The 50,283-nt window shown below is 64.2% G+C and carries 50 protein-coding genes; 22 read left to right on the top strand and 28 right to left on the bottom strand.

What is annotated here, in order from left to right; genetic code table 11:
- Window positions 1–131 precede the first annotated feature (131 nt).
- From AC0L24_RS27270 to AC0L24_RS27230, 9 genes are all read right to left on the bottom strand, one after another.
- Window positions 132–2,201 (bottom strand): 3-hydroxyacyl-CoA dehydrogenase NAD-binding domain-containing protein, encoded by a 2,070-nt coding sequence (locus tag AC0L24_RS27270; protein WP_473564399.1) that lies wholly within the window; start codon window positions 2,199–2,201, stop codon window positions 132–134.
- A 126-nt stretch (window positions 2,202–2,327) separates the two neighbouring features.
- Window positions 2,328–3,275: an ABC transporter permease gene (locus tag AC0L24_RS27265; RefSeq protein WP_127808746.1), complete on the bottom strand. Its 948-nt coding sequence runs from the start codon at window positions 3,273–3,275 to the stop codon at window positions 2,328–2,330.
- A 3-nt stretch (window positions 3,276–3,278) separates the two neighbouring features.
- Window positions 3,279–4,259 (bottom strand): ABC transporter permease, encoded by a 981-nt coding sequence (locus tag AC0L24_RS27260; protein WP_189367944.1) that lies wholly within the window; start codon window positions 4,257–4,259, stop codon window positions 3,279–3,281.
- Between the two features lies 1 nt (window position 4,260).
- Window positions 4,261–5,730, bottom strand: a complete 1,470-nt coding sequence (locus AC0L24_RS27255; RefSeq protein ID WP_127808744.1) for a sugar ABC transporter ATP-binding protein — start codon at window positions 5,728–5,730, stop codon at window positions 4,261–4,263.
- A 49-nt stretch (window positions 5,731–5,779) separates the two neighbouring features.
- Window positions 5,780–6,793, bottom strand: coding sequence for an ABC transporter substrate-binding protein (locus AC0L24_RS27250; RefSeq protein ID WP_023811211.1), 1,014 nt, complete (start codon window positions 6,791–6,793; stop codon window positions 5,780–5,782).
- A 96-nt stretch (window positions 6,794–6,889) separates the two neighbouring features.
- Window positions 6,890–7,780 (bottom strand): SMP-30/gluconolactonase/LRE family protein, encoded by an 891-nt coding sequence (locus tag AC0L24_RS27245; protein WP_127808743.1) that lies wholly within the window; start codon window positions 7,778–7,780, stop codon window positions 6,890–6,892.
- A 278-nt stretch (window positions 7,781–8,058) separates the two neighbouring features.
- Window positions 8,059–8,952 carry a YihY/virulence factor BrkB family protein gene (locus tag AC0L24_RS27240; RefSeq protein ID WP_127808742.1) on the bottom strand — a complete coding sequence of 298 codons (894 nt, stop codon included), beginning with the start codon at window positions 8,950–8,952 and terminating at the stop codon, window positions 8,059–8,061.
- Between the two features lie 81 nt (window positions 8,953–9,033).
- Window positions 9,034–9,756: a response regulator transcription factor gene (locus AC0L24_RS27235; protein ID WP_127318792.1), complete on the bottom strand. Its 723-nt coding sequence runs from the start codon at window positions 9,754–9,756 to the stop codon at window positions 9,034–9,036.
- Complete coding sequence (locus AC0L24_RS27230) at window positions 9,756–11,036, bottom strand: sensor histidine kinase (RefSeq protein ID WP_127808741.1); 1,281 nt, start codon at window positions 11,034–11,036, stop codon at window positions 9,756–9,758. The genes AC0L24_RS27235 and AC0L24_RS27230 overlap by 1 nt, the downstream gene beginning before the upstream one ends.
- A gap of 402 nt (window positions 11,037–11,438) precedes the next feature.
- Between AC0L24_RS27230 and AC0L24_RS27225 the strand changes: the two genes are divergently transcribed.
- The 8 genes from AC0L24_RS27225 (at window position 11,439) to AC0L24_RS27190 (ending at window position 21,129) form a co-directional block, all read left to right on the top strand.
- A complete protein-coding gene (locus AC0L24_RS27225) occupies window positions 11,439–13,859 on the top strand; it encodes a glucan 1,4-alpha-glucosidase (protein WP_292697064.1) in 2,421 nt (806 codons plus the stop codon).
- A 63-nt stretch (window positions 13,860–13,922) separates the two neighbouring features.
- On the top strand, window positions 13,923–14,936 hold the full coding sequence (gene gnd, locus AC0L24_RS27220; RefSeq protein WP_127808739.1) for a phosphogluconate dehydrogenase (NAD(+)-dependent, decarboxylating): 1,014 nt from the start codon (window positions 13,923–13,925) through the stop codon (window positions 14,934–14,936).
- Window positions 14,937–14,958: 22 nt separating this feature from the next.
- A complete protein-coding gene (zwf, locus tag AC0L24_RS27215) occupies window positions 14,959–16,335 on the top strand; it encodes a glucose-6-phosphate dehydrogenase (protein WP_127318786.1) in 1,377 nt (458 codons plus the stop codon).
- Window positions 16,336–16,347: 12 nt separating this feature from the next.
- On the top strand, window positions 16,348–17,067 hold the full coding sequence (locus AC0L24_RS27210) for an ROK family protein (RefSeq protein ID WP_127397657.1): 720 nt from the start codon (window positions 16,348–16,350) through the stop codon (window positions 17,065–17,067).
- Window positions 17,068–17,281: 214 nt separating this feature from the next.
- A complete protein-coding gene (locus tag AC0L24_RS27205) occupies window positions 17,282–17,743 on the top strand; it encodes a Ros/MucR family transcriptional regulator (RefSeq protein ID WP_127270031.1) in 462 nt (153 codons plus the stop codon).
- A gap of 223 nt (window positions 17,744–17,966) precedes the next feature.
- Complete coding sequence (locus tag AC0L24_RS27200; protein WP_473564398.1) at window positions 17,967–19,067, top strand: aminotransferase class I/II-fold pyridoxal phosphate-dependent enzyme; 1,101 nt, start codon at window positions 17,967–17,969, stop codon at window positions 19,065–19,067.
- Window positions 19,068–19,530: 463 nt separating this feature from the next.
- Window positions 19,531–20,769, top strand: a complete 1,239-nt coding sequence (locus AC0L24_RS27195) for an MFS transporter (protein WP_473564397.1) — start codon at window positions 19,531–19,533, stop codon at window positions 20,767–20,769.
- A 51-nt stretch (window positions 20,770–20,820) separates the two neighbouring features.
- The gene (locus AC0L24_RS27190) at window positions 20,821–21,129 is read left to right on the top strand and encodes an NIPSNAP family protein (protein WP_127397458.1); all 309 of its coding nucleotides are present in this window, start codon (window positions 20,821–20,823) and stop codon (window positions 21,127–21,129) included.
- A 98-nt stretch (window positions 21,130–21,227) separates the two neighbouring features.
- Here AC0L24_RS27190 and AC0L24_RS27185 read toward each other — a convergent pair whose 3' ends face one another.
- From AC0L24_RS27185 to hemC, 6 genes are all read right to left on the bottom strand, one after another.
- The gene (locus AC0L24_RS27185; protein ID WP_127397459.1) at window positions 21,228–21,944 is read right to left on the bottom strand and encodes a glutamine amidotransferase; all 717 of its coding nucleotides are present in this window, start codon (window positions 21,942–21,944) and stop codon (window positions 21,228–21,230) included.
- A gap of 15 nt (window positions 21,945–21,959) precedes the next feature.
- Complete coding sequence (locus tag AC0L24_RS27180; RefSeq protein WP_127268697.1) at window positions 21,960–22,439, bottom strand: tellurite resistance TerB family protein; 480 nt, start codon at window positions 22,437–22,439, stop codon at window positions 21,960–21,962.
- Between the two features lie 36 nt (window positions 22,440–22,475).
- Window positions 22,476–24,080 carry a heme biosynthesis HemY N-terminal domain-containing protein gene (locus tag AC0L24_RS27175; protein ID WP_473564395.1) on the bottom strand — a complete coding sequence of 535 codons (1,605 nt, stop codon included), beginning with the start codon at window positions 24,078–24,080 and terminating at the stop codon, window positions 22,476–22,478.
- A 10-nt stretch (window positions 24,081–24,090) separates the two neighbouring features.
- The gene (locus AC0L24_RS27170; RefSeq protein ID WP_473564393.1) at window positions 24,091–25,605 is read right to left on the bottom strand and encodes a COG4223 family protein; all 1,515 of its coding nucleotides are present in this window, start codon (window positions 25,603–25,605) and stop codon (window positions 24,091–24,093) included.
- Window positions 25,606–25,715: 110 nt separating this feature from the next.
- Window positions 25,716–26,432 carry a uroporphyrinogen-III synthase gene (locus AC0L24_RS27165; protein WP_127808731.1) on the bottom strand — a complete coding sequence of 239 codons (717 nt, stop codon included), beginning with the start codon at window positions 26,430–26,432 and terminating at the stop codon, window positions 25,716–25,718.
- Between the two features lies 1 nt (window position 26,433).
- A complete protein-coding gene (hemC, locus tag AC0L24_RS27160; RefSeq protein WP_127322722.1) occupies window positions 26,434–27,360 on the bottom strand; it encodes a hydroxymethylbilane synthase in 927 nt (308 codons plus the stop codon).
- A 99-nt stretch (window positions 27,361–27,459) separates the two neighbouring features.
- On the opposite strand from hemC, the gene tsaD reads away from it, so the two are divergent.
- The 6 genes from tsaD to AC0L24_RS27130 all read left to right on the top strand — a co-directional run bounded on the left by tsaD (window position 27,460) and on the right by AC0L24_RS27130 (window position 31,566).
- A complete protein-coding gene (tsaD, locus tag AC0L24_RS27155; RefSeq protein WP_174800340.1) occupies window positions 27,460–28,545 on the top strand; it encodes a tRNA (adenosine(37)-N6)-threonylcarbamoyltransferase complex transferase subunit TsaD in 1,086 nt (361 codons plus the stop codon).
- Window positions 28,542–29,564, top strand: coding sequence for an NAD(P)H-dependent glycerol-3-phosphate dehydrogenase (locus AC0L24_RS27150; RefSeq protein ID WP_128364513.1), 1,023 nt, complete (start codon window positions 28,542–28,544; stop codon window positions 29,562–29,564). The genes tsaD and AC0L24_RS27150 overlap by 4 nt, the downstream gene beginning before the upstream one ends.
- 32 nt (window positions 29,565–29,596) lie before the next feature.
- Complete coding sequence (locus AC0L24_RS27145) at window positions 29,597–29,893, top strand: YciI-like protein (protein ID WP_473564390.1); 297 nt, start codon at window positions 29,597–29,599, stop codon at window positions 29,891–29,893.
- A gap of 127 nt (window positions 29,894–30,020) precedes the next feature.
- Window positions 30,021–30,446, top strand: a complete 426-nt coding sequence (locus tag AC0L24_RS27140) for an EVE domain-containing protein (RefSeq protein ID WP_023811233.1) — start codon at window positions 30,021–30,023, stop codon at window positions 30,444–30,446.
- Window positions 30,401–31,099, top strand: coding sequence for a class I SAM-dependent methyltransferase (locus tag AC0L24_RS27135; protein ID WP_473564388.1), 699 nt, complete (start codon window positions 30,401–30,403; stop codon window positions 31,097–31,099). The genes AC0L24_RS27140 and AC0L24_RS27135 overlap by 46 nt, the downstream gene beginning before the upstream one ends.
- A gap of 50 nt (window positions 31,100–31,149) precedes the next feature.
- Window positions 31,150–31,566 (top strand): DUF1761 domain-containing protein, encoded by a 417-nt coding sequence (locus AC0L24_RS27130; RefSeq protein ID WP_473564386.1) that lies wholly within the window; start codon window positions 31,150–31,152, stop codon window positions 31,564–31,566.
- Between the two features lie 120 nt (window positions 31,567–31,686).
- On the opposite strand, the gene gcvA is transcribed toward AC0L24_RS27130, so the two are convergent.
- Window positions 31,687–32,622, bottom strand: coding sequence for a transcriptional regulator GcvA (gene gcvA, locus AC0L24_RS27125; RefSeq protein WP_127319562.1), 936 nt, complete (start codon window positions 32,620–32,622; stop codon window positions 31,687–31,689).
- A 130-nt stretch (window positions 32,623–32,752) separates the two neighbouring features.
- Between gcvA and AC0L24_RS27120 the strand changes: the two genes are divergently transcribed.
- Window positions 32,753–33,019 (top strand): hypothetical protein, encoded by a 267-nt coding sequence (locus tag AC0L24_RS27120; protein WP_473564385.1) that lies wholly within the window; start codon window positions 32,753–32,755, stop codon window positions 33,017–33,019.
- A 99-nt stretch (window positions 33,020–33,118) separates the two neighbouring features.
- On the opposite strand, the gene AC0L24_RS27115 is transcribed toward AC0L24_RS27120, so the two are convergent.
- Window positions 33,119–33,655 (bottom strand): L,D-transpeptidase family protein, encoded by a 537-nt coding sequence (locus AC0L24_RS27115; RefSeq protein ID WP_473564400.1) that lies wholly within the window; start codon window positions 33,653–33,655, stop codon window positions 33,119–33,121.
- Window positions 33,656–33,799: 144 nt separating this feature from the next.
- On the opposite strand from AC0L24_RS27115, the gene AC0L24_RS27110 reads away from it, so the two are divergent.
- The 4 genes from AC0L24_RS27110 (at window position 33,800) to AC0L24_RS27095 (ending at window position 37,140) form a co-directional block, all read left to right on the top strand.
- Window positions 33,800–34,483, top strand: a complete 684-nt coding sequence (locus tag AC0L24_RS27110; RefSeq protein WP_013528898.1) for a response regulator transcription factor — start codon at window positions 33,800–33,802, stop codon at window positions 34,481–34,483.
- Window positions 34,484–34,603: 120 nt separating this feature from the next.
- Window positions 34,604–35,059, top strand: coding sequence for a cyclic nucleotide-binding domain-containing protein (locus AC0L24_RS27105; protein WP_023811239.1), 456 nt, complete (start codon window positions 34,604–34,606; stop codon window positions 35,057–35,059).
- A gap of 180 nt (window positions 35,060–35,239) precedes the next feature.
- Window positions 35,240–36,292, top strand: a complete 1,053-nt coding sequence (locus tag AC0L24_RS27100; RefSeq protein WP_473564384.1) for a glycosyltransferase family 9 protein — start codon at window positions 35,240–35,242, stop codon at window positions 36,290–36,292.
- 173 nt (window positions 36,293–36,465) lie between these two features.
- Complete coding sequence (locus tag AC0L24_RS27095) at window positions 36,466–37,140, top strand: hypothetical protein (protein ID WP_473564383.1); 675 nt, start codon at window positions 36,466–36,468, stop codon at window positions 37,138–37,140.
- A 130-nt stretch (window positions 37,141–37,270) separates the two neighbouring features.
- Here AC0L24_RS27095 and AC0L24_RS27090 read toward each other — a convergent pair whose 3' ends face one another.
- From AC0L24_RS27090 to AC0L24_RS27080, 3 genes are all read right to left on the bottom strand, one after another.
- Window positions 37,271–38,077, bottom strand: a complete 807-nt coding sequence (locus AC0L24_RS27090) for an exodeoxyribonuclease III (protein ID WP_473564382.1) — start codon at window positions 38,075–38,077, stop codon at window positions 37,271–37,273.
- A 170-nt stretch (window positions 38,078–38,247) separates the two neighbouring features.
- A complete protein-coding gene (locus AC0L24_RS27085) occupies window positions 38,248–38,931 on the bottom strand; it encodes an outer-membrane lipoprotein carrier protein LolA (RefSeq protein ID WP_127330241.1) in 684 nt (227 codons plus the stop codon).
- A 151-nt stretch (window positions 38,932–39,082) separates the two neighbouring features.
- Window positions 39,083–41,752 (bottom strand): DNA translocase FtsK, encoded by a 2,670-nt coding sequence (locus tag AC0L24_RS27080; RefSeq protein ID WP_128363881.1) that lies wholly within the window; start codon window positions 41,750–41,752, stop codon window positions 39,083–39,085.
- Between the two features lie 204 nt (window positions 41,753–41,956).
- Between AC0L24_RS27080 and AC0L24_RS27075 the strand changes: the two genes are divergently transcribed.
- The gene (locus AC0L24_RS27075; RefSeq protein ID WP_127319580.1) at window positions 41,957–42,328 is read left to right on the top strand and encodes a hypothetical protein; all 372 of its coding nucleotides are present in this window, start codon (window positions 41,957–41,959) and stop codon (window positions 42,326–42,328) included.
- Window positions 42,329–42,416: 88 nt separating this feature from the next.
- On the opposite strand, the gene AC0L24_RS27070 is transcribed toward AC0L24_RS27075, so the two are convergent.
- The 4 genes from AC0L24_RS27070 to tesB all read right to left on the bottom strand — a co-directional run bounded on the left by AC0L24_RS27070 (window position 42,417) and on the right by tesB (window position 45,831).
- A complete protein-coding gene (locus AC0L24_RS27070) occupies window positions 42,417–42,692 on the bottom strand; it encodes a hypothetical protein (RefSeq protein WP_127267328.1) in 276 nt (91 codons plus the stop codon).
- A 254-nt stretch (window positions 42,693–42,946) separates the two neighbouring features.
- Complete coding sequence (locus tag AC0L24_RS27065) at window positions 42,947–44,368, bottom strand: ammonium transporter (protein WP_127267327.1); 1,422 nt, start codon at window positions 44,366–44,368, stop codon at window positions 42,947–42,949.
- A 31-nt stretch (window positions 44,369–44,399) separates the two neighbouring features.
- Complete coding sequence (locus AC0L24_RS27060; protein WP_127397384.1) at window positions 44,400–44,738, bottom strand: P-II family nitrogen regulator; 339 nt, start codon at window positions 44,736–44,738, stop codon at window positions 44,400–44,402.
- A gap of 217 nt (window positions 44,739–44,955) precedes the next feature.
- Complete coding sequence (gene tesB, locus AC0L24_RS27055) at window positions 44,956–45,831, bottom strand: acyl-CoA thioesterase II (protein ID WP_127397385.1); 876 nt, start codon at window positions 45,829–45,831, stop codon at window positions 44,956–44,958.
- Window positions 45,832–45,929: 98 nt separating this feature from the next.
- On the opposite strand from tesB, the gene AC0L24_RS27050 reads away from it, so the two are divergent.
- The gene (locus tag AC0L24_RS27050) at window positions 45,930–47,207 is read left to right on the top strand and encodes a ubiquinone biosynthesis hydroxylase (protein ID WP_189367505.1); all 1,278 of its coding nucleotides are present in this window, start codon (window positions 45,930–45,932) and stop codon (window positions 47,205–47,207) included.
- Window positions 47,208–47,444: 237 nt separating this feature from the next.
- On the opposite strand, the gene AC0L24_RS27045 is transcribed toward AC0L24_RS27050, so the two are convergent.
- The 3 genes from AC0L24_RS27045 to AC0L24_RS27035 form a co-directional block, all read right to left on the bottom strand.
- Window positions 47,445–47,972 carry a hypothetical protein gene (locus AC0L24_RS27045; protein ID WP_127382880.1) on the bottom strand — a complete coding sequence of 176 codons (528 nt, stop codon included), beginning with the start codon at window positions 47,970–47,972 and terminating at the stop codon, window positions 47,445–47,447.
- Window positions 47,973–48,111: 139 nt separating this feature from the next.
- Complete coding sequence (locus AC0L24_RS27040) at window positions 48,112–48,468, bottom strand: YciI family protein (RefSeq protein WP_127808720.1); 357 nt, start codon at window positions 48,466–48,468, stop codon at window positions 48,112–48,114.
- Window positions 48,465–48,695 carry a hypothetical protein gene (locus AC0L24_RS27035; RefSeq protein ID WP_127808719.1) on the bottom strand — a complete coding sequence of 77 codons (231 nt, stop codon included), beginning with the start codon at window positions 48,693–48,695 and terminating at the stop codon, window positions 48,465–48,467. Before AC0L24_RS27035 ends, AC0L24_RS27040 begins: the two co-directional genes overlap by 4 nt.
- 231 nt (window positions 48,696–48,926) lie before the next feature.
- Between AC0L24_RS27035 and AC0L24_RS27030 the strand changes: the two genes are divergently transcribed.
- Complete coding sequence (locus tag AC0L24_RS27030; protein WP_127322672.1) at window positions 48,927–49,352, top strand: OsmC family protein; 426 nt, start codon at window positions 48,927–48,929, stop codon at window positions 49,350–49,352.
- 52 nt (window positions 49,353–49,404) lie between these two features.
- Here the strand turns inward: AC0L24_RS27030 and AC0L24_RS27025 are convergent, their stop codons facing one another.
- Window positions 49,405–50,034, bottom strand: a complete 630-nt coding sequence (locus tag AC0L24_RS27025; RefSeq protein WP_127808718.1) for a YceH family protein — start codon at window positions 50,032–50,034, stop codon at window positions 49,405–49,407.
- Window positions 50,035–50,283: the final 249 nt, after the last annotated feature.

The following is a 50,283-nucleotide window of genomic DNA, read 5'->3' as shown; positions in this document are numbered from 1 at the left end:
GGGGAGTCGAGGCGTGGTCCGCGCAGCGGACGAAAAGCCAACTGCTTGGCTTTTCGAACAACGAACGCCCGGCAGGGTGATGAGGGGCAGCGCAGACCTCGACAATTGGGTGGCTTGCCCATGACGTTTGATCAGGCTATCGCGTCGCCGTTCCACGATCCGGTCTCGGCCATCCGCATCAGCAACGGCGCCGGCTTGAACACGTCCTTGCCTGTCCGTTGATGCCAGTACTCGAGCCGCTCGATGATCCTGGCCGGGCCTTCGAGGCCAGCCCAGAACATCGGCCCGCCCTTGCCGATGGGAAAGCCGTAGCCATTGACCCAGACGACATCGATGTCGGACGCACGGGCCGCTATGCCTTCCTCAAGGATCTTGGCGCCCTCGTTGACCAGGGGATAGAGCGTGCGCTCGATGATTTCCTCCGCACTGATCGCGCGCGGCACGATGCCCTTCTCCGCGGCCTTGTCGCAGATCAGCGCTTCAACCTCGGGATCCGGCACTGGTGTACGCGCGCCAGCCTCGTAAAGGTAGAAACCCCGGCCGGTCTTCTGGCCGAAACGTCCTTGCTCGCACAGCGTGTCGGCGATCACGGCCGACAAGCCACGCGCCTTGCGGTTGCGCCAGCCGATGTCGAGACCGGCGAGATCGCCCATCTGGAAAGGCCCCATCGGCCAGCCGAAATCGGTGAAGACCTGGTCGATCTGGCTGGGCGTCGCGCCTTCCAGAAGAAGCGCTTCCGATTCCGAGCCGCGCGCGGCCAGCATGCGGTTGCCGACGAAGCCGTGGCAGACGCCGACGACGACGGCCACCTTGCCGATCCGCCGCGCCAGGTCGACGACGGTCGCCAGCGCATCGGGCGCGGTCTTGTCGGCGCGCACGATCTCCAGGAGCTTCATGACATTGGCCGGCGAGAAGAAATGCAGGCCGAGCACGTCCTGCGGCCGCGAGGTCGAGGCGGCGATTTCGTTGATGTCGAGATAGGAGGTGTTGGTGGCGAGGATCGCGCCCGGTTTGGCCACCGCTTCGAGCTTGCCGAACACCTCCTTCTTGACCGCCATGTCCTCGAACACCGCCTCTACGATCAGGTCGCAATCGGCGAGATCGGCATAATCGGTGGAGCCCTTGAACTGGGCGAGCCGCTCGCGCTTGGCGACTTCGCTTAGCGAACCGCGCGTGACGGACACCGAGTAGTTTCTGTCGATCGTCGCCAAGCCGCGCTGCAATGCCTCATGGCTGGTTTCCAGCAAGGTCACGGGATAGCCGCCATTGGCGAAGGCCATGGCGATGCCGCCGCCCATCGTGCCGGCGCCGATGACGCCGACGCGGGCAATCCTGCGCTTGACGATGTCTTTTCCCGAAACCTTTGCCGCCTCACGTTCGGCGAAGAACAAATGCCGCTGCGCCCGCGACTGGTCGCTGCCGACCAGTTTCACGAACAACGCACGTTCCGCCGCCAGCGCCGCATCGAAGGGCAGCGTGACGGCATTGCGCACCGACAGCGCACAGGCGATCGGCGCCTCGAGCCCGCGCGCCTTCCTAGCGAGGTCCGCAGCCTCGGCGTCGAAAGCCGCGAGGTCGGTCTCCTTGAGCCCATCGCGATCACGCACTGGCGTGAAGGGGCCACCCTTGCGGGCAATTTCCCTGGCGAAGTTCACGGCATGCGTCGTCAGATCGCCTTCGAAGACGGCATCGACGATACCGGCGGCATGCGCCTCGGTTGCACCGACCGGCGTACCGGAGACGATCATCCTGAGCGCCTTCACCGCGCCGACCAGGCGCGGCAGCCGCACCGTGCCGCCGCCCCCCGGCAGCAGGCCGAGCTTCACCTCCGGCAGGCCGAGCTTGGCGCCGGCATCGGCGACGCGGAAATGGCAGCCCAGCGCCAGCTCCAGCCCGCCGCCGAGCGCGGTGCCGTGGATGGCGGCCACCGTCGGCTTGGCGATGGTCTCCAGCATAGCCACGATGGCGCGCAGCTCCGGCTGCTGCATCGGCTTGCCGAATTCGGTGATGTCGGCGCCAGCGACAAACGTCCGGCCGGCGCATGCAATGACGATGGCGGCAACCGAAGCATCGTCGCGCAACTCAACGAGCGCCTGCATCAGCGGTTCGCGAACATGAAAACTCAGCGCGTTGACCGGCGGGTTGTCGATAGTGACGACGGCGACGTCGCCGTCACGGCTGACCTTCACGAAATCGGACACGCAAACCTCCCAGCGCTATTCAGCGGCCATGGCCGCGCGAACGGGATTTACAGCGCCATGACGTCGAAGGGAACCGGGTGTCGGCCTGGCACAATGATTACAGCCCTGGGACGACGAAGGCGGAGCCTACCGCGGCGCCTTCTGCCCGCCCGCCGCTGTGATCACCCCGACAATGATCAGCCCCGTCAGCAGCAATCGCACCCCGGCACTCACCCCAAACGTGTTGAGCATGGTCAAAAGCAGCACCAGGAACAGCGCCGCGCCCCACACGCCAGGCACATTGGCCTTGCCGCCGGCGACCGACGTGCCGCCGATGACGACGACGGCGATCGAGGCCAGCAGATATTCATTGCCGATATCGACATTGGCGCCGCGGAAATAGCCGGCGAGCAGCGCGCCGTCGATGCCGCCGAGCGCGCCCGACAGCGTGTAGGTGAGGAAGCGGATGCGGCCGACATTGACGCCGGCGAGCCAGGCGGCGCGGATATTCTGGCCGATCGCCAGCACCGAGCGGCCATAGATCATGCGCTGCAGGGCGACCGCCGCACCGATGGTGAACAGCACGGTGAGGATGGCCAGCACCGGAATGCCGAGGATTTGCCAGTTGGCGAAATCGGCGAAGCCCGGCGGCGGCTTGATCTGCAGGCCGCGGCCGTAGCTGATGTCGATCGACTGGATGATAAAGCTGGCCGACAAAGTGGCGATGATCGGCGGGATGCGCAGCGCCCAGATCAGCAGATAGTTGGCGGCGCCGATCGCCGCCCCGCAGGCAAGCGCCGCCAGCAGCCCGACCGCGATCATGGAATCATTGCCGTCCATCACTTTCATCGCGACGGCGCTGGCAAGGCCGATATTGGCCGGCAGCGACAGGTCGACATTGCCCGGGCCGAGTGTGATGACGAACATCTGGCCGACGCCGACAATGACGGTGAACACCGCCAGCGACAGGGCCGCCGTCACCATGCCGCCGGCGCCATAACCGCCGGTGAAGGCGATCGTCGCCAGCCACACCAGAAGCGCGCCAATGAACGACCAGATCCAGGGTTTGGCGAGCAGCGATTTCACCGATGTCATCGCTCACCTCTCCTTGCGGCTGATCAGCACCCGCGCCGCCAGCACGATGATGAGGATGGCGCCGTTGGCGGCAACCTGCCAGTCGGGCGGGATGTGCATGAAGGTGAGCAGCGGCGAGGCGGCCAGCGCCAGCGTCAGCGCGCCGATCACAGCACCTATCGGCGACACCCGGCCGCCGACGAATTCGCCGCCGCCTAGGATGACGCCGGCGATCGCCAGCAGCGTGTAGCCATTGCCGATATTGGCGTCGGCCGAGGTGGTGATGCCGATCAGCGCCATGCCGGACAGCACGCCGAACAGGCCGGCGAGCGCAAACAGCACGATCTTGGTTCGGAGCAGCGACCAGCCGGCGCGGCCAAGCGCCGCCGGATTGCCGCCCGAGCCGCGCAGGATCACGCCATAGGAAGTGCGCATCAGGCCGAAATGAACGATGACGCCGATGAGCAGCGCGGCGATGATCGGGAACGGAATGAAGGGCGGCTTGAACGCCATCAGCCCAAGCAGCCAGTCCGGCGCCTTGCCGCCCGGTTTGGGCAGGACGAGAATGGCCAGCCCCTGCCAGACGAAGCTCATGCCGAGCGTCACCACGATGGACGGCAGATTGCGCAGATGGATAAGCGCGCCGAGCAGCGCATAGATGCCGATTGATCCGAGCAGGATGGCGGCGCCGATGAGTGGCGCGTCCTTCAGCCAGGTCGCCGTGACGCAGCCGACGAAGCCGACGAAGGTGCCTATCGACAGGTCGAGCTCGTTTCCGGCAATGACGAACATCTGCGCGATCGTCGCCAGCGCGATCGGGATCGCCAGGTTGAGCATCAGGCTGAAGCCGAAATAGCTGATGGCGCGCGGGTTGAGCCAGGCGATGGCGAGCAGCACCAGCGCCAGCGACAGCGCCGGCAGCAGCCCGCGCAACAGACGGGCACGGGCCAGTGCGCCTCGCTCGGCGGACGTCCTGGCGGCGGTGTCGAGGCTGGCGGCCGTCATCTCAGGCCGCATCGCCGAATGAGGACTGGATGATCTTCTCTTCGGTCAACTCGTTGCGGCGCAGATTGGCGACGATGCGGCCGTTCTTGAAGACATAGATGTGATCGCAATTGTCGAGCTCTTCGGTTTCCGTGGTGTACCAGAGGAAGGTGCGGCCTCGGGCAGCCTCTTCGCGCACGAGGCCGTAGACCTCCAGTTTGGTGCCGATATCGACGCCGCGCATCGGATCGTCCATCAGCACGATCTGCGCATCCGAGCCGAGCGCGCGGGCAAACAGCGCCTTCTGCTGGTTGCCGCCCGACAGCGAGAAAATGTTGTTGTTCATATCGGGCGTGCGGATGCCGATCTTCTTCTGCCAGAATGCAGCGAGTTCGGCCTCGCGCTGCGGCGAGATCAGCAGCCCGCTGCGCAGCCGCGCCAGCGAGCGGATGCCGATGTTCTCAGCGATCGACCATTGCGGAAAGATGCCGTCCGACTGGCGGTCGCCGGCGACCAGCGCCACCGGCGCCGTCACCTCGATGCCTGCCTTGGCGCGCGATGCCGCGCTAAAGATCGCCAGCAGCAGGTCGGTCTGGCCGTGTCCCGCCAGACCGGCAAGGCCGATGATCTCCCCGGCGCAGGCGACAAGGTCGGTGCCGTCCTTTTGCGCGGCGGGCCGCGCCCGGACCCGTAGCGGACTGGCGCCGGGCTTGGCGGCAGCGATTTGCGCCGCGATCTTCTGGCGCGCTTCCGCTCCGCCCATCGCCGTCACCAGCCGGTCGCGGTCGAAGGCACTGGCGGCGTCGGCGACAACCACCTTGCCGTCGCGCATCACCACGATGCGATCGGCGTTGCGCAGCACCTCACCCAGCACATGCGAGATCAGGATGCAGCTTTTGCCGCCGGCAACGAAGCGGCGGACGAAGGCCAGCAGCTGGCCCGCCGTATGCGCATCGAGCGACGATGTCGGCTCGTCGAGGATGACGAGGTCGAGCCGATCCTGAGTGACGGTGAAGGCGCGCGCCACTTCCACCATCTGGCGCCGGCCGATCGACAGGTCGCCGACAATATCGGACGCCGAAATGCTGTGGCCCGGAAAGATCTCGTCGAGCTTGGCGGCGATCAGATCCGCCGCCTTGCGCCGCCAGCCGAAGCCGCGCAGCGACGCGTGGTTGATGCGCGTGTTCTCGGCGACGCTGAGATTGGGGCACAGCGACAGTTCCTGGAAGACGCAGCGTATGCCGAGTTGCTGCGCGCGCGACACCGAGTAGTTGTCCTCGGTGTCGCCATGCACGCCGATCTGCCCACTGTCGGGCACCAGCGTGCCCGCCACCATGTGCATCAGCGTCGATTTGCCGGCGCCATTGTGGCCGACGAGACCAACGCATTCGCCGGGGCCGACATGGAAATCCACGCCGCCCAGTGCGCGAACGGCGCCGAAATGCTTTTCGGCGCCGTTCAGTCTGATGATGTCAGCGTTCCCTTCAGGCATGCTCAACGATATCCGCTCGATGATCCGGAGGGCAACGCTTGTTCAAGGCTCACTTGATGTTGGCTTTGATGGCCGCGATCGCGTCTTCCTGCGTGTATTCGTGGCTGGCGACGCCGCCCTTGGGGATCTTCGGCAGCTCGGCCTCGAAATCGTCCTGTGTGAAGGCCAGATACGGCACCAGCAGATCGTGCGGAATGTCGGTGCGGCCGTCGAGCACCTGCTGCGCCACCCAGAAGGCGAGCGACGACACGCCGGGCGCGATCGAAGCCGACCAGGTCTGGTAGCCGTCCTTGTCCTTCTGCTCCTTCCACCACTGCAGCTCGTCCTGGCGGTTGCCCATGATGATGGTCGGGCGCGGCTTGCCGGCGGCGGCGAAGGCCTGGGCCGCCCCGTAACCGTCACCGCCCTGGTCGACGACGCCTACGATGTCGGGCAGCGACGGCAGGATGGTCGCAACCGCCTTCTGCGCCGTCGTCTGGTCCCAGTCGCCGGTCACCGAACCGACGATCTTGAACTCGGGATGGGCGGCGACGCCTTCGAGGATGCCGGCATGGATGGCATCGTCGATCGAGGTCCCGGCAAGCCCACGGATTTCCAGAAGATTGCCGCCCTTGGGCTGGAACTTGGCCATCTGCTCGATTTCCTGCTTGCCCATGTCCTTGAAGTCGACGACGACACGGTAGGCGCAAGGTTCGGTCACGGTGCCGTCGAAGGAGACGACGACGATGCCGGCATCGCAGGCCTGTTTGATGGCGCCGTTGAGTGCATCCGGCGAGGCCGCGTTGATGACGATCGCGTCATAGCCCTGCAGGATCAGGTTCTGCACCTGTGCTGCCTGCGTCGGCACCTCCTTGTCGGCGGTGGTGAAGATGTCGGCCGCGCCGACGATCTTGTCGGCGACCGCCTTCTTGGTGACGATGCCATAGCTGTCGAGCATCGCCTGCCGCCAGGAATTGCCGGCATAATTGTTGGAAAAGGCAATCTTCTTGCCGCTGGTGTCGGCCAGCGCCGTGCCCGAGGCGAGCATTGCCGCCAAGGCTCCCAGAACGAACAGTTTCTTCATGTCGTTATCCTCCCAGATGTGTTGACTGCTGCATTCCCACCGGCTTTGACCCCGGCCTCACTCCCAACTCTGATTTGAGCACGGATTGTCGCGAGCTCAAAACAGTCTCAATCCCGGCACGCGCACCCTGAGCCGGTACAGCGACGTCGACGCGGTGATGTAGAGGCTTTGCAAATCGTCGTCGCCGAAAGTAAAATTCGCGCAATCTTCAGGTGTCCGGATGACGCCAAGAATGGCGCCCGACGCGTCGAAAATGTGGATGCCGCCGGGTCCGGTGCAGTAAAGATTGCCGCGGCTGTCGATCTTCATGCCGTCGGGCGCCCCCGGCCCCTCGCCCTCGGTCACTGCCCACACCGCGCCGCCATCGAGGTCGCCATTGGCTTCGACGCCGAACACCCTGATATGCCCGCGTTCGGTGTCGTTGATGAACAGCCGCGACTCGTCCAGCGAAAAGCAAAGCCCGTTCGGCTGCCCGAAATCGTCGGCCAGCAATGTCAGCCGGGCGCCGTCGCCATCGATGCGGTAGACGCCTTGGAACGGCAGGTCCTGTGGCCGTGGCACGCCATAGAATTCCCTCCGGCCATAGCCCGGATCGGTGAAGTAGATCGATCCGCCGGTGGCAACGACGATGTCGTTCGGGCTGTTGAGCTGCTTGCCCTGATGGTGCGTGGCAAGCACCGTCGCGCCGCCGTTGGGCTCGGCGCGGGTCACCCGGCTTGTTGCGTGCTCGCAGGTGACCAGCCGCCCCTGGCGGTCCAGCGTGTTGCCATTGGCCTTGTGGCTCGGCGCGCGGAACAGCTCGATCTCGCCTTCGGCACTGCGGCGATAGATCCGACTTTCCGGAATGTCGGAGAAGACCAGCCATTTCTCATAGGGGTGCCAGACCGGCCCTTCGAGGAAGCCGAAGCCGCTCGCCACCGTCTCAATGGTCGCATCGCCGACGACATCGTCGAAGCCGGAATGGCGCGCACGCGCCGACACCGACATCATCGGCTCCCGGCGCGAACAGCCGTGCTACTCCGCATGGTGACAAATGGCATGAGCGCTTCCCGATATAGGCTTCTTGTTGGGGCAGAGCGTAGGCGCGGTGCCGACGAGCCGATACGGGTCAAAGCGCACGGCCGACTGTGCGTTTGCACAGTCGGCCGTGCCTATCGAGCACGGGATAGCGACGACGTCAGATCAGGGCCGGCGAACACGCTGCAAAAGCGGTCAGGGCTGCGCTCGCGCACGCCGGCAGAGTTGGACTCCTGCCGTGCTCGAGCTCAGTCGTGCTGCGCGGGTAAAGACCTGTCAACCAAGGTGCCCAGGTCGGACCGGCTGCCGTGCCGAACGGAATAGGCGCGCGTGAACTCGGCGCCGAGGAGGAAAATTTCCGACGAGTAGTAAACCCAGAGCAATATGACGAGCAGGCCGCCAGCGGCGCCATACGAAGACGCAATCGCGCTGGTGCCGATATACCAGCCGATAAGCGATTTCCCCAGTGTGAACAGGGCCGCGGTCCCGACAGCGCCAATTGCCACATCGCGCCATTCCAGGGTTCGATCGGGTAAAACTTTGTAGATGGCGGCAAACATCACCGAGATAAGTGCAAACGAAACGACGCCGTTGATCCCGCTGAGTATGATCGTTCCGAACGGCAGATAGGCGTTGATGAAATCGCCCAGTGCCGAAATCGCAGTGCTTGCGATGAGAGAGACCAGCAACAGGAACCCGAGTGCGGCCACCAACCCCAGACTGGCGGCCCGCGCCCGCACCAGACGCGACAGGGAATTGCCTTGCGGTTCGATCTTCCAGATCGTGTTCAACGATTGCTGCATCTCGCCGAAGACACCAGACGCGGACACCAGCAATGTGACCAGCCCTATGATCGCGGCCCAGGTGCCGTACAGGCTGCCGGATGCACTTTCCAGCGCAGTCTTCAGGAGATCGGCGCTTTCCGGTCCCATCAGCCCTGATATCTGCGCGGACAAGGCCAATTGTGCGGCATCGTGGCCGAAGACGAGACCAGCAATCGCAACCACGATCAGCAAGATCGGCGCCAGCGAAGTGGTGGCATAGAAAGCCATCGCAGCACCATGGCTAAGCGCATTGTCGTTGATGAAGCCGACTATGCTTTCACGCACCAGATGCCATGAATCTGTGATTGAGGGTCGCACTTCGGGTCCGCAGGCATTGAGTTGGCGTTCACTAGCAATGCGCCTGACCTTCCGAAGTTCCGGGGCGTGGCCGCCGCTGTTTCAGTGCTCCGCCAGCCAGGCATCGAGCCGGTCCTGTTCGCGGCGCAGTGCGTCGATGTTGATCAGGCCACGCGCCATGGCGAGATAGATCGCCCGTGTCCGCGAGTTGAACACGGAAGCATCGCCGGCGCCGTCCTCCGCCGGCACGATGCCGAGCTTGTCGTAGCAGTGCTTGATGCGGCTCTGCGCACCACGGATCGACAGGCCGCGCCGCGCCGCGATCGCCCGGTCGGTCAGGCCGAGCGCGATGTCGATCAGGCTCTCATATTCGCCGTCGGTGATGCCCTCGAACTTGTCCTGCACGCGGTGCTGGATGCCGCGGATTTCGCGGTCGATGATGCAGTGGCCTTCGCGGAAAACCCCGCGCAGCGCGGACCGCATGCCCTCCTCCGTCGCCGATTTGAGCACATAGCCGTAGACCGAACCGGGCGGCACGATGCGCGCCACGCCGCGCACATAGGCTTCGTCGGCGAAATTCGACCAGAACAGGATGTGCGTGCCGGCGCGACGGTTCCAGATCGCCTTGGCAACTTCGATTCCCGTCGCCTTGGGCATCTGCAAATCGAGCACGACATGCAGTGGCTCGCGTTCGGCCGCCAGGTTGATGGCGTCCTCGCCGTCGCTCGCTTCGATCACCTCGACGTCGCCGGGCCACAGCTGCTCCACCGTTCGCCGCGCGAAGCTACGGTGCAGCCCGTCATTCTCGGCGATCATCACAAGCATCACATGGCCTCCGATACGGCGAACTCGCCAGGCACCGCTGCAGCCGCCGCCAATTCTCGCGACGGCTGGCGGTCGATCTCGACGACGACACGGGTGCCGCCGTTCTTGCGGCCGGCCTGGCCGATACGCAGCCGCGCCCCGATAAGGGCTGCCCGCGTGTGCATATGGCCGATGCCGCCATACGCGGCCGGGTCGACGGTGCCGCAGCCTTGGCCGTCATCCGTCACGATGACCCGCAGCACGCTCGCGGTCGACGCCAACAGCACGTCGATGCGGTGCGGCGCGGCATGGCGAACGGCATTGTTGATCGCTTCCTGCACGATCCGGTAGAGCGCGGTCCGCACTGGCTCGGCCAGGCTGTCGGCACCGCCGTCGCTGGTGTCGGCGATGCGCACGGCGATCGGCGGCTTGGCCCTGGCGACGCTGCGGTTGAGATGCGCCTCGACCGCGTCGCGCAGGCCGAACAGTTCGAGCACGCTCGGCCGCATGTCGTCGACGATGTGGCGCAGTTCCGTCAGGCAGCCGGCGACCTCCTGCTCGAGATCGGCAAGCTGCGCTGCCCGCGCCACGCCTTGCCCGCGAAGGGCCGAAAGCTGGCGCGCGATGCGGGCGAGATCGGCAAGCGTTTGGTCGTGCAGGTCCATGGCCATGCGCCGCCGTTCGCGCTCCATGCCTTCGGTCAATTGCGAGGCGCCGACGCGCAGCAGTTCGACCCGGTTGCGCGCCTCGCTCTCGGCCAGCATGGCGCGGCGCGCCTCCTCGGTCTGGATCAGCGCGAAGATGTAGGGCGCGATCAGGTCCGCGCATTGCTGGGCGACCGCGACATCGGCAAGCGTGTAGCAGTCGACCTCGTGCCGGCTGATGTTGAGCGCGCCGATGATGCCGCCGCGCGCCCTGAGCGGCACGACGATGCGGCTGCGCAGCCTGGCGGCGAAGATCGGACCATCGATGGCGGTGGCGAAATGGAAGCGCTCGTCGCTCAACGCATCGTCGGCGAGCAGATAGGGGACTTCGCCCCACAGCACCGAGCGGATCGGGCTGACTTCGGTCGGCAGCGGATGCTGGGCTAGCTCGCTCCAGCTGGTGTGGAAGCCGGCTTCGTAACAGGCGTGCCGGCGGCCGTCATGCGACAGCACCGCCAGATCCATGTGATCGTGCGGGATGAGCGAGCCGATCTCAATGGCTGTCGCTCGGAACGCCGTGCCGGGATCGATATGGCCGGCAAGCGCCCGCGATATCGCCAGCAGCCGGTCGATCAAGACCAGGGACACTTCCGCCATTGCTTTCACGATCCTCCCGTGCCGCGAAATAGTGGACGCATGCCGCCGCCGCTGTCAACGACGGCGCCGTTGGCCATAGGGTCCCGCACTCAGCTTGACAAAAGACCTGACGACAGCTCGGCGGTGCCGGCAGCCTTGTGGCGGTAATAGGAATTTTTTCTTGACTCCATGCCCTCAGCTATGGTACATTTTTGTCCATGGTGCTGATTTGCGCCAGTGACCCGCCGCACAGGCGGGTTTTTCGTTTGATGCTCCGTCAGCCAATGGCGGGCGAAGGCTCCGAAGAAACCCGTCAGCCCGAGTTCGTTGCCCTGCCGTTGGACCGGCCGATCAACTTGCGGTGCAATGATTGTAAAGGGTTCGCGTCCTGGTCTAGGGAGGAGCCCAGGAGACCGAAACAGAATGCCAGTGACGCAAAACGTTGCTCCGGGCGCCCCGGGAATTCCGGCGCGCTGGACATCAAGCGCCAAGAGTGGCGTCGGAACGTCGCTTTCGCCGGCCGGCCGGATTTGGTTTACGATCAGCCACGGCATCCTCAACGAAGTCTACTATCCGCGCGTCGACAGCGCCTGCACCCGCGACCTCGGCTTGATCGTCACCGGTCCCGGCGGCTATTTTTCGGAAGAGAAACGCGATGCCCTGCATACGATCGAACCGTTCGAGGACGGCGTGCCCGCCTACAGGCTGGTCAACACGGCGAGCGACGGCGCCTGGCGGATCGAAAAGCGCATCCTCGCCGACCCGGCGCGCCCGGCTCTGCTGCAGGAAATCACCTTCACGGCGCTGAAAGGGGTGCCCGGTGGCTACCGCGTCTACGCGCTTCTGGCGCCGCATCTGGTCAATGCCGGCATGGGCAACACCGCCTGGGTCGGCGAGCAGGAGGGAAAGCCCGTGCTGTTCGCCTCGGGACGCGGCTCTTGCCTGGCGCTGGCCTCGTCGCAGCCCTGGCGCACCGGCTCGGCCGGTTATGTCGGTTCTTCCGACGGTTGGCAGCAACTCCACGACACCGGTGAGCTCGACGCTGCATACCAGCGGGCCGAGGACGGCAATGTCGCGCTGACGGGCGAGATCGGCTTTTCCGCCACAGAGACCAAGGCCTTGCTGGCGCTTGGGTTCGGCGCGACATCGGACGAGGCCGCGGAACATGCTTTCGCCAGCCTGAAGCAGGGTTTTGAACCCGCGGCGAAATCCTATCTTCAGAACTGGCGCAATTGGCAGACTGGCCTGCTGCCGCTTGATCGACACACGGCATCATCGGGTATCAACAGCTATCGCACCAGCACCGCGGTACTGGCGACGCACCGGTCGATCGCCACACCGGGCGCCGCGGTCGCCAGCCTGTCGATCCCGTGGGGCTTCAATAGGGGTGACGACGACCTCGGCGGCTACCATCTGGTCTGGCCGCGCGATCTGGTCGAGACGGCGGGCGGCTTTCTTGCTGCCGGCGATGCTGCCTCGGCCCTGCAAATCCTCGATTACCTCAGTTCCATCCAGCAGCCGGACGGCCATTGGCCGCAGAACGCCTGGCTCGACGGATCGGCCTATTGGCCCGGCATCCAGATGGACGAATGCGCCTTTCCGCTGCTGCTGGCCGATGCTTTGCGCCGCGCCGGCCATTTGCCGCGCGCCAGGCTCATGACCTTCCTGCCGATGATCGAGCGCGCCGCCGGCTATGTCGTGCGCAACGGACCCGTCACCGGCGAGGACCGCTGGGAAGAAGATGCCGGCTACAGCCCGTTCACGCTCGCCGTCGAAATCGCCGCACTGCTTGCCGCGGCAGACCTGCTCGACGCCTGCGGCAAGACAGACGCCGCGACCTATCTGCGCGAGACGTCAGACGTCTGGAACGACCAGGTCGAGCGCTGGACCTACGTCACCGGCACGGCGATCTGCAGTCAAGTCGGCGTCGAAGGCTACTATGTCCGCATAGCACCACCCGACAGCGCCGAGGCCGGTTCGCCGAAGGACGGCTATGTCCCGATCAAGAACCGGCCGCCCGGCGACACGGATCGGCCCGCCAAGGAGATCGTCAGCCCGGATGCGCTGGCACTTGTCCGCTTCGGTCTGCGGGCGGCCGACGATCCGCGCATGACAGACACGGTCAAGGTCATCGACGCGCAATTGCGCTGCGATCTGCCGCAAGGGCCGCTCTGGTATCGCTACAACGGCGATGGCTACGGCGAGCATGAAGATGGCGCGCCTTTCGATGGCACCGGCCAGGGTCGCCCCTGGCCGCTGCTGGCCGGCGAACGCGCCCACTATGAGCTGGCGGCTGGACACGAGGAAAAGGCAGCCAGCCTGCTGGCAGCACTGGAAGGCTCGGCCGGACCGGGCGGCCTGTTGCCGGAGCAGGTCTGGGACGGCGCCGATCTGCCGGAGCGCGAACTGCTGCATGGCCGACCCTCGGGCAGCGCCATGCCGCTGGTCTGGGCGCATTCGGAGCATATCAAGCTGCTGCGCTCGCTGCGCGACGGCGCGGTCTTCGACATGCCGCCGCAAGGCGTCAAGCGCTATATCGAGGACAAGACCGTATCGCCGTTCAGGACATGGCGGTTCAACAACAAGATCCGCACCATGCCGGAGGGCAAGACGTTGCGCGTCGAATTGTTGGACCCGGCTACAGTCCACTGGAGCACCGACAACTGGGCGACCGCCCACGACAGCCATACGGTGGAGAACGCCTTCGGCATCCATCTTGCCGATCTGCCCGCGGCAAGCCTCCCCGAGGGAAGCACGCTGCTCTTCACTTTTTTCTGGCCCGCGACCGGCGATTGGGAGAATGTCGACTTCTCCGTCATATCGGGCGACCAAGATGGCCAGTAGATCACAGCCAGTAGACCTTCCCTCGATAACCCCGCAAATCTCTTAGAAAACAGGGACGAAACCATGCAGATCGGAATGATGGGACTGGGCCGGATGGGCGCCAACATGGTCCGGCGCCTGATGCGCGACGGCCACGAATGCGTCGTCTACGACATCAACCCGGCCAGCGTCGCCGCCCTGGTGACCGACGGCGCGTCAGGGGCGGCCTCGATGGAAGAATTCGTCGGCAAGCTGGCCAAGCCGCGCTGCGTGTGGCTGATGCTGCCGGCGGCGATCACCGGCAGGATCATCGACCAGGTGGCGGCCCTGATGGAACCCGGCGACATCGTCATCGACGGCGGCAATTCCTACTACCACGACGCCGTCGACCAGGCCGCGAAGCTGGCCGGCAAGGGTATCCATCTTGTCGATGTCGGCACCAGCGGCGGCGTCTGGGGCCTGGAGCGTGGCTACTGCCTGATGATCGGCGGTCCCGACGTGGCGGTGCAGCACCTCGATTCGATCTTCGCCACGCTGGCACCGGGCGCCGATGCCGGCTCCAATCCGCCTGGGGATGCCGGGACCGCGCCCTTCGGCTATCTGCATTGCGGACCCAGCGGTGCCGGCCACTTCGTCAAGATGGTGCACAACGGCATCGAATATGGCGTCATGGCCGCCTATGCCGAAGGCATGAACATCCTGAAGTCGGCCAATGCCGGCAAGCGGCAACGGACGGCGGACGCCGAGACCAGTCCGCTGGAAAACCCGCAATACTACCAGTTCGACATCGACCTTCCCCAGGTGGCCGAGGTCTGGCGGCATGGCAGCGTTATCGGCTCCTGGCTGCTCGACCTGACGGCCGGCGCGTTGAAAAGCGATCCGGGCCTGGTGAATTTCGGCGGCCGCGTTTCGGATTCCGGCGAAGGGCGCTGGACGCTGAAGGCGGCGATCGACACCGGCGTGCCGGCTCCGGTGCTGTCCTCGGCACTGTTCGACCGCTTCTCCTCGCAGGGCGAATCCGAATTCGCCGACAAGCTGCTCTCCGCCATGCGCTATGCCTTTGGCGGCCATGTCGAGAAGCCGAAGGCCGGCAAGTGAGGACACTGGGAGAGACACGCGCATGAGCCAGGAACGGTCCGACACGCTGGTGCTCTTCGGGGCCACCGGCGACCTCGCCCACAAGAAGATATTTCCAGCCCTTTACCAGATGGTCGCCAAGGGCACGCTCACCGAGCCGGTGATCGGCGTCGCCTTCGACGCCTGGGACCTCAAGCAGTTGCAGGCGCGCGCCCGCGATGGCATCGTCAATGCGCTCGGCAAGATCGACGAGAAAGCGTTCGCCAAATTCGCCTCGCTGCTGCGCTACGTCAGCGGCGACTACCGTGACGGAGCGACGTTCGAGAAACTGAAGAGCGCGCTCGGCACCGCACAGCGGCCGCTGCACTACATGGCGGTGCCGCCGACCATGTTCGAGACCGTCGTCCAGGGGCTGGAGCAATCAGGCACGGCGCATGGCGCGCGGCTGATGGTGGAAAAGCCCTTCGGTCACGATCTGCAATCGGCGCGCTGGCTGAACCGGGTCCTGCATCTGGTGTTCGACGAACAGTCGATCTTCCGCATCGACCATTACCTGGGCAAGGAAGCGATCCAGAACCTGCTCTATTTCCGCTTCGCCAATTCGCTGCTCGAGCCGATCTGGAACCGCAACTACGTCGAGAGCGTGCAGATCACCATGGCCGAGGATTTCGGCGTCGAGGGACGTGGCCGTTTCTATGACGATGTCGGCTGCATCAGGGACGTCATCGAGAACCATCTGCTCAACATCCTGTTGCTGCTTGCCATGGAGCCGCCTGTCGGCCGCTCCGCCGACGACCTGATCGATGAGAAGGTGCAAGTGCTGCGCGCGATCAGGACGCTGACCAAAGACGATGTCGTGCGTGGCCAGTTCACCGGCTATCTCGCCGAGCCCGGCGTGGCGCCGAACTCGCCTGTCGAGACCTTCGCGGCGGTGCGTTTCTTCGTCGACACCTGGCGCTGGCAGGACGTGCCGTTCTTCATCCGCGCCGGCAAGAACATGCCGGTGCATGTCACCGAAGTGGTGGTGCGGCTGAAGCGGCCGCCGCTCGATGTCTTCGATCCGATCAAGCCCGCCGACCAGAACTACGTCCGCTTCCGCATCGACCCACAGGTGGTGATCGCCATCGGAGCACAGCGCAAGGCGCCGGGCGACGACATGATCGGCGAGCAGGTCGAACTGACGGCGCTCGACGATTCAAAGGGCGACATGCCGCCCTATGAGCGTTTGATCGGCGACGCCATGAACGGCAACGGCCAGCTCTTCACCCGCCAGGACGCCAGCGAACTGGCCTGGCGCATCGTCGGCCCGGTGCTTGGCGACACCACGCCGCCGCATCTCTACGAGCCGCTCACATGGGGACCGGCGGACGTCATGGCCGGGTTCGGGCCGCCCAATGGCTGGATCGATCCGGTGAAGTGAGAGGACCACACGATGGCCAAGGCGGTGAAGCAACCTGCATCGGGCACCGAGAAGCCGGACACTGAAAAGATCGTGCTCACGATCGACATCGGCGGCTCGCACGTCAAGATTCTCACCAGCGCCGGCGGCGAGGAGCGCCGCGCCGACTCCGGACCGGGCCTGACACCGCAGCAGATGATCGACGCGGTGAAGAAGCTCGCCGAAGGCTTGTCCTACGACGTCGTCTCGATGGGCTATCCCGGCCCGGTCAATCACAACAGGCCGCTCGCCGACCCCGCCAATCTCGGCAAGGGCTGGGCTGGATTCGACTTTGCGGGCGCGTTCGGCAAACCGGTGAAAGTGGTCAATGATGCGCTGATGCAGGCCATCGGCAGCTACGAGGGCGGGCGCATGCTGTTCCTCGGGCTCGGCACCGGTCTCGGTGCGGCGATGATCGCCGACAACGTCGCCCAACCGATGGAACTCGCGCATTTGCCCTACAGGAAGGGCAGGAGTTTCGAGGATTATGTCGGCGAACGCGGCCTGGAAAAGCGCGGCAAGAAGAAATGGCGCAAATACGTCTTCGACGTCGTCGACCGGCTCCGTGCCGCCATGCAGCCCGACTATGTCGTGATTGGCGGCGGCAACGTCGACAAGCTCGATGAATTGCCCGCCGACTCCAGGCGCGGCGACAACACACGCGCCTTCGAAGGCGGGTTTCGTTTGTGGCGCGACAAAGCGCTGATAGTCTGATACTGTTATTGTTTAATATAGTTGTTCAAAATAACGTGTGACCTGACATCAAGTCGTTGCAATGCGCAGATTTGCCGACTAGGAATTCCGCGCTACACCAACGCCATTCGTCCGTGGACGCACGAAGGACGCCATAGCATTTTGATTTCGCGCATGATCCTTTCCGGAAGTCGAATCCGATTTTCAGGTCATTCGCTGTAGACGGAGAAATAGAGTGACCGACGATAGCAACAGTGCCCGTAAAGACATCGATCTGCTCGAGCTGACCGCTCACATCGTGTCCGCTTACGTCGAGAAGAACCGCTTGCCCGCCTCCGGCTTGGCCGACCTCATCGCCAGCGTCAGCGCCTCGATAAACGCGCTCGGCAAGCCTGCGGTCCCGGTGGCTGCCCCCCTGGTCCCGGCGGTCAACCCCAAGAAGTCGGTGACACCCGATTTCATCATCTGCCTTGAAGACGGCAAGAAGTTCAAATCGCTGAAGCGTCACCTGGGCGTGCATTTCGGCCTGACACCGGACGCCTATCGCGCCAAATGGGGCTTGCCGTCGGACTATCCGATGGTCGCTCCCAACTACGCGGCCTCGCGTTCGCTGCTGGCGAAATCCATCGGCCTCGGCCGCAAGGCTGCCCCCGTGAAGGCACCCGCCAAGGGCAGGAAGGCCAAGGCCTCGGCCTGAATATTCAGTCCTGAGCCAACAGTTAGGACGACTGGAACAGAAGCCTGCCGGCGAATTCGCCTTGGCAGGCTTCCTATTTTTATGGCTTGGATGGGCCGGACGGGTTCCTAGAGCAATTCCAGGAAAAGTGTGAAACGGTTTTCCGTCCGGAATTGCGTGAAAACAAGGAGTCAGAGCGGTCGCCGTTTCCGTGAAACGGTGAACTGCTCTTGGGGAGCGAGCCATGAACTACACCAGGATGGTGATCGAGAAAGAAGCGCCGGAAGAATACGGCTACGACCGTATCCGCTACAATCTTTCGGAAAGTTCGATCGCCGACCAGAAGCTCTCCGACATCGGCCTGTCGCTGCCTGATCTCACGCTTTTCTATGGCGAGCATCGCGGCGACAAGCAGTTGCGTGCACTGATCTCGGCGCAGGATGCCGGCATTTCACCGGATGATGTCCTGGTCACCGCCGGCGCCGCGGGCGCGCTGTTCATAATCTCGACCTCGCTCTTGTCGGCCAATGACCATCTCGTCGTCATCAGGCCCAACTACGCCACCAACATCGAAACCCCAAGGGCGATCGGCTGCGCCATCAGCTTTGTCGACCTGGCCTTCGAGGAAGGCTTCCCCATTGATGTCGAACGCGTCAAGGCGGCGCTGCGGCCGGACACGAAGCTGATCAGCGTCACCTGCCCGCACAACCCGACCGGCACGATGATGAGCCGAACCGAGCTCGATGCGCTGGTTGCGCTTGCCGAAAGCAGCAACTGCCGTCTGCTGGTCGACGAGACCTATCGCGACCTTTCCTACGGCCGGCGGCTGCCGACGGCTGCCTCACTCAGCCCGAAGGCGATCAGCGTCTCGTCATTGTCCAAGGCCTTCGGCATTCCCGGCATCCGCATCGGCTGGCTGATCACCAGGGACGCTGAGCTTCAGGAGAAATTCCTCGCCGCCAAGGAGCAGATCGGCATCTGCGGCAGCGTTATCGACGAAGGCATTGCCCGCGGCATGCTCGAACGCCGGGACGCTTTCCTGGCGACGCTGCTGCCCGAAATGGCGGGGCGCCGCGACATCGTCCAGGCCTGGATCGATCGCGAACCGCTGGTCGACTGGGTGCGGCCCGAAGGTGGCGTCGTCGGCTTCCCGCGCCTCAATGTCGAACCCGGCTTCGACCTCGACCGGTTCCATGTGAACCTGCTGGAAAACCACGGCACCTATGTCGGACCCGGCCACTGGTTCGAGATGGAAAAACGCTTCTTCCGCGTCGGCTTTGGCTGGCCGACGGAAGCCGAATTGCGTGGCGGCCTCGACGCCATTTCCGTCGCGCTGCGGCAGTAAGTTTCCCGTGCCAGCGACCGGTTGATGCTACTGCGTCACAGCGACCGTTCATAGTGGCCAGCGTCTGCGCCGCCCCTCACCTGCCTGCCGGCATCCTCTCCCCGTATAGTGACGGGGGGAGGGGTGCCGTCATCGGCGATTTCGCCAATCTCCAGCGTTGCGGGAGAAATGCCGGCGTCGCCGCCCGCCCCTCTCTCCCCGTCACTATAGGATGTCCGGCAGGACAGTGAGGGGCAGCGCCAACGTCAACGATTGCTCCGTTCGGCCAGAAACTCATGACGCAATAGCGCTAATGCATCTCGCTCAAAAGTCGCGACGCGCTTTAGGCTGAAAATTCCTTGATCCAGCACTGATTTTGACGCATATCCGCTGCGAACTGAGCTAAAAGTTCCGCCAGCCGGACCAGCGCCCATCGTGGAAGTGCCCCGCCAGCTGATGCCATTCGAACGGGGCCTCTTAAATCATGACAGCAGAACAGATATCGCCGGACCAGCGCTATGCCGCGTTCCGCCACCGCTCCTTCCTGAGCTATTGGGCGGCGCGTTTCCTCACCACATTCGCCACCATGATCGTGTCCGTCGCGGTCGGCTGGCAGATGTACGATTTGACCCGCGACCCGCTCGATCTCGGCCTTGTCGGCATCGTCCAGTTCCTGCCGTCGCTGCTTCTGGTGCTGGTCACCGGCGTCGTCGCTGATCGCTTCGGCCGCCGCCTGATCATGGCGCTGGCGGTCGTGGTGGAGGCGATGTGCGCGCTGGCGCTGCTGTTCCTGACGCTGCGCGGCATCAGCGGGCCGCTGCCGATCTTCTGCGTGCTTGCCATGTTCGGCGTCGCCCGCGCCTTTTTCGGTCCGGCCTCCGCCTCGCTGTTCGCCAATCTGGTGCCGCCTCAGGATTTCGCCAACGCCATCGCCTGGAATTCATCGGCCTGGCAGACGGCGACCATCGTCGGCCCGGTCGCCGGCGGCCTGCTCTACGGCGTGTCGCCGGAAGCGGCCTACGGAACCGCCGCCGTCCTGATGATCGTGTCCGGGCTGCTGATCTTCACCATTCCGAAGCCGTCGCAGCGGACCGAGTCGGAAAAGCCGACGATGCAGCACCTGCTCGGCGGGTTCAGCTACATCTGGAGCGAGAAGATCGTGCTCGGCGCCATCTCGCTCGATCTGTTCGCCGTGCTCCTGTCCGGCGCCTCGGCGCTGCTGCCGGTCTATGCACGCGACATCCTCCAGCTCGGCCCCTGGGGCCTCGGCCTGCTGCGCTCGGCGCCCAGCATCGGCGCCATTTGCGTCGCCATCTGGCTGGCCGGGCATCCGCTTCGCAACCACGCGGGCATGATCATGCTGGTCGCCGCCGCCTCGTTCGGCGCCTTCACCCTGCTGTTCGGCCTTTCCACCATCACCTGGCTGTCGATCGTGGCGCTGGTCTTCCTTGGCGCCACCGATATGTTCAGCGTCTACATCAGGGAAACGCTAATTCAGCTGTGGACGCCCGACGAGGTGCGCGGCCGCGTCAACGCCGTCAACCAGGTCTTTGTCGGCGCCTCCAACGAGGTCGGCGAATTCCGCGCCGGCACGATGGCCGCGCTGATCGGCACGGTGCCGGCCGTGGTGATCGGCGGCATCGGCGCCATCGCCGTAGCGGGCCTGTGGATGGTGCTGTTCCCGCAACTGCGCAAGGTGCGCCATCTCGACGGACGCAACTGATCTTCCTCCAGTTGACAGCCAACATGCCTCGCCCATGCCACAGGAGTTCCCATGATCACTTGCTACCTGAAATATGTCATTGACCCCTACAAGCTTGCCGAGTTCGAAGATTATGGCCGTCGCTGGATAGCTCTGGTCAATCGCCTCGGCGGAAACCATCACGGCTATTTCCTTCCGAGCGAGGGGGCGAGCAATATCGCTTTTGCCATGTTCAGCTTTCCGAGCCTTGCCGACTACGAGGACTATCGCAAGCGTATGGCTGCCGACCCGGAATGCCAGGAAGTGTTTGAAATGGAAAAACGCAATCGCAGCATTCTCAGCTACGAGCGCAGCTTCCTGCGGCCGGTGCTCGAACCTTAAAGCGCGTCGCGTCGAAACAGATTCACGCGCCGCGCTTTAGGTCTTGTTTTATGCATGTCGTCTTCCCAAAAACCGAGGTCACTTTTGGGCGACATGCATTAGCTATTGCTCGGCTTGCCGAAAATCATCCGCAGGAACTCGTCCAGCCAGCGCTTGAGATGCATGTCCCAGATCAGCCGGCCGCCGAGATGATCGCGGCCGGGCTGGGCACCGGGCAATTCGAAGCGATGCGCGCCGCGCACCACCCAGCGCTGCATCATCACCCTGGTCAGTTCGCCATGGAATTGGATGCCCCAGGCATTGTCGCCATAGCGAAAGGCCTGGTTGGGATAGGTCTCGGCCGTCGCCAGCAGCGTCGCGTCCCTGGGCAGCGAGAAACCCTCGCGGTGGAACTGATAGACCATCTCCGGCCAGTGCATCAGTTGCTTGCCGGCTTCGGTCGCTTTCAGGGGATACCAGCCAACCTCGACCAGCCCTTCGCCGTGTCCTTCGACCTTGCCGCCGAGATAGTTGACCAGCATCTGTGCGCCGAGACAGATGCCGAGACATGGCCGGTTCTCCCTCAGCGGTATTTCCAGCCAGTTGGTCTCGCGGCGAACGAACTCGTCCTCGTCATTGGCGCTCATCGGACCGCCGAACACCACCGTGCCGGCGTGGCCGTCCAGTGTTTCGGGCAAGGCGTCGCCAAGCGGCGGCCGGCGGATATCGAGGTCGAACCCTTCTTCCAGCAACATGTGGCCGACACGCCCTGGGCTCGAACTCTCCTGATGCAGCACGATCAGTATCTTTGGCTTCGAACTCGTTTGGCGCGGCATGGGAAGGCGAAAATCCTATTCGTCGCTCGATGTTCCGGTGGCGCCGGGCGCGTGCGCCGCTGCCTTGCGGCGCGCCTCGACGCGATCATGGCGTTCGACGCCGATCAGCTCGGCGACGCGCCAGACGGTGTTGTCCTCGAGCTCGTGCAACTCGCCGTCGGCATAGACGATTTCCCACATCAGGCCGATGAAGGCCTTGCGCGCATCGGCATCGAGATGGCGCTTCAGGACACTGGTGAAGGCATAGAGATCGATCGCCTCATTGTCGGCCCGCTCGCCGGCGGCGGCAAGCGCCTCAAGTTCCGTGCCGCTGATCGAATAGCTCTCCGCCAGCACCGCCTTGAACCGTTCCCACTCGACATCCTGGCGCACGCCATCGGCATTCATCACATGGTAGAGCAGCGCCGAGGCGGCGATGCGCGGATCGTCCGTGCTGGCACGAGTGCCGGCGCCGGCCGGCAAATCCCTGAGAAACGACAGAACGCGTTCAAACATAGATCCATACCCCAACGGCCTGACGGCCTGCCCAACTCAAAACAGCCGAAACCGGCGCGGCGATTTCTCCGCTTCCTCGTCCGGATCGACGCCGGGATCGTCCGGCAACCGCGCAAGCTCCTCGGCCGGATCGACGCCCTCGGCATCGCTCGGCACCGCGGCGAAGGCCGCTGCCGTGATCGGCCTGACATGATCTTCTTCGCGACTTTCAGCTTGCTTGCCCGCCGACGTCTCGCCACCGGCGTCATCGATCACCTCGATCGGCCCTTTTTCGCTCGTCGGCTTCGCCAATGCTTCGATGACCGGCGCCGCATCGGCTGGCATGTCATCATGGCTGTCGATCAACTGGCCGAGACGCTCCATCGGCGCACGCCACTCGAAGGCGTCGAGCCGGCCGGTGATCGGCGACACCGGCGCCCAGCGTTCCGATACCACGCCGTCTGCGACCCAGGCCGGATCGCGCGGCGCCCGCACCGCCCGGGACAGCAGCTGCCGCACCTTGCCCTGATCGCCGGTTTCGGCCTCCTCGATGTCTGCGAGCAGCAGATAGGCGCCCTCGCGGCGGTCCATCCGGATCGCCGCCTCGGCCTCGCGGCGGGCGGTCGAGAAATCCTGCGCGTCGAGCGCGGCGCGCGCCACCGTCATCGACGATTCGGCGTGGTTTTTCTTCATTTCCTGCAGCTTCTTCGCCCGGGTGAGGCGGTCGAGCACGGCGTCGCCCGGCCTTGCATGGGTATAGAGCTCGGCGACCTCCGGATGCGGCTCGGCCTTCCAGGCCGCCTCGAGGATCTTCGAGCCCTTGCGCACATCGTTCTGCTTGAACAATGCGGCCGCGGCGGCAACGGCCGCGGGCGCGAAGTCCGGCCTAAGCTTGTTGGCCTCGATCGCCGCCGTCCTGGCGGCGGCGGGATCGCTGTCGGCAAGCGCCTGCGCCTTGGCGGTCAAAAGCACGGCGCGGCGGCGATTGGCGGCATCGCGTTCGATCTGCCGTGTCGCCTTCTGCGCGTCGACCAGTTTCAGGGCGCCGTCCCAGTCGCCGCGCGCGGTCAGCTCTTCCAGCGTCGATTCCGCCGCCCAGGCCAGCTGCGGCGCCATCACCGCGGCGCGGCCGGCATAATGCCTGGCAGCGTTGCGGTCGCCGAGCCGTTCGGCTTCCAGATAAAGCCCGCGCAAACCCAGCAGCCGCATTTCGGGATCGTCGAGCATGCTTTCGAATTTCTGCCGCGCGCCTTCATGATCGCCTTCGAGCAGCGACGCCTGCGCTTCCAGCAGGTGGATCAGCGGCTCCTGGTCGGAACGGATCAGCTTGGCGGCTTCCTTGGTCTTCTTGCGGGCCAGCGCGCCATCACCGGCGCCGGCGGCAATCATGCCGGTCGACAGCGCCTGATAGCCACGGTCGCGGCGGCGGACGCGGAAATAGCGCGAGATGGTGTAGGGGCTGTTCCACAGCGACTTGAGCAGCCACCACAGGATCATCACCGCGGCGACCACGGCAACGACGGCCACCGCCGCCACCATCAGGCTGACCTGGTATTGATAGCCCTTGAAAGTGACGACCATGTCGCCCGGCCGGTCGGCCAGCCAGGCAAAGCCCAGCCCGAGCGCGAAAACGACGATGAGGAAGGCGAGCAGGCGGATCATTGTGTTGCCCTCATGCCTTCATCGCGCCCGAGATCAGCGCATCGACCTGGGTTTCGACCTCGATGCGTGCCTTCAGCTTGCCGGCAAAGTCCGCGCCAGCGGCCTTGGCGGCCTCGGGCAGCGTTTCATACTCGCTGAGTGCCTTCGCGTAGTCGCCCTGGTTGACCGCCGCCTCCATGCGCGCGACGGTTTCCGGTGCGCCGGCGCCTTCGACGGCGCCGATCGGCCTGACCTTGACCAGCGATTCGGCGCTCGACATCAGATTCTGCAGGAAGCCGGCATTCTCATCGACGGGCGTCGCGGCAGTGACCATGGCATTGGCGGCGGCATCAGCCTGCGATGCGATCTCGGCGCGGGTCGGAACGCCCTTTTCAGCATAGGGGCGCAGTGCCGCAAGCTGCGGCGCATCGGGCGAAATTGCCGCGAGGGTTTCGAGTTCGGCCGAAAACGGCCCGCCACGCTCGAGCGCCGCCTTCAAGGCCGACGCCGCGATGGCAAGCGCTACCTTCGGCTGCCCCGCCGCCGCCTCGACCTTGCCGGACAGCTGCGACACAGACTGCTCCAGCGCTGTCAGCCGGCCCTCCTGCGCCGTCGTAGCCTCGCCGGCCGACTTCACCAGCGCGTCGAGGCCAGCCAGTTTCTCGTTGAGCGGACCGAGATCGACCGGCGCCGAGCTGCCGGCCTTGCCGAGGGCGGCGACCGCCGTCTCGATCTGCGCGACCTTGTCGCCCAGTGCGGCGACCCCGGCCGCGTCGCCTGCTCCACCTTTCTCGACAGCCGATTTCAGCGCCGCCACATCGGCCTTGACCTGTTCAAGGCCCGAGGACAGGCCGACCATCTTCGCCGCTCCATCGCCGTTGCCGCCGGCGTCCTTCAAACCGGCGATTTCGGTCTTCAGCGAGGCGATGTCGCCGTTGACGCCATCGAGCGAGACGCCGGCACCGGAACCCGGCGCGCCAAGCAGGCCGGCAAATTGCAGCCCGCCGGCGCCGACCAGCGCGATGACGCCGCCGATGATGCCGGCGGCGATGCCGTTGAGGCCGCCGCGCTTTTCAGGGGCTGGCGCCATTTTCTCGTCCCGTGTCTCGGTTTTTGCCTTGCTGCCGTCGGTCTGCGTGCGCTTCGCCGATGCGTCCTCGAAACTATAATCGTAAGCTTTGGTCTTGCCGGCCGGCGCATCGGACGATCCGGGACCGTGGGACGATCCGGGCTCGTCGGACGATCCGGGATAGGGGATCTCGGCCTGGCTAGCGGGCTTTGTCGCCGCTGCCGGCGGCTGCTCCGGCTCGGCCCGGGCGTCGGTATGCTCCCAGGGCTCGAGATCGGTCTGGTCGGCGTGAACCGGCTCTTCGGGAACCTCGGGCTGCGAAGCGTTCGCTGCTTCCTCGGCCTTCGCCTCGTCTGTCCGGGCCTCCTGCCTGGCGGCGTCCTCGTCGGCGATGCGTGAGACGGCGCCCGGCTCGAGATCGATGGTCACCGGCTCGCGGCGGCTTTTCGAGTGTCGCATCTTCGGCGTCTTGACCATGCCTGGGCTCCGCACAATTCGCTTCGTCTCAACGCCTGGCGGCGCATGATGGTTCAGAAAGGGTCTAGCACATCACCAAGCGGTGAAAAGGGGCGGTGTGATGACGCGGCTCAGCTAGGCGCCTGCAAAAGCGCCAGCAGCACATCCTCGTCGGGTTGCGCGGCAATGCGGATTCTTTCGCTGGCGACACCGCCGAAGGCTGCCGCGATGCGAGTGGAAAGCGCAAAAACCCATGTTTTTTCGAAGAGACCGCGCAGAGCGGGCCGTCTTGCCAAGGTCTGCATCGCCGCCGCCGCCTTGGCTGAATAGAGCAACACCGCGTCGGCAGGTTGCCCCGACAGGCGTTCGAGGATGACTTCGTCCGAATACCCCACTGCCAGCGTGTCATAGGTCTCGACGGCGTGGACCCGAACGCCCGCCGTCCCGAGCCTCTGTTCGAACGCCGGAAAACGCACGCGCCCGCAGAGGTAGACAATCGTCTTTCCAGAAAAATCGGCGGCGAGCCTGTCGGCCAGCGCCTCCGCATCGCCCCAGCCTTCACTGACCGACAAAAACCCCGCTCGACGCGCCGCTTGCGCCGTCCTTTTGCCGACCGCATGACAAGGCAAGGCGGCGAGCGTCGCGATGATTTCTTCCGGCGCATGACGCATGGCATTGGCGCTGGTGACGGCCACCGCGACGGCACCGTCCGGGATCAGTCCGGCGGCGGCAGGCAACGCCTTTGTTTCGGTCAGGGGCAAAAGGACCGGCTGAAAACCTGCCTCCTCAAGCCGATGCGCTGTGCGCGAAGCACCTGGTTCCGGCCTGGTCACCAGGACGCGAAGCATTTCAGAGCCAGCCGTCGAAGAACTTTTCGCCGGCCTTGGCGCGCACGCTCCGGGCCGCTTCACCGCCGATGCGGGCGGCGTCTTGCGCCGGCCCCTGCAGCTCGACCGTGTGCGACTGCATGCCGTCGGGCGAGATGATCAGCCCGGCGAATGACAGTTTTCCGGCCTCGATCGCCGCATAGCCGGCGATCGGTGTGCGGCAGGAGCCATCGAGCGCCGCCAGGAAGGCACGCTCGCAGGCCAGCGCCTGGCCGGTCGGCACATCATGGACGGCTGCCAGCATTTTTTCGACATCGCGGTCGCCGATACGGGTTTCGATGCCGATCGCGCCTTGCCCCGGCGCCGGCGGGAAGACATCGAGCGGTATCAGATCGGTGACGACATGCTCGAGCCCAAGCCGCTTCAGCCCGGCATAGGCCAGGATCGTGCCCGCGGCGACGCCTTCTTCAAGCTTGCGCAGCCGCGTCTGCACATTGCCGCGGAACATCACCACGTCGAGATCCGGCCGCATCCGGCGGATCAGCGCTTGCCGCCGCAGCGACGACGAGCCGACTTTCGCCCCGCGCGGCAGTTCGGCGATCGTCTTCGCCGCCTTGCCGACAAAGGCGTCGCGTGCATCCTCGCGCGGCAGGAAGGCCGAGAGTTCGAGACCGTCGGGCAGTTGCGTCGGCATGTCCTTCGACGAATGCACGGCGATGTCGATCCGGCCCGCCAGCAGCGCCTCCTCGATCTCCTTGGTGAACAGGCCCTTGCCGCCGGCTTCCGACAGCGGCCGGTCCTGGATGCGGTCGCCGCTGGTCGAGATGACGACCACCTCGAACGCCTCCGCCGGCATGCCATGCGCGGCCATCAGCCGCGCCTGCGCTTCATGCGCCTGTGCCAGCGCCAGCGGGCTGCCGCGTGTTCCGATTCTCAAGATTGTTTGCATGGCGCGCAGTCCGTGATAACCCCCCGGCAAGCGAGGCTTTCCGGGTTCTCCTAACGGGGAAAGCCCCATGATACAATCTTTAGGGACAGCGACGAATTGATCCGCGTGCTGGGCATAGAGACGAGTTGTGACGAGACCGCCGCCAGCGTGGTGGCCATCGACGGCGACGCCGCGCCAAAAATCCTGTCCAACATCGTGCTCAGCCAGATCGAGGAGCATGCCGCTTTCGGCGGTGTGGTGCCGGAAATCGCCGCGCGTGCCCATGTCGAGGCACTGGACGGCATCATCGAGGCGGCGCTTGCCGATTCGGGCACAGCACTCGCCGATATCGACGCGATTGCCGCCACCGCCGGTCCCGGCCTTGTCGGCGGGCTGATCGTCGGGCTGATGACGGCCAAGGCGATTGCCGCTGCGGCGAACAAGCCGCTGATCGCCATCAACCACCTCGAAGGCCATGCCCTGACCGCAAGGCTGACCGACGGGCTCGACTTTCCCTATCTCTTGCTGCTGGTCTCCGGCGGCCATACGCAAATCGTCGCCGTGCGCGGCGTCGGCGATTACCAGCGCTGGGCAACGACCATCGACGACGCGCTCGGCGAAGCCTTCGACAAGACGGCCAAGATGCTTGGCCTGCCCTATCCCGGCGGGCCGAATGTCGAGAAAGCGGCACAGGCCGGCAATGCCTCGCGCTTTGCCTTTCCGCGCCCGATGAAGGGCTCGGCGCAGCCCGACTTCTCCTTCTCCGGCCTCAAGACCGCCGTGCGCCAGGCGGCGAGCGCCATTGCGCCGCTGAGCGACCAGGACGTCGCCGACATCTGCGCTTCGTTCCAGGCAGCGGTGGCTGATGCGCTGGCCGACCGCGTCTCCCGCGCGCTGACGCGCTTTCGCGAGACATTTCCCGGCACGAAAAACCCGGCCCTCGTCGTTGCCGGTGGTGTCGCCGCCAACCGCACGATCAAGATCATGCTGGAGCGGCTCTGTGCCGAGACCGGCTTCACCTTCATTGCACCACCGCTGAAGCTCTGCACCGACAATGCGGCGATGATCGCCTGGGCCGGCATCGAGCGGCTGCGCACCGGCATGGCGCAGGAGAACGGCTTCGATTTCGTGCCGCGCTCGCGCTGGCCGCTTGATAGCATCTCGGCGCCAATGGTCGGCTCCGGCCGGCGCGGAGCCAAGGCATGAACGAGCGGGCAATGAGCGGCAACGACACCGCGCCGACCGGCTGGCGCGTTGCCGTGCTCGGCGGCGGGGCCTGGGGCACTGCCTTGGCCTTGGCCATGCTGCGCGCCGGGCATTTCGTTCGCCTTTACGCGCGCGACCCGGAGACCGTCGCCGCGATCGACCGTGGCGAAAATCCACGCTACCTGCCGGGCATTACGCTCCAGCCCGGCATCGTGGCGACGAGCAACATTCAGGCCGCGCTCGACGGTGCCGACTGCGTGCTGGCGGTGACGCCGGCCCAGTCGCTGCGGACTACACTGGCGGCAGCGAAGGACCATATGCCGGCCGGTGTCCCGCTGGTTCTGTGTGCCAAGGGCATCGAAAGCGAGACCGGCGCCTTGCTGTCGGCGATCGTCGAAGAAATCCTGCCGCTAAATCCCGTTGCCGCTCTGTCGGGTCCGAGCTTCGCCACCGACGTCGCCCGCGGCCTGCCGACGGCCGTTGTGGTCGCTGCCCGCGACGAGGCATTGGCCGCCGATCTCGCCGCCCGCTTTTCCGCCGAAAACCTGCGCTGCTATTCGAACGACGACCTGATCGGCGTCGAGATCGGCGGCGCCTTGAAGAACGTCTTCGCCATTGCGGCGGGTGCCGTCACTGGCGCGGGTCTCGGTGCCAGCGCCCAGGCCGCCATGGTGACGCGCGGCTTTGTCGAGCTGCGCCGCATCGGCGCTGCCTTCGGCGCCAGGCCCGAAACGCTGATGGGGCTTTCCGGCCTTGGCGACCTGCTGCTGACCTGCTCGTCCACCCAGTCGCGCAATTTCGCCTATGGCCTGGCGCTCGGCCAAGGCAAGCCGCTTGCCGGATTGCCGCTGGCAGAAGGCGTGCCGACGGCGGCGATCGCTGCCCGCATCGCCACCGAGCGCAACATCGACGCGCCGATCATTGCCGCCGTCGCCGCCATACTGGAGGGTGCCATCACCGTCCGGCAGGCTGTGACGGCCTTGATGACCCGGCCGCTGAAGACCGAAACCAACGATTGATCCCCACGACTTTGAACGATCAGGAGAAAAAGATGCTGTTTGCTGTGATTTGCAAGGACAAGCCCGGAAGCCTGCAGGTGCGCCTCGACACGCGGCCCGAGCATATCGCCTTTCTCGAAGGGTTGAACGGCGACAAGAAGCTGGCCTTCGCCGGTCCGTTTCTTGATGCCGAGAGCAAGCCCAATGGCAGCCTCGTGGTCGTCGAAGCGTCCGACCTGGCTGGCGCCCAGGCTCTTTCGGCGGCCGACCCCTACGCCAAGGCCGGGCTGTTCGAAAGCGTCGAAATCCGCCCGTGGAACTGGACGTTCAACAAGCCGGCGGCTAGTTAATCCCGGTCGCCCGCGAGCGCACGCTAGAGTAATTCCAGGAAAAGTGTGAAACGGTTTTCCCGGGAAAAGCGCGTAGCGCTTTCCCTTGGGAATTGCGTCAAAATAAAGAGTCCAGGAGGAGAAAGACATGAACTACTGGCTGTTCAAATCCGAGCCATTCAAGTTCTCCTTCGAGATGCTGAAGGCCAAGGGCAAGGCCGGCACGCAATGGGACGGCGTGCGCAACTACGCCGCGCGCAACAACATGAAGGCGATGCAGATCGGCGATCTCGGCTTCTTCTACCATTCCAACGAGGGGCTGAACGTCGTCGGTATCGCTGAAGTCTGCGCGCTTGCCCATCCCGACACCACGTCGGACGATCCGCGCTGGGAATGCGTCGACATCCGCGCCGTAAGGGATGTGCCGAACCCGCCGACGCTGGAACAGGTCAAGGCCAATCCGAAGCTTGCCGACATGGCGCTGGTGCGGCTCGGCCGCCTTTCCGTGCAGCCGGTGACGCCGGCCGAATGGAAGGAAGTCTGCCGCATGGGCGGCTTGACGCCGGCTCCGTGACGGCGCTGACGCCCAACAGCGCGAGGCAATTCATTCTCGACAACACGGCGCTGATGGCGCCGCCGCACGTCCCGGAGATCCTGCTTCATCTTGCCGACGAAGCGCATGATTTGTGGCAGCGGACCGAGGATGAGCTGGTCGAGATCGGCCTGCCGCCGCCTTTCTGGGCCTTTGCCTGGGCCGGCGGCCAGGGCCTTGCCCGCTATATCCTGGACAAGCCCGGCACGGTGCGGGGCAAGCGCGTGCTCGACTTCGCTTCCGGCTCCGGCCTTGTCGCCATCGCTGCCGCCAAGGCAGGTGCCGCCAAGGTGACCGCTGCCGACATCGATCCGTTCTGTGCCACCGCGATCCGGCTCAACAGCGAGATCAACGGTGTCGGGACCGAATTCCTCGGCACGGATTGCATCGGCACCGATGCAGGTTGGGACGTGGTCCTGGCCGGTGATGTTTTCTACGACAAATCTTTCGCGGACCGGCTGATGCCATGGTTCGCAACGCTGAAGGCGCGCGGCGCCGAGATCCTCGTCGGCGATCCCGGCCGCTCGTATATGCCGAAGGCAGGGCTGGAGCCGCTTGCCGTGTATGAAGTGGCCGTCACGCGGGCGCTGGAGGATGCGCTGGTCAAGCGCACGACCGTCTGGCGGTTCGCTTGACGCGATCGCCGAACAGGCGTTCCATCACATACAGATCAGAGGGGGAGCTCATGGATTTTTCGGCAGTGAACTGGCTGGCGGTGGTCGCTGCCGCGATCGCCGCGTGGCTGTTCGGCGCCGCTTGGTACATGGGCCTCAGCAAGGCGTGGCTGAAGGCCGCCAAGCTCGATCCGGCGACGATGAAGAAATCGCCGCTGCCCTTCGTCATCAGCTTCATCGCCGAACTGGTCATGGCCACCATATTGGCCCTGGTCGTCGGCGCGATGACCGGCGGCGAGCCGACATGGATCGCCGGACTTGTCTTCGGCTTCGTGCTCTGGCTGGGTTTCGTCGCCACGACGCTCTCGGTCAACCATCGCTACGAGAATTTCGGCTGGGACCTGACCCTCATCGACGGCGGCCACTGGCTCGGCGTGCTGCTGATCATCGGCGCCGTGATCGGCTGGTTCGGCGCGGCGGCAACCTGATCAAGAAGGGAAGTAAGGCAGTAGGAAATAGGGCCAGACGGCACCGACTGCTATCCCTACTGCCCTACTGCCCTACTGCCCTACTGCCCTACTGCCCTACTGCCCTACTGCCCTACTGCCCTACTGCCCTTTGTCCGTGGTCCGCGTCTTGGCGACTTCCTCGAGCATCCATTCGCGAAAGGCGACGATGCGTGGATCGGCGGCGGTATTTTCGGGATAGACCAGGAAGTAGGCGAACTCGGGCGCCACCCGCAGGCCGAGTTCGAAAGGCTGCACCAGCCTGCCCTGGGAAAGGTCGTTCGCCACCATGGCGAAATCGGCGAGCGCAACGGCATTGCCGTCGAGCGCTGCCTGGACGGCATCCGTGGAGTTGCCGAAGACGACGGTCCGGCTGTCGTCGAAATCAGTGATGCCGGCCGCCGCCATCCACATCCGCCAGTTCGGCCACGTCACGCCTTGCCGCGACCATTCGATATGCGCAAGCGTGTGGTTGAAGAGATCGCGCGGCTCGCGCAGCGGCGGACCGGACGTCAAGAGGCTCGGGCTGCACACCGGAATGAGGATGTTGTCGAACAGCCGGTGGGTGCGAAGACCCGGATATTTGCCGGCGCCGAAACGGATGCCGACATCAATGTCATCGAGTTCGAAATCCCGCACTTCATAGGCAATGTCGAATCGCAATTCGATATCGGGGTGATGCTTGCGAAAATCGTCGACGCGTCGCATCAGCCATTTTGACGCGAACTGCGCGTCGAGCGTTACCTTCAAAAGGGCGGTGCCGCGCGCCAGCTTTTGCGCCCGCGAAACGGCCCGGCCAAGCAGGTCGAGCGCGTCGGCCGAGGCGTCGAACAGCACCGTTCCCGCCTCGGTGAGCCGGATCGTGCGGCTGGTGCGTGTGAACAGCACCAGCCCGAGTTGATCCTCGATTTCCTTGATCTGATGGCTGACGGCGGCCGGCGTCAGGCCGAGCTCGTCGGCGGCACGGGTGAAATTGAGGTGCCGGGCCGCTGCTTCCAGTGTCCTCAAGGCACGAGTCCCGGGCAGAAGACGAGCCATCCTATCCTCAAATAAAACTTGATGATCCAGAGAAAACTACTCGTTTCTCGCAGAGATTTCAATCTGGCATCATCCATCCATCGAAACATCATCAAGCCGGATTTGATATCCGGGGAGAACGGAGCACACCATGTCCATCATCGTTTTGAATTCGTCCACACATCGTCCGAACTGGCTGGCCGAAACCCTCGACTGGCTGCGTCACGCCCGGGTCGCGATACGCCTCCCCCGCCGCGATACTGCCTACCAGAACGTCGAGGATCTCTCCGACCGCCAACTGCGCGATATCGGCGGCGCGCGCCGTGACGTCGCTCGCGCAATGGACAGGGAGCTTGGCCGGCTGGGCCTGCTAGACATCGGCTGGCAGAGACCGCGAAGGTCAGGGAATAGGCAGTAGGAAATAGGCAGTAGAGGAAAATTTAAGCCAGCGCCGACAGGTAGCCTACTGCCTACTGCCTACTGCCTACTGCCTACTGCCTACTCCCCTACTCCCCTACTATCTTACCACCCTCACCACCGTCCGGTCCGACAGCAGTGGCAGCAGCCGCGACATGGTTTGCGCCGTGACAGCCACACAGCCTTGCGTCGGCGTGAAGCCGGGGCGCGCCAGATGGAAGAAGATGGCGCTGCCGCGCCCGCGCCGGCGCGGCGACAGGTTCCAGTCGAGCACAAGACAGGCATCGTAGAGCCGGTCGTCGCGCCGCATGCGTTCGTGGCTGGCGCCATAGGGTATCTTGACCGGCCTGTTGTAGTTGCGGTCGTCGGGCACTTCGCACCAGCCCAGATCGGGCCCGATCGGCGTCATCGCCAGACGGGTCCTGCGGCCGCTGGAGAACTGATCTCCCCGGAAATACCCCGACAGGATCCGCATCGCGGCCAGCGGCGTGGCGCCATCGCCTTCGCGCTTGCCGGCCGAGATGCCACCGCGCCCCAACGCACAGGCAAACACCGTTTTCCCGGCCTGCAACAGGCCCTGGCTTGGATGCCCAGGCCTCGCCCGCACGGTCAGCACACGCAGCCCTTTTCGCAAAATTGCGCCGGCTGCATTGCGATCGTGTTTTTTCTTGTATGATCGTGCCACGGAACAAATCACTGTGAACGGCTGTTGCGCCGGTCAGCTTCCGCATAAACAGGCAGCGGTCAACTGAATTTTCTTTTCAAAACAACGGATTGATCCATGACTTCACGCACCATACTGATCGTCGACGATGATGATGACCTGCGCGGCACACTGGTCGAGCAATTATCCCTTTACGAGGAATTCGACGTGCTGCAGGAATCGACTGCGGCAAAAGGTGTCGCCGCAGCGCGCGGCGGCCTCATCGATCTGCTCATCATGGACGTCGGGCTGCCCGACATGGATGGCCGCGAAGCGGTGAAGATCCTGCGCAAGGGCGGCTACAAGGCGCCCATCATCATGCTGACCGGCCACGACACCGATTCGGATACGATTCTTGGCCTCGAGGCCGGCGCCAACGACTATGTGACGAAGCCGTTCCGCTTTGCCGTGCTGCTGGCACGCATTCGGGCGCAGCTGCGCCAGCATGAGCAGAGCGAGGACGCCACCTTCTCGGTCGGGCCTTATACTTTCAAGCCCAGCCAGAAACTGCTGCTTGACCCGCGCGGTGGCAAGGTGCGGCTGACGGAGAAGGAAGCCTCGATCATCAAATATCTTTATCGCGCCGACCAGAAGGTGGTGACGCGCGACGTGCTGCTCGAGGAAGTATGGGGCTACAATTCCGGTGTCACCACGCACACACTGGAAACCCATGTCTACCGGCTGCGCCAGAAGATCGAGCGCGATCCTTCCAATGCGGAAATTCTTGTGACAGAAAGCGGCGGCTACAAGCTGGTTCCTTAAACATTTCATTATCCAATGAGCGGTCGGGCGGGGCCGCTTTCGGGTACGATCCAGTTGGAGGGTGGTTTGGATCGAACTCGCAGAGGAGGAGTCGGACTGTCGGTTCGGGGACATAGCTAGATGGCGCTGGATGACGACATCCGCGTCCTGTCCGCCGTGAGGCTCTTCGAGGGCTTCACGCAGGAACAATTGCGCCTGCTCGCCTTTGGCGCCGAGAACACCAGGCTGATTGCCAACCACAAGCTCTATCGCGAGGACGACGAGGCCGATTCCGCCTATATCGTCGTCAGTGGGCGCATCGTGCTCTACCGGGAGCAGGGTGGTGAACGCATCCCGATTGGCACGGCAGGCCCCGGCACGATCCTGAGCGAACTGGCGTTGATCGCCGACACCAACCGGTTGACCAGCGCCTCGGCCGAGATCGATTCGGAAGTGATGCGTCTCAGCCGCAAGATGTTCCGCCGTATCCTGGAGGAATATCCCGAGATCGCGGTCAAGCTCCACCAGCGCATCTCGGAGGAATTTCAGGCGATGATCCGCCGCATCGAGGAACTGGCCCCGCGCTTCTCCGGCTGAAGGCTGCCCGCCTGCGAAGCTGTTGTTTCGCGGCCAAAGGCGGAAGCGCGGCAGCGTCCGTTGACAGGCCCGAGGTGAAATCCTAAAGCACCCCGAAGGCGGCCGGCACAGCAGGCGCCATCACCACCAGGCTCCTGGGGGGAGCGAGCCATGCCGTCAGGGCGGTACGAGACGATTATCTTGTATTCCCGCAATGACGCGTTCGGCGACGGATTGATCCGGATTCCGGCTTTGCGCGCCGCCAGAACGGCATTCCCCGATAGTTTCATCGTCTACGGAACCACCCGGTCGTCGTCCCTTGAACATAGCCTCAATCGCCATGCCGGCCATTTGGTCGATGCGATCAATGTGCGCACGCCGCTGGCGCGCCTGGTCGCCGATCACCGCAAGGGCAAGGGGCGATTGGCCGTTGTCGATTTCCGCATCTCGGCGCGTTGGCTGCTTCAAGCCTCGGCATCACTGCTCGGCCGCGGCATCGCCTATGAGGCAAACTTTCCGGCTTTCGCCCTTTCCTGGCGCCTGGGCCAAAGACCTGAAGCACGACCCGGGCACAATGCCTGGCGCTACCACCGCCTCATCGAACGCCTTGCCGGCAAGCGGCTGCCTTTCGATCATCGGCTGGAGCCGGGCCCGGCCGCGCGAGCGGCGGCCAGGAGCCTTGCGGACGGCAAGCAGGCTCCGTTGATCATTATCGCTGCGCACGGCAGCGCCAGCAAGCGCATGTCGGCGGATCAGGTTGCCGCGATCGCCGACAGCCTGATCGCCGACGGGGCGAACCTTCTCTATGTGAAAACCCCAGGCGATGGTCCCGATATAGCTGAACTGGCTCAGCGCGTGCCGAAGCTGCGGCTTGTCGATTCCGCCGCGATCGAAGGTGTCGATATCGGTGACATCTTGCTGGCGCTCGGCGAGTTTGCCGATCTTTACATCGGCGCCGAAGGCGGTACCGCACATCTCATGGCAACCGTGATGACGCCGATGGTTATCCTCAGTGGCGGCGCCAACATGGCCCGTTGGAGGCCGCTTTCGAACTGCGTGGACGTGATCGAATCCCGCCATGCCAGTCCGACCGGTCTGGTCGCCAATGTGCCTGCGCCGACAATCATCGAAGCGGCGCAACGCATGCTGGCGACGCGCCGCCGCGACCATCCCCATCTGCCGGATCTCGCAGGCCTGTCAGCGCAGCAATTTCGCGACAACGACATGCATGACGACTTGAAGCGCGCCGTTTGAATTTGAGTTCATCGCGCTTCGAAGCGTACTGGGATTCAGGTCGGCCACTTGCAGGCCGGCCTCACCTGAACACCGACGCCATGGTACAATGGCCGTCCACTGGCTTCGGCATAGGTCAGCACTCGTAATCTTTTCGAATGGAGTTCCTCTCAGGCCTCAATGAGAATAGACAAATGCCAGAGAACAACGCGTCGCGCACCAAGCATGGCGGCGAATGGACGATAGCCTGGCGCCTGGTCATACTGGCGGCGACGGCGATTAACGTCGCGATGCTCTTGGCCGCGCTGTCTATCGCGCAAATTCGTGGTCTGGACGCCTGGATCTTTTATCGAGATCCATCTGCAACCGCCGAAGTCGGCTTCTATACGGGGTGGATTTCGTCCCTGGGTGCTTCGCTATGGATCGGCGCCGGCGCCGCGACCCTGTTTGCTGGCCTGCTCACGCACCGATGGGATTGCACGTTTCTCGGCGGCCTTACCCTGCTCCTGGGCCTCGACGACCTGTTGTTGATCCATGAGGACGTGCTGCCCATTGTAGGGATACCAGAGATCGTTGCGATGATTGCCTACGCCGCCGCCGGGTTGTTCTGGTTCTTTCGGCTGCGACGAAAGACATTCGACGGCACGATCGTCTTTGTGGCCGCAGGCTTCCTGCTCGCGCTGTCGGCATCCATCGACCAGCTCGGAGATCTGTTTCCCACCCCTGGTTCTGCGGCCGCCATCGCCGAAGACGTCGTCAAAGAGCTTGGCATCTTCCTTTGGGCGGCAGGTGCCGTCGGGTACGCGGCGATGGTGACACGATTGGGCCGTCCGTGGGTGGATCCAGCCGGTCCCAACTCTACAGACTGACTGCCGCACGCGGGCATTTTCGACCAGGCTTGAGCAATTCTAGGAAAAGTGTGAAGCGGTTTTCCGTCTAGAATTGGGTCTAAACAAAGAGTTAGAGCAGCTCGCCGTTTCCGTGAAACGGTGAAATGCTCTAATCCAGATCGAACCGCGCGATGACAGGTACATGGTCCGACGGGCGCTCCCAGCCGCGCGCCAGACGCAGGACCTCGTAGCCGGAAAAGCTGGGCACCAGGTTCGGCGACGACCAGACATGGTCGAGGCGGCGGCCGCGATTGGAGGCTTCCCAATCCTGCGCGCGATAGCTCCACCAGGTGTAGAGCTTCTGCTCATCCGGCACGTTGAGCCGCATCAGGTCGACCCAGTTGCCGGCGCGGCGCATCGCCTCGAAATTTTCCGTCTCGACCGGCGTGTGGCTGACCACGTTGAGCAATTGCTTGTGCGACCAGACGTCATGTTCGAGCGGGGCGATGTTGAGGTCGCCGACCAGCACCGAGCCGGACACCTCGTCATGTTCTGCCCGGATGGCATTCATCTCGGCGACGAAGTCGAGCTTGTGCTTGAACTTCCTGTTGATGACGGGATCCGGCTCGTCGCCGCCCGCCGGAACGTAGAAATTGTGAAGCAGGATCGCCTTGCCGCCGGCCCGCACCGTCACCGAGAGGTGCCGGCTATCCTCGATTTCGCAAAAGCGTCGCTTTTCGACCACCTCGATCGGCCGCCGAGCCACGGTTGCTACGCCGTGGTAGCCCTTCTGGCCATGGAAGGCGATATGCTCGTAGCCGAGCTTGCGAAAAGCCTTTTCGGGGAACAGTTCGTCGGGAACCTTGGTTTCCTGCAGGCACAGCACGTCGGGCGCATGCTCGACGAGCAGGCGCTCGACGATCGGCATGCGCAGGCGAACGGAGTTGATGTTCCAGGTGGCGATGGAAAAGGGCATTGGCAATCCAGGACAGCGTGCGACCGGCCAGAACCGATGGGCCCCGGCGGGGAAGACGCCTTTCGACGGAGTCAGTCCGGGAAACTGCCAGCCGCAAGCCGCAAAGACAAGCCGGGCCACGCCCGCTGAGGCGTGACCCGGCGCTTTCCACAGCTATTGGTGCGATTGGCCTAGCGCGCCTTGTTGGTGTTGAGTTCGCGGTTCGCCGTGTAGTCGATGGCGAAAGTATCCGGCGCGAAGCTGACGCCTTCCTTGGTGTTGAAGATCATCACCGTCGTGTCCTTGCCCTGCGCGTCGGTGATCGTCCACTGCCGCAAGTCGAAGGTTTTCGGATCGAACATCATGGTGATCTTCGAATTGCCGAACACCGATTTGTCGGCGAGCTGGATGGTGGTGAGGTCATCCTCCTGCTTGACGCTTTTGACGCGGTCGCCGGAGAGATCGATCCTGGTGTCGAGCAGCAGCTTCAAGGGTGTCTTCGACAGCGGATAGAGATCGGACGTGTTGAGCCTCTTGTTCAGGATGACCACCGACTGGCCGTCTGAAATCACCCGGAAGTTTGAAGAGCCGTCGTAGTTGAAGCGGATCTTGCCTGGCCGTTCGAGGAAGAACTTGCCGCCGGTCTGCTCGCCCTTGGGGCCGAACTGCACGAATTCGCCGCTCATCGATTTGACCGAGGAAAAGTGGTCGGCGATCTTCTGCGCAGCGGTCGGCACAGCCGCCTGCGCCGAAGCCAGCACCTGGAAGCCGGGCACCGCGTTGAAGGCTGCCGCCCCCGCAAACGCCAGGCCGAGGCCCAGCAACTGACGCCGGGATGGAGCAAATGTGCTGAGCGCTGAAAGATCGTTTTTCATGTCGGTCACTCTCATCTGATTCCTGAGTTGTTCTGTGCTTGGACCCCCAGTTAGGCTGAAATTTGGCGGGTCAGACGTCCCTTGGTCGCTTCAACGCCTTAAAAGGTTCAAGGTTGCCGGACCGGGATGTCACAAGGGTCAGGCTTTGTGGTCAGAACTTGTCCTCTTCGGTCGGCACCAGGATCTCGCGCTTGCCGGCATGGTTGGCCGGGCCGACGATACCTTCCTTTTCCATCTTCTCGATGATCGAGGCGGCGCGGTTATAGCCGATGCCCAGCCGGCGCTGGATATAGCTGGTCGAGGCCTTGCCATCGCGCAGCACCACGGAGACCGCCTGATCGTAGGGATCGTCGGAATCCTCGAAATTGCTGTTGCCGCCACCGGACCCGCCCTTGCCCGACGGCTCGTCGTCGTCCTCGCCATCATCCTCGGTGATGGCGTCGAGATATTCCGGCACGCCCTGCAGCTTCAGATGCGCAACGATCTTCTCGACCTCTTCGTCGGCGACGAACGGGCCGTGCACGCGCTGGATGCGGCCGCCGCCGGCCATGTAGAGCATGTCGCCCATGCCGAGCAGCTGCTCGGCGCCCTGCTCGCCCAGAATGGTGCGGCTGTCGATCTTCGACGTCACCTGGAAGGAGATGCGGGTTGGGAAATTGGCCTTGATGGTGCCGGTGATGACGTCGACCGACGGCCGCTGCGTTGCCATGATGACATGGATGCCGGCGGCGCGCGCCATCTGCGCCAGGCGCTGCACGGCACCTTCGATGTCCTTGCCGGCGACCATCATCAGATCAGCCATCTCGTCGATGATGACGACGATGTAGGGCATCGGCTCGAGGTCGAGGTTCTCGGTCTCGTAGATCGCCTCGCCGGTCTGGCGGTCGAAGCCGGTCTGCACGGTGCGCGAGATCTTCTCGCCCTTCTTGTCCGCCTGGCTGACGCGGGCGTTGAAGCCGTCGATGTTGCGCACGCCGACCTTGGACATCTTGCGGTAGCGGTCCTCCATCTCGCGCACGGTCCATTTCAGCGCCACCACGGCCTTCTTCGGATCGGTGACGACGGGCGTGAGCAGATGCGGGATGCCGTCATAGACCGAAAGTTCCAGCATTTTCGGATCAATCATGATCAGCCGACATTCTTCCGGCTTCAGCCGGTAGAGAAGCGACAGGATCATGGTGTTGATGGCGACCGACTTGCCCGAGCCGGTGGTGCCGGCGACAAGCACGTGCGGCATCTTGGCAATGTCGACGATGACCGCCTCGCCATTGATGGTCTTGCCCAGCGCCAGCGCCAGCTTGGCCTTCGTCGTCTCGAAGTCACGGCTGGCCAGAATCTCTCTGAGATAGACGGTTTCGCGCTTGGCGTTCGGCAGTTCGATGCCGATGGCGTTGCGGCCGGGCACCACGGCGACGCGGCAGGCGATGGCGCTCATCGAGCGCGCAATGTCGTCGGACAGGCCGATGACGCGTGACGATTTGATGCCGGGCGCCGGTTCGAGCTCATAGAGCGTGACCACCGGACCGGGACGGACGGCGATGATCTCGCCCTTGACGCCGAAGTCCTCCAGCACGCCTTCAAGCAGGCGGGCGTTCTGTTCCAGCGCGTCCTTGGACAGGCTGGCGTCGCGCACCACGTTCTTCGGTTCGGAGAGGAAGTGCAGCGACGGCATTTCGAACTTTTCCGAGCCGATCAGCGATGTCTGCGCCTCGCGCTGGACGCGGGCGCCGGGCACGGGGCGCGCCGCCGGCGCCTCGACGCGGGTGGCTGCGTCGGAGCGGAACGGCTGCACCTTGGCGGTCGGCGCGCCGCGGCGTTGCACGACAGGTTCATCGTCGAAATCGGCATCCTCGCCTGGATTGTCGAAGCGGTCGTCGAAGATGTCGGCATCGTCGGGGTCGAGCGAGGCGCTGCGGTCATTGACCATGGCGGCGAAGAATTCGGGCTCGACGCGGGCGCGGCCATCCTGGCTCATCCGCTGCTCGGCAAACTCCGCCGATTCGACCCGTTCGGCGGCGCGCCGCCAGGCGGTGGAGCGCTGCTCCATCTCCGGCTCGTACTCGTCCCGCTCCTGCCTGCGGCGCAAGGCACGGCGGTGCATCCACGCGCGCAGCGACAGCCACCAATGGGTGATGGCGCCGAGCGCCAGGATACCCTCGTCGCCTTCGTCCTCGTCATTGTCGAACAACAGGTCGTCCTCGCGCGGATCGGCGGCGGGCTCGTCCTCCATCACGGCGAAGCCGTTCTTGCGACCGATCAGCGCCGAACCATGGGCAAAGAGCCACAGCGCGGGTGCGGCCAGCAGGATGGCGATGATGCTGGCGATCAGCCCGGTCGGATAGCCGCCGATGACGACGCCGGGGATCTTCAGCACCATGTCGCCAAACACACCGCCGAGGCCGGTGGGCAGCGGCCAGGTCTTGGGCGGCACAACGCAGCCGACCATGGCCGCGGCCAGCAGCGCGAAGCCGAACCAGGACAGCCCGCGCTTGGGCAGCCTGTCGACACCGCGCGCGGAAAACAGCAGGAATCCCCAGATGACCGTCGGAACCAGGGCCGCGACGGCGGCGAGGCCGAAGAACTGCATGGCCAGGTCGGAGAACACGGCACCCGCATAGCCCATGGCATTGGTGACGGTGTTGTTCGTCGCGTGGGAAAAACTCGGATCGGCGACATTCCAGGTGGCAAGGCTGGCAACGCCAAAGGCGGCCAGCGCGAACAGGCCGACGCCGACCAGCCGCCCGACCTGACGCCGCGCGAACGCCTGGATGCCGTGCCCCGTATCGGCCAGCGCAAGCGGTGCTGAAGCCCCTGAACGCATGCTCTTCCCCGTCTGTCATGGTCTCGCCGGGTGCGTGGCGCATTCCGGCAGATTCGGGTCTCAGACTATCGGTGGGAAGGTTAAGGGCGCATTAACTATAAGAGGTTGAGATGATCAAGCCTCGTTACCACTGGTTGAGCCGTTTGCTGCTCGAAGAATGGCGCCGAGTGTGGGCGAAGGGGGGTCGCCAATTTGGGTAAAGGCATGCAACCCGTCTTCCTTCGCGTGGCGGCACTGGCCTGGGCAGGGCTCAGTTTGCTGCTCGCTTTGCACTGGTTCGTCGAACTCGGCATGGTGGGCTTCCCGGACGGCTATGTGACGCCCTTCGCCAGAGCGACCGGTCCGCTGCTGCACATCCTCGCCACAGCCTGCCTCGGACAAGGCCTGTATTTTCTGTTCAGAGGTCTTTTCGGCAAGGGATTTGCAGTGCGAGGCCTCGGCCTGCGGGTTTTGATCGCCGCGGTCCTGACAGTGGCGCCTGTGCTGATCGTCAGGAATTGCCCGCATTCCCGGACATGCAGCAGCGCGTATGAAGCGCTGACGAACACCATGATGGACGACGGCGCCGGCGGATAGAGCTGCCGCCTGCCGAAACAATGGCGGACTGCCGGGCCCGCCATTGGTCGTTTGGAACAAAGATCGGGCCTCGGCCCGACCGGACAAATCAGTTGGCGCCGCCGAGCGCCTGCACATTGGCGCAGAATTCCGCATACGGCTTGCTCATCGCCGCATCCTGGCATTCCTTCTTCATCGCTTCCTGCTTTTCCATCGGCATGGCCATGAAAGCGGTCTTGAAATCCGCCATCGGCTTCATGGTCTTCATGCCGGAATCCGTGAAGAACGGCGCCATGTTGTCGGGCTCATCCAGAGCGCCGGCAAATGCAAAGCCGCTGACCATGGAAAGAGCGAGCGCTCCAAGGCAGATATTCTTGAGGTTCATGAAATGGTTTCCTTCCCTGTTGTTTGGCACGAGCGTCAGAACGACGATCGTCCCCCCAGTTCGGAACCAGAGCGGTCGTTGTTTCCTCAAAAAACCTGATCACATGAACGTGATTGCGCCAAGACGGGCATTGCCGGAATGACTTGCCAAAAAAAGAGGCCCGGATGCGATCCGGGCCTCAATGCGTGAACTCCTTTCGGGAGCATCACGACGGGATAGGAATTGCGGGGCGGCCAATGCCGTCCCGCACGGGCTTACGAGTGGTAGGCCGCTTCGCCATGCGAGGTGAGGTCGAGGCCTTCGCGCTCTGCGTCGGCTGTCGGACGCAGGCCGATGATCAGGTCGACGATCTTGTAGAGGATGGCGCTGCCGATACCCGACCACAGCAGGGTCACCAGGACACCCTTGGCCTGCGCCAGGAGCTGGGTGGCCGTGCCGGCATAGCCGGCAGCAAAGTCGGCCGTCGAATAGTCGACAATGCCGGCGCCACCGAGGGCAGGATTGACCAGGATGCCTGTGCCGAGCGCGCCGATGATGCCGCCGATGCAGTGGACGCCGAAGACATCAAGGCTGTCGTCGTAGTCGAACGTGTTCTTCACCACCGAGACGAAGAAGTAGCAGACGAAGGTGGCGACGATGCCGAGCACGATGGCGCCCATCGGGCCGGCAAAGCCGGCAGCGGGCGTGACGGCGACGAGGCCGGTCACCGCACCCGAAACAGCACCAAGCATGGAGGCTTTGCCGCGCAGCAGCGATTCAAGCACGATCCAGGTGACCGCCGCCGCCGCCGTGGCGACGAAGGTATTGATCATGGCCAGCACCGCATAGGCGTTCGCTTCAAGATTCGAACCGGCGTTGAAGCCAAACCAGCCGACCCACAGCAGCGAAGCACCGACCATGGTCAGCGTCATCGAGTGCGGCGCCATGAGATCCTTCTTGTAGCCGCTGCGCTTGCCGATCATGAGCGCGCCGACGAGGCCGGCAATGCCCGCATTGATGTGAACGACCGTGCCGCCGGCGAAGTCGATGGCGCCGAAGCTGAAGATGAGGCCCGTCGGATCGCTATAAGCGCTCGGGCCGCCCCAGAACCAGACCATATGAGCGATCGGGAAGTAGATGAAAGTGACCCACAGGATGACGAAAAGGATCAAAGCGGAGAATTTGACGCGTTCGGCGAAGGCGCCGACGATCAGAGCCGGCGTGATGCAGGCGAAGGTCATCTGGAAGACGACGAACACCAGTTCAGGAATGGCGACACCCTTGGTAAAGGTTTCCGACAGGGTCGTCACATCGACGCCGGAGAGAAACATCTTGGAAAGGCCGCCGACGAAGGCGTTGCCCGGGGTGAAGGCGAGGCTGTAGCCGTAGAAAACCCAGATGATCATGACCACGCTGGTGATGGTGAAGACCTGCATCAGCACTGACAGCATGTTCTTGCTGCGAACCAGGCCGCCGTAGAAAAGCGCAAGACCGGGAACCGTCATCAACAGCACCAGAACGGTGGAAACCATCATCCACGTGGTGTCGCCCTTGTCGACGGTGAAAGCTGGCGCTGCTGCGGCCGCGGCGGGAGCCGCTTCCTGCGCGAATGCGGCGACCGTGCCCAATGCTCCGAGCGCGAACGAGCCGAGCAGCGCGGAGCGCGCCGCTGACTTCAAGGTGGAAGGAATATTCATTGAACTCTCCATTGGAATACGTGATCGCCGCTCAGAGCGCGTCGGTGTCTGTTTCGCCGGTGCGGATGCGCACCGCCTGATCGATGCCGAAAACGAAGATCTTGCCGTCGCCGATCTGGCCGGTCTTGGCGGCGGCGGAGATGGCCTCGACAGCCTTGTCCACCATGTCGGAACTGACGGCGACTTCGATCTTGATCTTCGGCAGGAAGCTGACCGCGTATTCCGCCCCGCGATAGATCTCCGTATGCCCTTTCTGACGCCCGTAGCCTTTGACTTCGGTGACGGTCAGGCCCTGGATGCCGACGGCGGTAAGCGCTTCGCGTACCTCGTCGAGCTTGAACGGCTTGATGATTGCCATCACAATTTTCATAAGGTTTCACCCTTCGCTGTTGCGGTCCCCCGCGTTTGCACACCTTCACCGATCCTAAAAAGCCGGAGAGTGCCCACGAGGATTCAAGCTCCGTGCCAAGTGCCGAAGCAGGGTGTTAACCCGTTGTAAAAAAAGAGATTAGAGAGCACACCGACGCAACCTGCCCACAGCTGCAGCGATGCATCTGCCTAAAACTTAGGCAATTTTCGAAAAATGCCTACTCTGCAGGCGATCGCTTGAGCCGGATCAGCCCTTCCTGCGCAACCGAGGCGATCAGCGTGCCGTCGCGGGCAAACAGCGACCCGCGTGTAAAGCCGCGCGACCCCTGTGTCGACGGGCTGTCCTGCGTGTAGAGCATCCAGTCGTCGAGCGCATGGCTGCGATGGAACCACATGGCGTGGTCAATGCTCGCCGCCTGGATATCGCGATCGAAAATGGCGCGGCCATGCGCAAAGGTCGATGTGTCGAGCAGCGTCATGTCGGAAAGATAGGCGAGCACCGCCGCCTGGATGGCGCGGTCCGCCGGCACCGGACCTGTGGTGCGGATCCAGATATTCTGCTTCGGCTCCAGCTTTTCGCGGCTGGTGTAATGCTTCAGCATCACCGGCTTCATCTCGATCGGCCGGTCGCGCTCCCAGTAGCGTTTGATGCCATCGGGCACCGCCTCGGCGAATTTGCCCAGCAATTCGCGTTGCGACAGCAATGTGTCCGGCCCCGGAACGTCCTGCGGCATCGGCACCTGGTGCTCGAGACCGACCTCGTCCTGCTGGAACGAGGCTTCGAGCGAAAAGATCGCCTGGCCGTGCTGGACCGCCACCACGCGCCGCGTGGTGAAGGAGCCGCCGTCGCGAATACGGTCGACCTCGTAGACGATCGGCACCTTGGTGTCGCCGGGCCGCATGAAATAGCCGTGCAGCGAATGCACGTGCCGATCGGGATCCACTGTCCGCTGCGCCGCCACCAGCGCCTGGGCGATGGTCTGGCCGCCGAACACGCGCTGCCAGTCGAGCAAGGGGCTGCGACCACGATACAGATTGTGTTCCAGCTTCTCGAGGTCGAGAATGCCGAGAAGCTCGTCCATGGCTGCCGTCATATTTCGCGCCCTCGCCGCAGAAGTGTTATGGCGGTTTCCGACAGGACGGACAGGCAGTCAAGGGTGCAGGACCCGGCCGGCGCGCAGGAGCGAAGATGATGGAACGCAAGGCGGACACGAAAACCGGGCCAAACGCGAAAACAAGATCTGGGCTCGATGTCCTGGTCGCCGGCGCCGGCTATGTCGGCCTGGCCGCCGCCGTGTCGCTGAAGCAGGCGCGACCGGGTCTCGCCATCGCTCTCGTCGATGCCGCACCTGCTGGCGCCTGGCAAAGGGATGGCCGCGCCTCGGCCATTGCCGCCGCCGCCTGCCGCATGCTCGACCAGCTCGGCGTGTGGGCCGAGATCGTGCCCCAGGCGCAGGCGATCACCGAGATGATCATCACCGATTCGCGCACCGCCGATCCGGTGCGTCCGGTCTTTCTGACCTTCGACGGCGAAGTGGCGCCGGGCGAGCCCTTTGCGCATATGGTCGCCAACAGGGTGCTGAACGGCGCCTTGCGGGCCAGCGCCGAAAAGCTCGGCATCGACATCATCGAAGGCGTCGCCGTGCAGGGGTTCGAGACCAACGGCGCTGGCATCACAGTGCATCTCGCCGACGGCGCGACCCTGAAGGCCCGCCTGCTGGTCGCCGCCGACGGCGTCAACTCGAAGCTGCGCGACATGGCCGGCATCAAGACGGTGAAATGGGAATATGGCCAGTCGGGCATCGTCTGCACCGTGGCCCATGAACGCCCGCATAACGGTCGCGCCGAAGAGCATTTCCTGCCGGCCGGCCCCTTCGCCACATTGCCGCTCAAGCCCGGCGAGGACGGCACCAACCGCTCGTCGATCGTCTGGGTCGAGCGTACGCCCGATGCCGAAAAGCTGGTGGCCGGTGACGATCTCCTCTTCGAACACGAACTCGAACAGCGCTTTGGCCTGAAGCTTGGCGAAATCCGCGTTGCCGACAAGCCGCGCGCCTGGCCGCTCGGCCTGACCATTGCGCGCGCCTTCGTCGCACCCCGCATCGCGCTCGCCGGCGATGCCGCCCACGGCATCCACCCGATCGCCGGCCAGGGCCTCAATCTCGGCTTCAAGGATGTCGCGGCCCTTGCCGAGGTGATCGTCGAGGCCGACCGGCTCGGCCGGGACATCGGCGCGCTCGACGTGCTCGAGCGCTACCAGCAGTGGCGCCGCTTCGACACGGTGCAGATGGGTGTCACCACGGACGCGCTGAACCGGCTGTTTTCGAACGATATCGGCCCGCTGCGCACCGTCCGCGACATCGGCCTCGGTCTCGTCGAACGCATGCCGCGCCTGAAGGATTTTTTTATCCGGCAGGCGTCGGGACTGTCCGCCAGCACGCCGCGACTATTGAAGGGCGAGGCGATCTGATCGATTCAGCGCCCCCAACGTCGTCATCCTTGGGCGTAGCGACGCGAAGCGGAGCGAAGACCCAAGGATCCATGCCGCGACCTTGGCAGAAGAATGCAGCGGAGCAGAATTCTACACCGTGGTGACGCGTTTGAGTCGCGCATGGATCCCGGGGTCTGCGCCGCGTCGCTTCGCTCCTTGCTCCGCCCCAGGATGACGAAAGCGATGGCGTTTCCGCCAATCACCCAAGGTAGGCGCTCAGTTGACCTCGAAACCCAGCTTTTGCCGCAGCCGCAATATCCTCTGGTCGGATATCTCCAGGCGTTTCTCGCCGCCCTGGGCGGCGCGGTTGACCATCTGCAGCAGATCGTTTCGCTCGGCGACATCGAGACGTTCGCGCAGGAACGGCGCCAGCTTGTCGATGACAACGGTGGCGTCGTCGACTTGCGCCGCCGCCCATTTGGCATAGATCACCGCCTCGTCGGTCTTCTTCTTGTCGGCGATCTCGGAAATCACCGCGCGGATGACGGCCTCGCGCTGCGGCAGGATTGGCCCATCCTCGGAGACGATTGATGTGATCAGCGTAGCCGCCGCTACGACCGGATCATCGATCGCCGTCAGCGGCGACAGCGCCGCCTGCTTGCGCAGCTTCTTGCGGCGCACGGAGCCCTGTACCCGGCCAATGACATCGGCAACGTCACGCGCGGCCTCGTTCATGGCCTTCATCCGGTACCACCAGAACGCCGCCGCGCCCATCACGCCAAGGATAGCAATCAGGAAAGGCATGTCGAAATCCCCAAGAACCCCGGCGACGATAGGAGAACTCTCGCCTTGCTTCAACACGCAAAAGTTGCGCACGGAACCGAAACCCGAACGCTCAGCCCGACGCCCTGGTTTTCGAAGCAGCCACAACGCTGGCAGGGCTCTATGATCCCGGTATGTCGTAGATGGCCCGGACCTCGATCGTGCCGAGTTCGGCCAGTGGAATACCAGCGGCAATGTCCAGCGCCGCTTCGAGATCTCCGGCCTCGATCATGACGAAACCAAGCAATTGCTCCTTGGTCTCGGCGAACGGCCCGTCGATAACCAGCCGCTTGCCCTGACGCCGCCGCACGGTTTTGGCCGTTTTCACCGATTGCAGCGCCTGCGCGACGATCAGCAGGCCGCTCTCCTCCAGCGCCCGGTCGTAGGCCAGCGAATCGGCGTCGAGCTTGGCCGACTTTGCCGGGGTCAGCGCGTGAAGATCCTTTTCCTCACCATAAACCAGGCAGACATATTTCATTTCCAGCCCCCTTGCCGCTGTGAACCATAGGATGCGCCGACGAGGACATCGGTGTTGCCACTGACCGCCGCCGCATGATCGAGAAGGCATGCCGCGATGCCGATGACGGCAACCGCCGCCAGAAGCCGGCCAAAGCCGGATGCCGGCGGATGCAGCCAGAAGTCTTCTTCTCGTCGCCCGGCCCCGCAGCCTGCACCTTTCCACGATGCCAAAAACATATTGTCCATGTGAACCTCCATCCGGCCACAAATCCGTGGTGGCCATCCGCAGGACGGGCGAAGCAGATCAAAATCGACATTTCTGCACCGGCATTTTTCGGAAAAATCTGGCCACCGGTGCCGGCACCGTGCGGTGGTTCAAAGAGCGCAGTGGCCTTCGCGTCCGCGCGCGCTATAGTTGACCGGACGCCGGCTCGGCCTCGACAACGAACCCCAACCACGACAACCAAGGAGGAATTCATGGACCGCACCGCAAACGCCGTCTGGAAAGGCAATCTGAAAGAGGGCACGGGCACGCTCGACACCCAGAGCGGAACCTTGAAGGGCACGCCTTATTCGTTCAAGGCGCGCTTCGAGGACGAGAGCGGCAAATCCGGCACCAACCCGGAAGAACTGATCGCCGCGGCGCATGCGGGCTGCTTTGCCATGCAGTTCTCGCATTTCCTGGCCGAGAACGGCACGCCTGCCACCGAACTCGACGCCAAGGCCGTGGTGACGCTGGTTCCAGGCACCGGCATCACCGGCAGCGCCCTCACCGTGGTCGGCAAGGTGCCCGGCATCGATGCGGCGAAATTCACGGAACTGGCCGAGAAGGCCAAGGCCGGATGCCCGGTCTCGAAGGCGCTCGGCGCCATAAACGTGTCGCTTGATGCCCGGCTCGGCTGAAAGCGCTGCATCCGTGTAAAGACCCGGCGCGAACGCCCAGGCGCGCGCCGGCCTATGCTCCCAGCGCGTCCAGGCGAGCGCGCAGTGCGGCGACTTCCTGCTCCAACGCCTCCAACCGCGCCTCCAGGTCGGAAGCAGGCAGGACCGATGCACTTCGCTGCACCGAAAGGGCGGCAACGTCCACCGGGCCGCTGAGGAGATGAACGTAGCGGTCCTCGCGCTGGCCTGGTCCTCGCGGGATTTCCTGGATGAGTGGCGGTCGACGGCCGATCAGCATGTCGAGTTCGGCGCGCAGATCTTCGATCGACGGGAACCGCGCCATGCGCTCGCCCCGCGCCAGCAGTTCATGGGCCGTCTGCGGCCCGCGCAGCAACAGCAGGCCGATCAAAGCAGTCTGCGGCGTGGTCAGCGAGAAGCGCTGCGCCATCTGGTGCTCGTAGCGCTCGACGCGCGAGCCGAACATCTGCCGCACCAGCCCCTTTTGTTCAAGCAGCTTCAGCCCCCGGTGCACCTCGGTCTGCTCCAGTGCCATCACCGGCTCGCGCGCCGTCTTCTGGTTGGCGGCGGCCAGTGCTGCGTTGAGCGTCAGCGGATAGACATCCGGCGTCAGCTCTTTCTTCTCGATCAGGCAGCCGAGGATCCGGGCTTCGCTGGGAGAGAGGATGGGAAGATCGTCGCTCATTGGACTAAAATCCTTTCTGAGGCCGGCGGGACAGCGCCCCCCCTCTGTCCTGCCGGACATCTCCCCCACGTGGGGGAGATCGCCAGCTTCGCCGAGCGCGCGTCATCCTTCAACCTTTGAGATTGGCTAAAGCCGCGATGACAGCCAATCTCCCCCCACGTGGGGGAGATGTCCGGCAGGACAGAGGGGGGCCGCTACGGATCGCTACATCCGAGGTTTGCAGCAAATCCGCTCCGCCTAGACCCGTCT

The organism is Mesorhizobium sp. WSM4809 (assembly GCF_055811655.1).
Note: the sequence above shows the minus strand (reverse complement) of the source record. Positions and strands in the feature narration are given on the sequence as shown.

Bases quoted from the DNA above. Each gene is read 5' to 3' on its own strand.
- AC0L24_RS27045 (WP_127382880.1), bottom strand. From the start codon at position 47,972: ATGCCTTTCCTGATTGCTATCCTTGGCGTGATGGGCGCGGCGGCGTTC.
- AC0L24_RS27120 (WP_473564385.1), top strand. From the start codon at position 32,753: ATGTCCATCATCGTTTTGAATTCGTCCACACATCGTCCGAACTGGCTG.
- AC0L24_RS27195 (WP_473564397.1), top strand. From the start codon at position 19,531: ATGACAGCAGAACAGATATCGCCGGACCAGCGCTATGCCGCGTTCCGC.
- AC0L24_RS27260 (WP_189367944.1), bottom strand. From the start codon at position 4,259: ATGACGGCCGCCAGCCTCGACACCGCCGCCAGGACGTCCGCCGAGCGA.
- AC0L24_RS27065 (WP_127267327.1), bottom strand. From the start codon at position 44,368: ATGAATATTCCTTCCACCTTGAAGTCAGCGGCGCGCTCCGCGCTGCTC.
- AC0L24_RS27140 (WP_023811233.1), top strand. From the start codon at position 30,021: ATGAACTACTGGCTGTTCAAATCCGAGCCATTCAAGTTCTCCTTCGAG.
- AC0L24_RS27085 (WP_127330241.1), bottom strand. From the start codon at position 38,931: ATGAAAAACGATCTTTCAGCGCTCAGCACATTTGCTCCATCCCGGCGT.
- tesB (WP_127397385.1), bottom strand. From the start codon at position 45,831: ATGACGGCAGCCATGGACGAGCTTCTCGGCATTCTCGACCTCGAGAAG.
- AC0L24_RS27080 (WP_128363881.1), bottom strand. From the start codon at position 41,752: ATGCGTTCAGGGGCTTCAGCACCGCTTGCGCTGGCCGATACGGGGCAC.
- hemC (WP_127322722.1), bottom strand. From the start codon at position 27,360: ATGCAAACAATCTTGAGAATCGGAACACGCGGCAGCCCGCTGGCGCTG.
- AC0L24_RS27235 (WP_127318792.1), bottom strand. From the start codon at position 9,756: ATGCTTGTGATGATCGCCGAGAATGACGGGCTGCACCGTAGCTTCGCG.
- AC0L24_RS27025 (WP_127808718.1), bottom strand. From the start codon at position 50,034: ATGAGCGACGATCTTCCCATCCTCTCTCCCAGCGAAGCCCGGATCCTC.
- AC0L24_RS27060 (WP_127397384.1), bottom strand. From the start codon at position 44,738: ATGAAAATTGTGATGGCAATCATCAAGCCGTTCAAGCTCGACGAGGTA.
- AC0L24_RS27040 (WP_127808720.1), bottom strand. From the start codon at position 48,468: ATGAAATATGTCTGCCTGGTTTATGGTGAGGAAAAGGATCTTCACGCG.
- AC0L24_RS27110 (WP_013528898.1), top strand. From the start codon at position 33,800: ATGACTTCACGCACCATACTGATCGTCGACGATGATGATGACCTGCGC.
- AC0L24_RS27210 (WP_127397657.1), top strand. From the start codon at position 16,348: ATGGCCAAGGCGGTGAAGCAACCTGCATCGGGCACCGAGAAGCCGGAC.
- AC0L24_RS27185 (WP_127397459.1), bottom strand. From the start codon at position 21,944: ATGCCGCGCCAAACGAGTTCGAAGCCAAAGATACTGATCGTGCTGCAT.
- gcvA (WP_127319562.1), bottom strand. From the start codon at position 32,622: ATGGCTCGTCTTCTGCCCGGGACTCGTGCCTTGAGGACACTGGAAGCA.
- AC0L24_RS27230 (WP_127808741.1), bottom strand. From the start codon at position 11,036: ATGGCGGAAGTGTCCCTGGTCTTGATCGACCGGCTGCTGGCGATATCG.
- AC0L24_RS27180 (WP_127268697.1), bottom strand. From the start codon at position 22,439: ATGTTTGAACGCGTTCTGTCGTTTCTCAGGGATTTGCCGGCCGGCGCC.
- AC0L24_RS27145 (WP_473564390.1), top strand. From the start codon at position 29,597: ATGCTGTTTGCTGTGATTTGCAAGGACAAGCCCGGAAGCCTGCAGGTG.
- AC0L24_RS27170 (WP_473564393.1), bottom strand. From the start codon at position 25,605: ATGGTCAAGACGCCGAAGATGCGACACTCGAAAAGCCGCCGCGAGCCG.
- AC0L24_RS27095 (WP_473564383.1), top strand. From the start codon at position 36,466: ATGCCAGAGAACAACGCGTCGCGCACCAAGCATGGCGGCGAATGGACG.
- zwf (WP_127318786.1), top strand. From the start codon at position 14,959: ATGAGCCAGGAACGGTCCGACACGCTGGTGCTCTTCGGGGCCACCGGC.
- AC0L24_RS27090 (WP_473564382.1), bottom strand. From the start codon at position 38,077: ATGCCCTTTTCCATCGCCACCTGGAACATCAACTCCGTTCGCCTGCGC.
- AC0L24_RS27245 (WP_127808743.1), bottom strand. From the start codon at position 7,780: ATGTCGGTGTCGGCGCGTGCGCGCCATTCCGGCTTCGACGATGTCGTC.
- AC0L24_RS27070 (WP_127267328.1), bottom strand. From the start codon at position 42,692: ATGAACCTCAAGAATATCTGCCTTGGAGCGCTCGCTCTTTCCATGGTC.
- AC0L24_RS27135 (WP_473564388.1), top strand. From the start codon at position 30,401: ATGGAAGGAAGTCTGCCGCATGGGCGGCTTGACGCCGGCTCCGTGACG.
- AC0L24_RS27250 (WP_023811211.1), bottom strand. From the start codon at position 6,793: ATGAAGAAACTGTTCGTTCTGGGAGCCTTGGCGGCAATGCTCGCCTCG.
- AC0L24_RS27050 (WP_189367505.1), top strand. From the start codon at position 45,930: ATGGAACGCAAGGCGGACACGAAAACCGGGCCAAACGCGAAAACAAGA.
- AC0L24_RS27175 (WP_473564395.1), bottom strand. From the start codon at position 24,080: ATGATCCGCCTGCTCGCCTTCCTCATCGTCGTTTTCGCGCTCGGGCTG.
- AC0L24_RS27035 (WP_127808719.1), bottom strand. From the start codon at position 48,695: ATGGACAATATGTTTTTGGCATCGTGGAAAGGTGCAGGCTGCGGGGCC.
- AC0L24_RS27225 (WP_292697064.1), top strand. From the start codon at position 11,439: ATGCCAGTGACGCAAAACGTTGCTCCGGGCGCCCCGGGAATTCCGGCG.
- AC0L24_RS27075 (WP_127319580.1), top strand. From the start codon at position 41,957: ATGCAACCCGTCTTCCTTCGCGTGGCGGCACTGGCCTGGGCAGGGCTC.
- gnd (WP_127808739.1), top strand. From the start codon at position 13,923: ATGCAGATCGGAATGATGGGACTGGGCCGGATGGGCGCCAACATGGTC.
- AC0L24_RS27165 (WP_127808731.1), bottom strand. From the start codon at position 26,432: ATGCTTCGCGTCCTGGTGACCAGGCCGGAACCAGGTGCTTCGCGCACA.
- AC0L24_RS27150 (WP_128364513.1), top strand. From the start codon at position 28,542: ATGAACGAGCGGGCAATGAGCGGCAACGACACCGCGCCGACCGGCTGG.
- AC0L24_RS27030 (WP_127322672.1), top strand. From the start codon at position 48,927: ATGGACCGCACCGCAAACGCCGTCTGGAAAGGCAATCTGAAAGAGGGC.
- AC0L24_RS27130 (WP_473564386.1), top strand. From the start codon at position 31,150: ATGGATTTTTCGGCAGTGAACTGGCTGGCGGTGGTCGCTGCCGCGATC.
- AC0L24_RS27105 (WP_023811239.1), top strand. From the start codon at position 34,604: ATGGCGCTGGATGACGACATCCGCGTCCTGTCCGCCGTGAGGCTCTTC.
- AC0L24_RS27200 (WP_473564398.1), top strand. From the start codon at position 17,967: ATGAACTACACCAGGATGGTGATCGAGAAAGAAGCGCCGGAAGAATAC.
- AC0L24_RS27190 (WP_127397458.1), top strand. From the start codon at position 20,821: ATGATCACTTGCTACCTGAAATATGTCATTGACCCCTACAAGCTTGCC.
- AC0L24_RS27265 (WP_127808746.1), bottom strand. From the start codon at position 3,275: ATGACATCGGTGAAATCGCTGCTCGCCAAACCCTGGATCTGGTCGTTC.
- AC0L24_RS27255 (WP_127808744.1), bottom strand. From the start codon at position 5,730: ATGCCTGAAGGGAACGCTGACATCATCAGACTGAACGGCGCCGAAAAG.